The sequence below is a fragment of the Paenibacillus illinoisensis NBRC 15959 genome (assembly GCF_004000925.1).
Lineage (GTDB): Bacteria > Bacillota > Bacilli > Paenibacillales > Paenibacillaceae > Paenibacillus > Paenibacillus illinoisensis.
Window position 1 is genome coordinate 1 of record NZ_BIME01000020.1, and the last position, 52,304, is coordinate 52,304.

A 52,304-nucleotide genomic window follows, 5' to 3' on the forward strand; every position below is an offset into this window, starting at 1 on the left:
ATTCGAACCCCCGACCGACGGCTTAGAAGGCCGTTGCTCTATCCAGCTGAGCTACTGAGACATAAATTTTTTCAAGCAAAAATGATTTTATCATAAATAATGATGAATATCAAACATTTTATTTAAATAACTTATTCGTATATGATGTTTGGCGGCAGGGAACGTTTTTTTCATTATATTTAAGGTTATGTTAGAATATCAGGAGAACTCAGAAAATAGATCGACATTCGTTTAATATACATCTATTTATGGTTGATTCCGACTGGAGATTGAGGATATAGAGGAGGTGCTCCTATCAAGGAATCCACGACCCCGGAAAACGAGCACAGTAACAATATTGTTCTGTTTCCTAAGACGCTGGACTATTACCAGATTCAATTAACTGTCATGCTTGAAAATGAGCGATATGGGGAAGCCATGAATCTGCTTCGCTTCTTGCTGCAATGTCAGGGACAGGAAGAACGTCATTATGATGAATGGCGGGCTCTACTGGAGTGGCTTGAAGCTGCGTTCCCTCATTATGCGGAAGATTCCTCTATTGCCCCGGATGTACAAGAAGAAGAGGAAATCAGTGAGGAAGATATGGCACGTCAGCACGCCAGGTCCAAGCTGGAGCAGGATCAAGGATATGCGGATAAGCTGCTTCGAACAGTAATGGAAGAACCGCTATCCGAACAAACGATGCTTGCATTGGAGCAGCTGGCCTATCTTGAACTTCCGGAGATCGATGAGGCACTCAGTAGCTGGTTGACCGATAAATCTCTTCATCCACTGTTGCAGTTCCGGGTGTTGCAAACCTTGCGACGTCGCGGTACGCAGGGCTTCATCACGTTCACAAGAGGGGAAGAGCAGGTTGAAGTGGAGATTGATACGGTCCCTCTGCGTCCGGAGGATTTTCCGCTTCAGATCGTGCGCATTCTCGAGCGAGTGGCCGATCAGACGGAAGTTCACGAACCGACACTCTTTTATTTTGCACAGGAACTTTGGATCCAGTTTGTCATGGCGGTGTATGGAACACGAGATTACGATTCCATGCTGGAAGATAATGATTCCATGACAGATATATGGGCAGCAGCACTACATATGACCGTTGCAGACAGCCTGGGAGGCTCCCACGACGAAGAAGATACCCGTTCAATGTATGCTGTAACTGGTGCGATGCGCTTCCGTCTGGAGCAGGCATATCGTTCGATGAAGCAGTTTGTTTCTGCAGGTTTGGGGGGCCAATAAGGGCCGGAAACGTTTACCTCAAACCGCATCAAGGGATTCCCCTTGAAAAAGAATGTAATCTTGTTTATACTAAAATGGTTATTTTGTACGTGATCGCCTACGTGAACATGTGAATTTTGGAGGGGAAAGTATACAATGAAAGCAACTTGGGAAAAGATAGAGAAGAACCTTGGGGTTCTTGAAGTTGAAGTTGGTGCAGATCGTGTAACTGCAGCACTCGACAAAGCTTTTAATAAAGTAGTAAAACAAGCGAACGTGCCTGGATTCCGTAAAGGTAAAGTGCCACGTCCAATTTTCGAAGCTCGTTTCGGTGTAGAAAGCTTGTACCAAGAAGCAATCGACATTTTGCTTCCTGAAGCTTACACAGAAGCAATCGACCAAACGGATATTTTCCCGGTAGATCGCCCGGATGTAGATATCGAACAATTCGCTAAAGGACAAGCATTCAAGTTCAAAGCGAAAGTAACAGTGAAACCTGAAGTTACCCTGGGTGACTACAAAGGAATCGAAGTTGCTGTAGCTAAAGGCGAAGTAACAGATGCAGAAGTAACTGAAGAGCTTGAGCGTCTTCAACAACGTCACGCTGAACTCGTTGTAATCGACGAAGGTTCTGCACAAAACGGTGACGTTGCAGTTATCGACTTCGATGGTTCCGTTGATGGCGTACCATTCGAAGGTGGACAAGCTGAGCGTTATTCCTTGGAACTGGGTTCTAACACATTCATCCCAGGTTTTGAAGAGCAAGTTGTGGGTCTGTCCACAGGCGACTTCAAAGACGTTGAAGTAACTTTCCCAGAGAGCTACCACGCAGCAGAACTTGCTGGCAAACAAGCGGTATTCAAAGTGAAAGTACACGAAATCAAACGCAAACAACTTCCAGAACTGGATGATGAGTTTGCAAAAGATGTCAGCGAATTTGATACCCTGGAAGAGTACAAAGCTGATCTGAAAACACAACTCGAATCCCGCAAAGCAGATGAGTTCAAAGCAGCTCAAGAAAATGCGGTAGTAGAAAAAGTAGCAGAAAATGCTGAAGTGGACATCCCTTCTGCAATGGTTGACAGCGAAGTGCAAAACATGATGCGTGATTTTGACAACCGCCTGCGTAACCAAGGCATGAACCTGGAAATGTTCCTGAGCTTCTCCGGTCAAACACAAGCTGACCTGAGAGGACAAATGCAAGACGATGCTTCCAAACGTGTTCGCAACAACCTGGTTCTTGAAGCTGTAGGTAAAGCGGAAAACATCGAAGTATCTGATGAAGAAGTGAACCAAGAACTCGAAAAAATGGCTGAATCCTACAAGCGTCCTGCTGAAGAGATTCGTGGCATTCTGGAGAGCAATGGTTCCCTCGACAGCCTTCGCGATGAAGTTAAACTGCGCAAAACGATCGATGTTCTCGTTGAGAACAGCAAAGTTGTAGAGCCAGTTGAAGCTCCTGCTGAAGAAGCTGCTGCAGAATCTGACGAAAAATAAGACAAGCTGTAAGGCAACAAGCAGCTGAATAAAGGATAAGGCACGTGAATCATTGCGTGCCTTATTTTTAAATTATGGCATCCATTTTATAGATGATTCAGTAATAATATGGATGGTTATAATGTTGGGAAGGGATATACTGTTTCAAGCTCCTATGTACTTTATGCAAATAAAATAAGGTTAAACGGCATAGGATTCCTTCGATTTGCACATACATAGAAAACATGGTTAAATATGATCAGGCTAAAAAGTAAACTAACTTATGCTTGACACTACTTGTGAAAAATGACATTGTCACAGGAACGTGTTAGAATGAATTTGGGTTTGCTTTACAGGTAGCCTATGTCTAATTACATGTAGAAAAGAGGTTGGTCTCATGAGTCTGGTGCCAATGGTTGTGGAACAAACCAATCGAGGCGAACGGTCTTACGATATATATTCGCGTTTGCTGAAGGATCGCATCATTTTTCTAACCAGTGCGATTGATGACGATGTAGCCAATCTTGTCATAGCACAGCTTTTATTTTTGGCAGCCGACGATCCTGAGAAGGATATCAGCTTGTACATTAATTCACCTGGTGGTTCTGTCACCGCAGGGATGGGTATATACGATACGATGCAATATATCAAGCCGGATGTATCTACCATTTGCGTTGGGATGGCAGCAAGCATGGGTTCGTTGTTGTTAACGGCCGGTGCGCCTGGTAAACGATATGCGCTGACTAACAGCGAAGTGATGATTCACCAACCGCTTGGCGGCGTTCAAGGACAGGCTGCGGATATTAAAATCCACGCCGAATGGATTATCAAAACACGTCAGAAACTGAATCAAATATACGTCGATCGTACAGGTCAGCCCCTTGAGAAAATTGAGCGGGATACGGACCGTGACTTTTTCATGAGTGCGGAAGAAGCCAAAGCGTACGGCATTATTGACCAGGTGCTCAGCAGACCGATCAATTCCTAAAGGGGTGGTTTCATGTTTAAATTTAACGATGAGAAAGGGCAACTGAAATGCTCTTTTTGCGGTAAATCTCAAGAACAGGTGCGCAAGCTGGTCGCTGGACCGGGCGTTTACATTTGTGATGAATGTATCGAACTTTGCACCGAAATCGTTGAGGAAGAGCTCGGTCATGACGAAGAACTGGACCTCAAAGATATACCGAAACCAAAAGAAATCCGCGATATTCTGGATCAATACGTTATTGGGCAGGATCAAGCGAAAAAGTCTTTGTCTGTAGCGGTTTACAATCACTACAAACGGATTAATACACAAAGCAAGATTGAGGACGTTGAACTGCAAAAGAGTAACATTTTGCTTCTTGGACCTACAGGTTCCGGTAAAACGTTGCTTGCACAAACGATGGCCAAAATCCTCAATGTTCCTTTTGCTATTGCTGACGCGACTTCGTTGACTGAAGCCGGTTATGTCGGTGAAGATGTAGAGAACATTCTGCTCAAGCTGATTCAGGCTGCTGACTATGATGTGGAAAAAGCAGAGCGCGGTATCATTTATATCGATGAAATTGACAAAGTAGCCCGCAAATCCGAGAACCCGTCCATTACACGTGACGTATCGGGTGAAGGGGTACAACAAGCATTGCTGAAAATCCTGGAAGGAACGGTTGCTTCTGTACCACCACAAGGTGGCCGTAAGCATCCACATCAGGAATTTATCCAAATTGATACAACAAATATCCTGTTCATTTGTGGTGGTGCCTTTGATGGTCTGGAGCAAATGATCAAACGCCGGATCGGTAAAAAAGTCATTGGCTTCAATACCGTTGCGGAACAAAAAGACCTCAAACCGGGTGAGTACCTGGGTATGGTCCTGCCGGAAGACTTGCTGAAATTCGGTCTGATTCCGGAATTTGTAGGCCGTCTCCCAGTCATCTCCACGTTGGAGCCACTGGATGAAGATACACTGGTACGGATTCTTTCCGAACCAAAAAACGCCCTGACCAAGCAGTATCAAAAATTGCTTGAGCTGGACAATGTGAATCTGGTGTTTGAACCAGGTGCATTGCTCGCGATTGCAAAAGAAGCAATCAAACGTAACACAGGTGCGCGGGGATTGCGCGCCATCATTGAGGGCATCATGCTTGAAATCATGTATGAAGTACCTTCACGTGAAGATGTTACGAACTGTGTGATTACCGAAGAAGTCGTTGAGAAAAGAGTTGTGCCTGAACTTGGCCAATCGAAGGACGATAAGCAGGAAGAAAGTGCCTAACTGAAGGTAGCATTCCTGCTCAGCTCTGAAATATAGACTTGTCAGTTCTCCACTTTGGCAGAAGGCGAATTCATGTCTCTGTCAGGGTGGAGCTTTGACGTTGTGGGGAGAGAAATCACTCATGTATTTAAGACAAGATACACGTCCCGTAAAAGTAGGGAATATAACGATTGGTGGCAGTAATGAAGTCATTATCCAAAGTATGTGTACTACTAAAACGGCAGACGTTGAGGCTACCGTTGCTGAAATTCTGCGATTAGAAGAAGCAGGATGCCAAATAGTACGTGTAACCGTAAATAATGAGGAAGCTGCTGCGGCCATTAAAGAAATCAAGAAACGCATCCACATTCCGCTTGTAGCAGATATTCACTTTAACTATAAACTGGCACTTCTTGCGATAGAGAACGGCATCGATAAAGTCCGGATTAATCCAGGCAACATCGGTAAACGTGCTAAAGTGGAAGAAGTCGTGAAAGCATGTAAGGAACGTGGTATTCCCATTCGGATCGGGGTTAACGCGGGTTCACTGGAAAACCATTTGCTTGAGAAGTACGGGTATCCAACAGCTGATGCTATGGTAGAAAGTGCATTGTATCACATTGGTATTCTGGAAGAACTTGATTTCCATGATATTATCGTTTCACTGAAAGCATCGGACGTACCGATGGCGATTGAAGCGTATTCCAAGGCAGCTCAGATCATTAAATATCCGTTGCACTTGGGAATCACCGAAGCGGGTACGCTGTTCTCGGGTACTATTAAGAGCTCGGCAGGTATGGGTGCACTGCTCTCCATGGGTATTGGTTCAACAATGCGGATCTCGCTCAGCGCAGACCCGGTAGAAGAAATCAAGGTTGCACGCGATCTGCTCAAAACCTTTGGGCTCATTTCCAATGCCGCCACGTTGATTTCTTGCCCGACCTGCGGTCGTCTGGACATTGATCTCTTCTCTATTGCCAACGAGGTGGAAGAGTATATCTCCAAACTAAAGGTGCCGATTAAAGTGTCTGTACTGGGATGTGCGGTGAATGGTCCAGGTGAGGCGAAAGAAGCGGATATCGGGATTGCCGGTGCCCGCGGAGAAGGTCTCTTGTTCCGTCACGGCAAGATGATCCGTAAAGTGCCTGAGGAAATCATGGTAGAGGAATTGAAAAAGGAAATCGATAAAATCGTCGAAACCTATGAAACAACAGGAGTAATTCCAGGACGTTCGCACTGATCGTTTCATATATGCTTAACCAAGAGCCCGTCAGCAATGGCGGGCTCTTGTTGTCTTAACATCCATAAATTCTGCCAGGACCGTTTACCTGTTGGTGAAACGGCTATACTACCATGTATTAGTATGATTCCGTAGGGAACAGTCAGAAGAACAGGAGGATGTTGAGATATGGGTGATTTAGGCATGGTCTTCATGTTGATACAGTTATTTTTTGGTGTGGTGATTGGTTTGTATTTCTGGAATCTGCTTCGGGGCCAGAAAACCAATCGCAGTGCCGTCGAGCGTGAGTCTCGCAAAGAGCTGGAGAAACTGCGTAAGCTGCGTTCCATTTCACTTACGAAACCACTCGCAGAGAAGACGCGTCCAGCTAGTATCAATGATATCGTGGGGCAAAAAGACGGCTTGCGTGCTCTCAAGGCTGCCTTGTGCAGTGCGAATCCGCAGCATGTAATCATTTATGGGCCTCCCGGAGTTGGGAAGACAGCAGCGGCCAGGGTGGTCTTGGAGGAAGCCAAAAAAAATCCATCATCACCGTTTAAGCCAGATGCCAAGTTTACAGAGCTGGATGCGACAACCGCTCGTTTTGACGAACGCGGGATTGCCGATCCCTTAATCGGTTCAGTACATGATCCGATATATCAGGGAGCAGGTGCCATGGGGGTTGCTGGCATTCCTCAACCGAAACCGGGAGCCGTGACCAAAGCCCATGGGGGCATGTTGTTTATCGATGAGATCGGTGAACTGCATTCCATTCAAATGAATAAATTACTCAAAGTGCTGGAAGATCGCAAGGTCTTTTTGGAAAGTGCGTACTATAACTCGGAAGACACGCATACTCCTGCTTATATCCACGATATTTTTCAAAATGGCCTGCCGGCCGATTTCCGTCTTGTCGGAGCGACGACACGTTCGCCTCATGAACTGCCTCCAGCGCTTCGTTCGCGCTGTATGGAAGTATACTTCAGACCCTTATTGCCGGAAGAAATCGGGAAAATTGCTGAGGACGCGGTGCAAAAAATCGGCTTCAGTCCTTGCCCGGATGCCGTTGAAGTGGTCAAGCGATATGCCACGAACGGACGCGAGGCAGTGAATATTATTCAGCTCGCTGCCGGACTGGCACTCACTGAAAAAAGGGAGACCCTTCAGGCCTCGGATGTCGAGTGGGTGGCTGGCAGCAGCCAAATCCAGCCGCGTCCGGATCGCAAGGTGCCTCAGCAGCCACAGGTTGGTTTTGTTAATGGCTTAGCCGTATATGGTCCAAATATGGGCACCATACTTGAGATCGAAGTGTCTGCCGTGCCTGTGCTCAAAGATCAGGGCCGAATCAATATTACGGGCGTGGTGGATGAGGAAGAGATTGGAGGCGGTTCGCGTACACTCCGGAGAAAAAGCATGGCCAAAGGTTCGGTTGAGAATGTGATAACCGTGTTAAAAGCCATGGGACTTCGTCCGAATGACTATGACTTGCATATCAACTTCCCGGGAGGAACACCAATTGACGGTCCATCAGCCGGAATTGCGATGGCCACGGCAATTGTCTCTGCTATTCAGGGACGTCCTGTTGATCATGAGACAGCGATGACTGGGGAGATCAGCATTCATGGCCGGGTGAAGCCGATTGGCGGCGTGCTCGCCAAAGTAGAGGCTGCTTTTCAGGCGGGAGCCAAGACCGTTATTATTCCCGCCGAAAACTGGCAGTCCATTTTTGAGAATCTGGATGGATTACGCGTCATTCCGGTAGATACGGTTCAGGATGTTTTTCGTGAGGTATTTGCCTGGGTGCCTGATTCTCAGCAGGCGGAGCAATCGAAGCACGCAGATGAGCCAGCAGCACCCGCTGCAGAGATTTTCCCTCCAGCATCTGCTTCATTTTTACGTGCTGACCTGACCCGTCCGGGACAGGTTACTGATTCGGGAAGCTGCTAAGCGCTTCCCTTCAATTGGTTTTTTATGTGAACATTTGATAGAATAATGATTGACTACAACCTGAGAGCCATTGGAGGTGCGAAAGCGATGGGACCGAGCAAAGCGAAAGGTCGTCGTTTTCCTTTACTGCCTTTAAGAGGACTTCTCGTCTACCCGAGTATGGTACTGCATCTCGATGTGGGCCGGGAGAAATCGGTCAAGGCTTTAGAAAAAGCGATGGTAGAAGAACATTTGATTCTCCTATGTTCCCAAGCCGAGGTAAACATTGAAGAACCAACACAAGAAGATATTTTCAGAATCGGAACCGTAGCCAAGGTAAGACAAATGCTGAAGCTTCCAAACGGAACGATTCGTGTTCTGGTGGAGGGCTTGGAACGGGCTGAAATCATTGAATATACGGACAACGAGGAATATTACGAAGTGCTGGCACAGGAACTGCCTGAAGAAGAGAACAGCCATCCAGAGACGGATGCCCTGATGCGTACGGTTCTGAACCAGTTCGAAAATTATATTAATCTGTCCAAAAAGGTAACACCCGAGACACTTGCTGCTGTGTCCGATATTGAAGAACCGGGCCGACTGGCTGATGTGATCACGAGTCACCTCTCCCTGAAAATCAAGGATAAACAGGAGATTCTGGAGACCATTGATGTTCGCGAACGTCTGGAGAAGCTTCTCGACATTCTCAATAATGAGCGGGAAGTGCTGGAGCTTGAACGCAAAATCAGCCAGCGCGTGAAGAAGCAGATGGAGAAAACCCAGAAGGAATATTATTTGCGCGAGCAAATGAAGGCGATTCAAAAAGAACTGGGTGAAAAAGAAGGCCGTGCGGGTGAGGTTGAGGAACTCCGTAACCAGATGGAGACGCTGGGCCTGCCGGACAATGTCAAGGAGAAGGTCGAGAAAGAGATTGACCGACTGGAGAAAATGCCTGCCAGCTCCGCTGAGGGCGGGGTCATTCGCAACTATGTGGATTGGCTGCTGGCTCTACCTTGGAGCGAGATGACAGAGGATGATCTGGATATTCAAAAAGCTGAAGATGTGCTGAATGCCGATCATTACGGTCTGGAAAAACCAAAAGAGCGTGTGCTTGAATATTTGGCAGTTCAAAAGCTTGTCAAAAAGCTTAAAGGGCCAATTCTCTGTCTGGTTGGTCCGCCAGGGGTAGGGAAAACGTCACTTGCCCGTTCAATCGCAAGATCGCTGGGCCGGGAGTTTGTAAGAATCTCCCTCGGTGGCGTGCGGGATGAAGCGGAGATTCGTGGACACCGTCGTACGTATGTAGGTGCCATGCCTGGGCGTATCATTCAGGGAATGAAAACAGCAGGCTCACTTAATCCCGTTTTCCTGCTGGACGAGATCGACAAAATGGCATCAGACTTCCGCGGGGATCCATCTGCAGCGCTGCTTGAGGTACTTGATCCTGAACAGAATAGTACGTTTAGCGATCACTTTGTGGAACTGCCTTTTGACTTATCCAACGTCATGTTCGTTACGACCGCCAATACGGTGCACAACATTCCACGTCCGCTGCTTGATCGGATGGAGATGCTCAATATTCCTGGGTATACGGAGATCGAGAAACTGCAGATTGCCAAAAACTATCTGCTGCCGAAGCAGAAGCGTGATCATGGTCTGGAAGAGGAACAGCTGGAGATTGGCGATGACAGCCTGCTCCGTGTCATTCGTGAATATACCCGCGAGTCTGGCGTACGGAATCTGGAACAGCAGATGGCTTCACTATGCCGGAAAGCGGCTAAAAATATCGTATCTGGTGCGGAAGGTCAGATCAATATCACACCGGATGAAATCAAGGACTATCTTGGACCTGGCAAGTTCCGTTACGGCATGGCCGAACTGGAAGACCAGATTGGTACCGTAACCGGGCTTGCATGGACCGAAGTAGGTGGAGATACGCTTGTTATTGAAGTCACGGTTGTGCCTGGAACAGGAAAACTGACATTGACTGGTAAACTGGGTGATGTCATGAAGGAATCTGCTCAGGCAGCATTCAGTTATACCCGGTCCAAAGCGGCCCAGTTAGGCATTCCGGCTGACTTCCATGAGAAGAATGATATCCACATCCATGTACCTGAGGGAGCCATTCCTAAGGATGGACCTTCTGCAGGAATTACGATGGCTACAGCTTTGATTTCTGCATTGACGAACAAACATGTGTCGAAAGACATTGCGATGACGGGTGAGATTACGCTGCGTGGTCGCGTGCTGCCTATCGGCGGTTTGAAGGAAAAATCACTGGCAGCACATCGCGCCGGTTACAAAAAAATATTATTGCCCAAGGATAACGAACGGGACCTGCGAGACATTCCGGACAGCATCAAGGAAGATGTGGAATTTGTCCCAGTAGCCCATATGGATCAGGTGCTGCAGCATGCACTCGTGGAGCAGACAGGAATTCACCTGTAGATCCGGTTAACCAAGGGAGCGTATGAAGAATGAACCGTTCTGCGGAAGCTTCGGCGTCCGCTGGAACGGTTTTTTTGGTATGATAGAACAATGATCCAAGGCATAATACGTTTATTAGCTTCTAATGCAAGAACAAGAGATCCAGAGAGGACAGATATATGATGAAAGTAAACCAATCCGAATTTATTATCAGTGCCGTTAGGCCTGAACAATATCCCGATGATGGCCTGCCGGAGATTGCTTTGGCGGGACGTTCAAACGTGGGCAAATCATCTCTGATTAATCGTTTGATTAACCGCAAAAATTTGGCACGAACAAGTTCGACACCGGGTAAAACGCAGCAGCTGAACTATTATAAAATTAACCAGGATCTATACTTTGTCGATTTTCCGGGTTATGGTTACGCCAAAGTTTCCAAGGAGCAGCGCTTTGCCTGGGGTAAAATGATGGAGAAGTACCTGCTCGGTCGCAAGGAATTGAAGCTTGTCATGCAAATGGTGGACATGAGACATGAACCGTCCAAGGATGACAAGATGATGAATGAATGGCTTCGCCATCACGGATTGCCATTGGTAGTCGTAGCAACCAAAATGGACAAGATTCCAAAGACACGCAGAGCCAAACATATTAAAGTCATCAAGCAAGCGCTCGATCTACGTCCAGGAGACTTGTTTGTACCGTTTTCGTCAGAAGAAGGATTGGGTAAAGAAGAGTTGTGGGACATCATCACCCGCCATGCCCGCATAGATAAATATGCACCAGAAGTAATGGATGCAGAAGGTAATCCAGAAGAGGAAGAAAACACCGAAATTAACGGATGATATAGAGATTGTGCCATGTTAATGCGGAAAAGTGAGTAAGCTGGCTGAATAAAGAAGAATGATCGATTATATCCATATTTTCATGGGATTTTATGAGAATTCACTGTTTTGTTCTGGAGCATATCGGTTTGGCGGTGGTGTATAATGAATGTAGGTGCGTTCATGCCACAGGAACAAAAATACCGGCTTTGCCGGCCTGAAGAATTTTGAGATGACTGCCCATAAGCAGGAAGGCAAAACAATCGGGGAAGAATTGAGGAGATTTGTATGGCTCAGCGGTTAGCCACAGAGTATGTTAATGCCACTTTTAAATTGTCAGAACCCCAGATGCATCAGTTTTTGCGCATATCGGACGATGGCCGGATTCATCACCGGGTTAAGGTGCTTGATAATGGTTGTCAGGAAATTGTGCTTGCAGATGTCAGTGGAGAGGAAGTTCATTTTCCTTTTGACCGTCAGAAAGGGTTTTACATCTGTGAGTTGTCTTGCCGTCTGGTAAACCATCATCTGACCAACGTTGTCCGAAAACTCTTTATGACCTTCAAGGGTGACGGCGTTGTTCATCGGATTTATGAAGAATTCACCATGACGTATGTTTATGCTCAAGGCTCTGTTCGTAAAATTGTAGAACAAAATGGGGAAAATACCCGACTGATTTATGAATACAAAAACACATTGCTTGAATTACAGCGTCAGTTCCAGGCTCGGGATGTTGAGCGTGAAATTAACCGATTATATGCAGAGGTGGACACACTTCTGGATACTAGGATTCATACATCCGTTCCTGAAGAACTTCATCAGATTGATGCGAGACTTGCTCGACACCAAAAACGGCTCTTTGAACTTGAGGCTTAACGAACCTTAAGACGCCCGTTATACGACTTTAAATGCTTGATCCATCCCCTTATTGATTCTGATCACAGGCACTTGCCGGTTCAGGTTCCGAAGGGGATTTTTTGTGAAGGATGCGTTCATTTAGGCTGGCAATAATTTATTTGTTTAACTGTAAAAAAAGGGTTGCATTCCTTTAAAATAGATGTTATTTTTATTCTCGTTGAAAAGAATATAGGAACCAGGATTCACTCAGGACATTATATGTTGCGAGAGGTTTTTCCCTCGGGAAGTGAATGACGTAGGTCCTAGCGGATGAAATTTTCAAACATTTTATTCCTAGGAAGGGGGAACCGAAGGATGGAATATTCAACTTTCGGAAGACACGTTGCTGTTGATGTTTGGGGTGTCGACTTTGATCTACTGAACAGTGCAGAGTATCTGCAAGCCCAACTGGTTGAAGCTGCAGAGGCATGTGGTGCGACAGTAATGTCCGTGCAATCCAAGCAGTTTGAGCCACAAGGAGCGACAGTACTTGTGCTATTGTCAGAGAGCCATCTCTCCATTCATACGTATCCTGAGAGAGGGTTTGCGGCGATTGACTGCTACACTTGTGGTGAAACGGTAGACCCACAGCTGGCCATTGACTACCTGGTATCCGTTTTGAAACCGGAGAAAACGTACGCTAAGAAATTGGTGCGTGGATTGGGTGAACTGCAGGTCGTAACACCGACAATGCAACCCATCGAACTGGTCTAATTGATGTAGATAAACATGAGTAATGTTCACATATTGGGAAGGAAGCAATGATCCCGAATTATAGATAGTCATGGAATTATTCCATGACTATTTGTTTTAATATTCGAAGAAATGGATTTAAACGAATAACGGAGAAGATTGGTGAGACACTACAATAAATGACAATGCATAGGATAATCTACATGGGGATTTCATAAACATTTCATAAAAATGGCCCGGTCGCGGTCATGATGTGTGATATAATTAACCATGTCAAGCATAAATGGATGGAGATATGTAGAAAACACTTTGATTGGAAATTTATTAGGCAGGTGAACTTGCAATGCACATCGTTGTAGTTGGTTTGAATTATCGCACGGCGCCTGTAGAGGTTAGGGAACGATTCACATTTGCAGAAAAAGACTTGTCTGAAGCGCTGCAGCAGCTCAAGCTGACCAAGAGTGTATTGGAAGGTGTAATCGTAGCCACATGTAACCGTACCGAGTTGTATGTTGTGGTAGACCGTCTTCACATGTGTGGTTATTTTATTCGTACGTTTATGGAACAGTGGTTTAATGTTCCGCGGGAAGAATTTACGCAACACTTATATATATATGAAGATGATCAAGCCATTCGCCATTTGTTCCGTGTCATTTGCGGGCTGGATTCCATGGTGATTGGTGAAACACAGATTCTTGGACAGGTGAAGCAGGCCTTTTTCACTGCCCAGGAAGAGAAATCGACAGGCACCTGGTTTAACATGTTGTTCAAACAGGCGGTAACTCTGGGCAAGAGAGCACATTCGGAGACTTCCATTGGAGAAAGTGCAGTCTCGGTCAGTTACGCAGCTGTTGAACTGGGGAAACGTATTTTTGGCATGTTTACGGACAAGAAGGTACTTATTCTTGGAGCAGGCAAAATGAGTGAGTTGACAGTCAAGCATCTGTACGCCAATGGAGCCTCAGAGGTCATTGTAGCGAACAGAACTCTTGCAAGGGCTCAGGAGCTGGCTGCCAAGTTCAGGGGAACCCCTTGTACGATGGAGCACGCTTTGGAGAGACTGAATGAGGTTGATATTGTCATCAGTTCGACAGGTGCAGAGCGATATGTTCTGGATGCTTCCGTTGTTCGTGAGAGCATGAAGCGCCGTCAATCACGTCCATTATTCCTGATCGATATTGCGGTTCCTCGGGATATTGATCCGGCCATCGGAGAGTTATCCAACGTATTCCTTTATGATATTGATGATCTGGAAGGGATCGTGGAGAGCAATCTGGAGATGCGCAAGGTGGAAGCGGCCAAAATCGAAAAAATGATTGAACTGGAGATGGAAGACTACTATCACTGGCTCAAAACATTAGGCGTTCGCCCGGTGATTCGGGCATTGCAGGAGAAAGGAGCTTCCATTCATGAAGATACGATGGAGAGTCTCTTTAATAAACTGCCTGAGCTGGACGAACATCAGCGTAAGGTGATCCGTCGTTTAACCAAAAGCATCGTGAATCAAATGACGACAGATCCAATCAACCGGATTAAGGAAATGGCTGGCGGCAAGCATGGAGATGAAGCACTACGCATGTTCACCCAAATTTTTGCCTTGGAGGATGCAGTGGAGACGGCCGCAGAAAAAGTAAACCAAAGCGATGCCTCGGCCTTGGGTAAACCGGCCGCCGTTCATCTTAAAGACAACCGGCAAGACGCAATGCCGGCTTATGCTCCGGCAAGTGTATAAGGGCGGGTGAACAGCTTGACCCTTTCTGAACAAATCTATGAAGCTCTGATCTATATGTATGCCCTGAGCCTTCTGTTCTATTTCTCGGACTGCATTCGACGGAATGCGGGGGCGAAGCGAACGGGCACAGGGTTTCTTGTTGTTGTCTGGCTGCTTCAGGTCGTTCATGTGATTTTGCGAATGTGGACCGAGGGCCATTTTCCGATCTATACAACGTTCGATTTTCTGTTTATCTTTTCGTTTAGTATCGTATTGATGTCCCTGGGGATGATACGTGTCCAGCGTTCGGAATTTGTCATCCTCCTATTGAATATCGTGGGCTTCTCAGTTACCGTACTGAATCGATTGTGGTTTACAGCTGGGGAGATCTCGCTGCATAACTGGCAGACCGTTCACGGGCTGCTGATCATGCACATTACGCTGGCAAATCTGGGCTTTGCAGCCCTCACGGTAGCTGCGGTCTTCGCCATGTTGTATCTGTTCCTGCACCGTAAATTGAAAAACAAAAAATGGAATGATACGATGCGGCGGATGCCGAGTCTTGAAGTCATTGGCAAATACATGGATGGCGCAACATTGATCGGAACACCGTTACTTGGCGTCTCCGTGGTGCTGGCCGTATTATCCATTGTCGCTGAGACCAGGTGGTATCTGCTTTTGGATCTGAAAGTCATTGCAACAGGTCTCGCTATCGCGATCTATATCGGTTATTTTGTTTCTAAGCAGAGAAAGCAGTTTTCCAACATCATCATGGCAAGATGGACATTGATTGGATATGGTTTTGTCATTATGAGCTTTTTATCCAATGCGTATTCAGCGTTTCATCGTTGGACAGGAGAGTGAGGACTATGGATCGCTATACGCCGTTATATGTAAATACTTCAGGCAAAACCTGCTGCGTTATTGGGGGCGGACGTGTTGCCGAACGTAAGATCAAAGGTTTGCTTCACGCCGAAGCGCATATTAAGGTGTTTAGTCCGGAAATCACATCGGAGCTGAAACAACTGCATCAGGATTCCCGAATTGAGTGGATAGCCCGGTCCTACCGCAAAGGTGATTTGCGGGGGGCCTTTCTCGTATATGCAGCAACGGATCACGTTGAAGTCAACGCACAGGTAGTACAGGAAGCTAACGATGCGGGCATACTGGTGAATGATGCGATGTCTTCCGAGAACAGTGCGTTCATCACCCCCAGTGTGGTCAGGCGTGGAAGATTGAGCATTGCCATCTCAACGGCTGGAGCAGGACCGGCAGCTGCTGCAGAGATTCGGTCTACACTGGAGCAGCAATTTGGAGAAGAATACGAGACGTATATTGAATTTCTGCATCAGATGAGGATTCAAGTGAAGTCACGTGTGTCGTCTCCGCGTGTGCGAAGCGTTTTACTGCGGCGATTGACTGAAATGAATGTGCTGGAGGATATCCGTGCAGGGCAATTTCGGTGGTGGACAGAAGAAGAAATCGGGAACTGGATATCCCGTAATCAGGAGGAGCTGTAGACATGCGTACAATTAAAGTGGGAAGCAGACAAAGCGCACTGGCTTTGACACAGACAGGCCATGTAATTCAGGATTTACGCAGCATTTGTGAGCGGGAAGGTTTAGCATTTGACTTTGAAGTACATAAGATCGTTACGAAGGGAGACTTGATTCTCGATGTAACGCTGTCCAAAGTCGGTGGCAAAGGGCTGTTTGTCAAAGAGATCGAACAGGCCATGTTGGATCGAACCATTGATATGGCTGTGCACAGCATGAAGGATATGCCGTCCGAACTGCCGGAAGGATTAATCAACGGCGCTGTTCCGCGCCGTGCTGACCCGCGTGATGCATTGATTTCCAATGGGGGGTTATCTCTGGATCAATTGCCGGAAGGGGCGAGAGTGGGGACAAGCAGTCTCCGTCGTTCCAGTCAGTTAAAGGCATACCGCCCGGATCTGCAGCTCGAATCCCTGCGTGGTAACATTGACTCACGTCTTCGCAAGCTGGAGACGGAGGGTCTCGATGCTATTATTTTAGCTGCTGCAGGATTGTATCGAATGGGCTGGCAGGATCGGATTACCGAGTATCTGTCCGAAGAGGCTTGCCTTCCTGCCGTTGGCCAGGGTGCACTGGGAATTGAATGCCGTGAGGATGACGCGGAGCTGCTTCATCTGTTGAAGCTGTATAACGATCCGGAGACCGCTTCTCCTGTTATGGCAGAACGTAAATTCCTCAGTGTATTGAATGGGGGATGTCAGGTGCCTATCGGTGCTCATGCCGTCTGGAATCGTCAGCAAGATACAGATTCCCCGAATGGGCAAAACACGTTACAATTAACGGGTATGGTTGGTACGCCGGATGGCGGACTGATTCTTAAAGAAGCTCTGACCGGAACAGATCCGGTACGTCTTGGAGAAGAAGTAGCGTGGAGATTGATTGAACGGGGAGCAGAGCAGATACTGGCAGAAGTTAGGGGATGAGGACATGGTGGGAAAGGTCTTTTTGGTAGGAGCAGGTCCAGGGGATGCTAAGCTGATAACGGTAAAAGGATGGGAGTCTATCGGCAAAGCAGATGCTGTAGTCTATGATCGTTTGGCCAGTCCGAGATTGTTAAAACAGATGAAGCCTGGCGCAGTGAAGATTTACGTAGGCAAGCGGCCTGACCGTCACACGATGAAACAGGAAGAGATTAATCAGCTGCTCGTCGATCTGGCCCTTGAAGGGAAAGTGGTTGTTCGGCTGAAAGGCGGAGATCCAACGATATTTGGACGCGTCGGCGAAGAGGCAGACCTGCTGCGCAAAAACGGCATTCCTTTTGAAATCGTGCCTGGGGTTACCGCAGCCATAAGTGTACCTGCTTATGCCGGAATACCGGTGACCCACCGCGATTATGCATCATCCATTTCCATTATTACAGGGCATGAAAGCCCGGACAAGCTGGATCGCAGCATTCATTGGGATAAAGTAACGAACGCAACGGGAACACTGGTATTTATGATGGGTGTAGCCAAGATCGGCTATATCAGTGAACAGCTCATCCGTCATGGCCGTCCGGCACAGACACCAGTCGCACTGGTTCGTTGGGGAACAAGAGCTGAGCAGGATACCCTTGTGGGTACGCTTGAAAATATAGAAGCCAAGGTCATTGCAGCCAACTTCCAACCGCCTGCAGTCATTGTTGTGGGGGAAGTGGTGAACCAACGTGAGCAATTGAAATGGGCTGAGGTACTACCGTTGTTCGGCAAACGAATTCTGGTGACGCGCGCTCGCAGTCAGGCGAGTGAACTGGTGAACCGCATCGAGGAACTTGGTGGTGAACCGTATGAGTTTCCAGTTATCGAAACCGTTATGCCTTCGAGTGAAACAGCAAAACAAAGTGTCAAGGATGCCTTCGGTGCGTTAAATACATTTGATTGGGTATTTTTCACGAGCGTAAACGGTGTGGAATTTTTCTTCCGTCATCTGGAAGAGCAAGGCAAGGATATCCGGGCCATGCATCAAGCAAGAGTTGCTGCGGTTGGACCTTCAACTGCCGAGGCCTTGCGCAAGCACGGCATTGTTGCTGAAGTGGTCAAAGGGCCTTTTCAGCAGGAAGGTATGCTGGAAGCTTTTGAGAGTGAACTGAAAAAAGGTCAGAAAGTGCTGCTTCCCCACGGTGATCTGGCACGATCCTGGTTGCCTGACCAGTTGAAGGAACGTGGACTTGAGGTCACGGAAGCGATCATCTATGACACCGTACTCGCGGGTGAGGATGATGATGAACTTCTGAAGCTGCTGGAAGAAGGCGGTATTCACGCGGTAACGTTCACGAGCTCTTCAACCGTTACGAACTTCATGGAGATGCTTAAACGGATGGGACTCCAAGATCCATTACCGTTGTTAAAGAATGTCGAGGTTGCTTGCATCGGGCCAGTGACTGCCAAAACGGCAGAAGCAGCTGGCTTGAAGGTAACGCTGATGGCCGCAGAAGCAACGATCGAAAGTATGATCTCTGCGCTGATTGAGTGGAAAAGGACGCCTTCTCCAGAAGGGGCAGTGCCTCGTTGATTTAGGAATTGTATCGCTATTGTAATAGATCGTATCCATATACCAAAATGCAGATTGATGAAGCGTGCTGAATTCGTTAGGATACCGGCGCGCTTCCCTTTTTGCTCTACTTTACTCTAAGAGAGGATGTATCTATATGAGTTTTCCAATTGTACGACACCGTCGCTTACGTCAATCCACAGGCATCCGCAATATGGTCAGAGAGACTCATCTGACCGTGGATGATTTTATCCAGCCCATCTATGTAACTTACGGTGAAAACGTAAAATCCGAGATCAAATCGATGCCAGGCGTATTCCGTTTTTCTCTTGACCGTCTGCAGGAAGAGGTAAAAGAGATTGCCCATCTAGGAATTCCGGCCGTGTTGTTGTTCGGTATTCCTGAGACAAAGGATAGTATTGGTTCTTCTGGTTTCGCTGAAGATGGTATTGTGCAGGAAGCAACGAAATTGATTAAGTCCTGGTATCCCGACCTGCTGGTTGTGGCAGATACCTGCCTGTGTGAATTTACGGATCATGGGCACTGCGGCATGGTGCATACTGTGGAAGTTGACGGACATATCTGCGGAGATGTTCTGAATGATGAATCACTGGATCTGCTTGTAAAAACAGCTGTATCCCAAGCCAAAGCAGGCGCGGATATTATTGCCCCATCCAATATGATGGACGGATTCGTCCAGGCCATTCGGGCAGGACTGGATGAGAATGGATTCAGCCATATTCCAATCATGTCATACTCCGTTAAATATGCATCTGCTTTTTATGGTCCCTTCCGTGAAGCAGCGGATTCCACACCACAGTTTGGGGATCGCAAATCATATCAGATGGACCCGGCCAATGCCCGCGAGGCACTGCGAGAAGCCGAAACGGATGTGCTTGAAGGAGCAGACATGCTGATGGTGAAACCGTCACTCTCCTATCTGGACGTGATGCGTACAATCAAGGATCAATTTGACCTCCCGCTTGTGGCCTATAATGTAAGTGGTGAGTATGCCATGGTGAAGGCTGCAGCAATGCAGGGTTGGATTGATGAGAAAAAGGTCGCCATGGAAATTCTGCTTAGCATGAAACGCGCGGGTGCGGATATGATCATTACGTATTACGGAAAAGATGCCTCCCGCTGGTTGGCTGAGAAGTAATAGTTCTTTGTGATCGCACGTTTGCTAAGAGAGTCGTTATAAAATGATCAACATATAGCAAGGCCCTGCACGACCCTGTTATGTCGCTTGTATAGATCAGTTTACTGTTCATATAAGGAGCGGGGCCTTCATCATTAAGGAGGATGTTCATGACTGCACAATCAGGAAAAAGACGAAACGATGAGCGCTCACGCAGCGCATTCGAGGAAGCCAAGCAGTACATACCTGGAGGCGTAAACAGTCCCGTTCGGGCATTCAAATCCGTAGGACTTACCCCGATCTATGCAGAACGCGGAGAAGGGTCCAAAATTTACGATATTGATGGCAATGTATTTATTGATTATGTGGGCTCATGGGGACCGCTTATCATGGGACATGCCCATCCTGATGTTGTTGAAGCGCTGCGTGAAACAGCTCTAAAAGGAACGAGCTTTGGTGCTCCAACGCTGCTGGAGACCGAGATGGCTAAGCTTGTTTGCGAACGCGTACCATCCATTGATATTGTGCGGATGGTCAACTCGGGTACGGAAGCAACCATGAGTGCCATCAGATTGGCGCGCGGTGTAACGGGGCGCAGCAAAATTTTGAAGTTTGAAGGTTCATATCACGGACATGCGGACAGCTTGCTGATCAAAGCGGGCTCCGGTGTCGCTACCCTTGGATTGCCAGACAGTCCTGGAGTTCCTGAAGGGGTTGCTACCAATACGATCACGGTACCTTACAATGATCTGGAATCGGTTAGCCTTGCCTTTGAACGTTTTGGTGAGGAGCTGGCTGCTGTCATTGTCGAGCCTGTGGCTGGGAATATGGGCGTTGTACCTCCAGCAGAGGGCTTTCTTGAAGGCCTGCGCAGTCTGACCAACCAGTACGGCAGCCTGCTCATCTTTGACGAAGTCATGACCGGTTTCCGTGTCGGCTTGAACTGTGCACAGGGGCGATATGGTGTTACGCCCGATCTGACATGTCTTGGTAAAGTTATCGGCGGCGGCCTTCCGGTCGGAGCATATGGTGGTCGTCGGGATCTGATGGAGCAGATCGCTCCAACCGGTCCGATCTATCAAGCGGGAACACTGAGTGGTAACCCACTGGCCATGGTAGCAGGATATACCACCCTCAAACTGTTGACACCGGAAGTCTATGATCGTTTGGAGACGTTGTCGGCTCGTTTGCAGGCTGGCTTCGAAAAGAATGCAGCAGAGACGGGTATTGCAGTAACCATTAACCGCGTTGGTTCCATGGTATGTCCATTCTTTAGCAGTGTACCTGTTACCAATTACGATATAGCCAAAGGAAGCAATTTGGATCAGTTTGTTCGCTACTTTGCAGCAATGGTTGATCAGGGTGTAAGCGTGGCACCTTCCCAGTTTGAAGGCATGTTTGTGTCTGGTGTGCATACAGAGCAGGACATTGACGATACGATTGAAGCAAACCGCAAGGCTCTTCAATCTCTATGACGATCAAAAGTTGGAAACGTCGTGGAGAATGGCTGGAGCTGATGCCAGGCAAAGTGGTAACAGGCAGTCCAGACAGACAGCTTGCGGCAGAGCAATGGCTGCTCACTGAACTTTCGTTTCCAGAAAAGCTGTTTCGCCAGCTCAAGGCAAATCACGGAATTCAACTCGCAGGGGACCGGCTTCGGCTGGCCCTTTTTGCATCTCAGCCCATTGATGTTGAACCCCGTTGGGCAGAGATTGAGGTGCTGTACGAGGATGATTTTAGTCTGGTTGTACATAAACCCGCGGGTATGAAGCTCCATCCGGATGGAACTCGTGCCGATCATGCCATTACGCTGGATCACGCTGTCGCCTCTTATTATGAGATCAATGGTATCGACACCAGCGTGCGCCATGTGCATCGTCTCGATGAAGATACAACAGGCCCCGTTCTCTATGCCAAGAATGCTTTTGCTCTGGCAAAATTGGATGAGGCCATGCGTCGAAAAGAAATTGGGCGTCAGTATGTAGCCATTGCTGAAGGGCGAGTATCTCCGGAATGCAGCAAAATTGATGCGCCCATCGGTAAGGACAGGCATCACAAGCAGCGCAGACGCGTTTCCGAGAGTGGGCAGGAAGCAGTAACACATGTCGAGATTGTGGAAGTGTGGGAGCGAGCTACACTTGTGCGTTTAATACTGGATACTGGACGTACGCATCAGATCAGAGTGCATCTGAGTTATGCCGGACACCCGCTTGTTGGCGATCAGCTGTACGGAGGAAGGTCAGATGCCATTGGACGCCAGGCACTTCATGGTGAAGTGTTGAAGTTTAATCATCCGCTCACGGGAGCGCTGATTGAAGTTCGGGATCCGTGGCCTTCCGATTTTGAACAGCTAGTCCAGCGGGAACGAACAACCTAATAAAAAGGCAAGCTTTGAACAAAGGTGGCATGCTCATCTCATCGATGGCATATAGATGGGTAACGAAGGATTTGGACCATGGATCAGTCCCATGAGAAGGATCATGGTGAACATATGCCGAAAGGAGGACGCCACCTTTGTTGAATCAACCTTATGGTTTGCGGTTCGATATTTATGAGCGCGTTCATTTGTCCGAGGGAGTCCCTGCCATTGAGGAACTGGAGGAAATTGAGTTATACCCGCGTATTCAAGTCATCGGTCAGGATGATCATGCAACGTTGCGAGGCCATCTTTTGCTTACAGGTGCGTATCGGGGAGAGAACGAGATCTCGGAGGAACTGAAACATTTTATTCCGGTTGAGATCACGGTTCCCCTGAATCGGGTAAGATCGCTTGAGGATATCTCGATTGAGATTGAAAACTTTGATGTGGATTTGTTATCCAGCCGAAGCTTGAATATTACAGGTGTGTTGTCACTGCGTGGCATTGAGGGCTTTCCTGTTGAAGAGCCGCAGGCCTGGTCAGCGGAAGAGTTTACCGTGGTACACTCCCCTGATCCGCAGCAGGTTAACCGGACTCCGGAGGCAGAGGACGCAGATGCTGGGCTGAACACCTTTGCCCAGGAATATCTGCTGCAGCGCAGTGAAGAGGAAGGTCTGCCTATAACGGCCGAGTCTCTATACACATCAGAATTGCCAGGAAATCCGCAGCAAGCCGCTGAAGAAAGTATCCGTTATGAAGAAGATGCGCAGCCGGAAGAACAGTTAATTCCTGCACCGCAACAGATCTATGCTGATACGCTTGAGAATCAAGATGAAGAAGAATATCAGAAAAGACCGGCTGAAGATAACGCTCCTTCATTAATCACCCAAGAAGATGAAGCAACCGATAATGAAGTGCCCTCCTCACCTTCACCCGTCTCGTCTTTTATGGCGGAGACTGCAGACCGGCTGGCTTCTTATCCGGAGTCAGAGCCATTGCTACCTCTGGCTGAGGAATCACCATCTGTCTGGGCCGAGCCTTCCGTGGAGACCTTACATACAAACACGGGGCTGAGCCAACAACCATCGGAAGACTTGGCTGTTTCGAACGTTTGGAATTTCGAATCTTCCAGGTCGGGTTCACCGCAGGAAGATCAGACGGAGGCTGAGAAGCCAGCAGAAAATTGGCAGGAAGTGTTTGGAGCGTCTGAACTGGAATCTGCCGAGGGGGAAAGACCTTCTGCACCGGAAGCAGTGGATGCAGATGAATCTTCAGAGCCTGTTTCGTTCATTCCTGAACCTGTGGCTGAGACAGAAGACAAGCCAGAGCTCAAAGTAGCGTTTGGCAGCAAGAGGGAGTCTTCACCAAGACAGGAAGAAGGGGTGGGTATCTCGTCCCTGTTGTCCTCGGGTAGGTCGGTGCGGGATACAGAAACGGATCGGGAGGACGATTCGGTCGCTGGCTCCGTACAGGAAGAAGCCTACCAGGCAGATGATGTTCAGTGGAAGAACCTGTTTTTGGGCACGATTGTGGATCAGACACCATTCCGCAAAGTTAAACTGTGCATCGTCCAGCGGGAAGAGACCTTGGATAGCATTGCTGACCGCTACCAATTGAGCACCCGGGAGCTCCAGTTATACAATCGGTTATCTGAACAGGTCGTTGAAGAGGGGCAGATTCTATACATCCCCTGACCTCTGACTTGTAAAATAACGTCCATACCAACCCGCAATCCAATAAGGATTGCGGGTTTTTGCTGCTTTTTGGCTTAACATGCAGGGCTGCCAGGGCTGCCGCCCGTTTCCGCTGTTGTCAGGTTGACTATCGGGCACGGTCAGGGTATGATGTGTTTAGGTTTTTTAAAGAACAACGTCGAATGGGAGTAGTAGACAGCAAGGCCTTTCAGAGAGCGGGATTGCAGCGCTGAGAAATTCCGCAGGAACCTACTGATCGAAGTCGCCCGGGAGTTGCCTGTTTGAATATGAGGAACGATGAAACATGTCATTGTGATTTGTTTGTTCCTGAAGTAGGATGGGCCGGTAGCAGCCGTTATCTGCTTGAAGTGTCACGATAGCCTCAGAAAGGCATGCTGTTTCTTTCTGTCTGCGTGAAACAAAGGTGGTACCGCGAAAGCTAACCTTTCGTCCTTTGATGGATGAAAGGTTTTTTTGTTTTTTGGCGATGATGATTAAGTAACGGAGGAATGACACATGTCTGAAGAAAAAAAATCAGCGGCAACTGAAATGCCGACGACGTATGATCCGAAAGCTGCGGAGCAGAAATGGTATTCTACCTGGACAGAGCGTGGATATTTCAAGGCTGGTCAGCGCAAGGATGCTGAGCCATATACCATTGTAATCCCACCCCCGAACGTAACAGGCATGCTTCATATCGGGCATGCACTGGATTTCACACTCCAGGATATCCTGATTCGCACCAAACGGATGCAGGGATATGACGCCCTGTGGCTCCCAGGTTCCGACCATGCGGGTATTGCGACTCAAACCAAAGTAGAGCAAAAGCTGCGTGAAGAAGGCTTGACCCGCTATGATCTTGGACGCGAGAAGTTCCTGGATAAAGTCTGGGATTGGAAAGACCAATACGCGACAACGATCCGTCAGCAGTGGGGTAAAATGGGGCTCTCCCTGGATTATTCACGTGAACGCTTCACGCTCGATGAAGGGCTTTCCCAAGCGGTGCGCAAAGTGTTTGTTCAACTATATGAAAAAGGCCTGATTTACAGAGGCAAACGCATTATTAACTGGGATCCGGTGAACCGAACTGCATTGTCTGACATCGAGGTTGAATACAAAGAGGTTCAGGGACACCTGTATCATCTGAAATATCCACTTAAGGACGGTAGCGGTTATGTTACAGTGGCGACGACTCGTCCGGAGACGATGCTCGGTGATACTGCGGTTGCGGTTCATCCAAAAGATGAACGCTATGCAGACATGATTGGCAAAACGCTGATCCTGCCAATTATCGGCCGGGAGATTCCGGTTATTGCAGATGATTATGTTGATAAGGAATTCGGAAGCGGTGCTGTAAAAATTACGCCTGCACATGATCCGAACGACTTCGAAGTGGGTCTTCGCCACAACCTGCCTCAGATCACAGTAATGGATGAGACAGGTACCATGAATGCGGAAGCAGGCAAATATCAGGGTATGGATCGCAGTGACTGCCGCAAGCAGATCGTTGCAGATTTGCAGGAACTTGGTGTCTTGATCAACATTGAGGATCACACACATCAGGTTGGACACAGCGAACGGACGGGAGCTGTGGTTGAGCCTTATTTGTCCACACAATGGTTTGTTGAGATGAAACCTCTCGCCGAAAGAGCCATTCAAAAACAGCAGAACGGGGAAGGCGTAAACTTCGTTCCGGATCGTTTTGAGAAAACATATCTGAACTGGATCGAAAATGTTCGTGACTGGTGTATCTCACGTCAGTTGTGGTGGGGACATCGTATTCCTGCCTGGTACGACGATGAGACTGGCGAAATTATTGTATCGGCTGAAGATCCAACAACACTGCCAGAGTACGCTGGTCGTAAGCTAAGACAGGATGAAGATGTTCTGGATACGTGGTTCAGTTCGGCATTATGGCCTTTCTCCACGCTCGGCTGGCCTGAAGATGCTGAAGATCTGAAACGTTACTATCCGACAAGTGTGCTTGTAACCGGATATGACATCATTTATTTCTGGGTTGCACGGATGATCTTCACAGCTCTGGAGTTCACGGACGAAATTCCATTCAAAGATGTTCTGATGCATGGTCTGGTTCGTGATGCGGATGGTCGTAAAATGTCCAAATCACTCGGTAACGGTGTGGATCCGCTGGATGTTATTGAGAAATATGGTGCAGACGCGATGCGTTATATGATCTCCACCAGCAGCACGCCTGGCCAGGATCTTCGTTTCCGCTGGGAGCGGGTAGAACAGGCACGTAACTTTGCTAACAAAATCTGGAATGCATCACGTTTCGCACTGATGAATCTGGAAGGCTTTACTTACGAAGATCGCGACATCAGCGGGGAGCTTGGAACAGCGGATTATTGGATTTTGCACCGTCTGAACGAAACTTCCCGCGATATTACGCGTCTAATCGAAGCATACGAATTTGGTGAAACAGGACGAGTGCTGTACAACTTTATCTGGGATGACCTCTGTGACTGGTATATTGAATTTTCCAAGTTGTCCTTCTACGGTGAAGATCCGGTTGCCAAGAAAAAAACACAATCGGTACTCGCTTATGTCCTGGACCACACCATGCGCCTGATTCACCCGTTTATGCCTTACATCTCGGAAGAGATCTGGCAGCATCTGCCTCATGAAGGCGAGACGATTACACTTGCTTCTTGGCCAGTGTATGATCCTGCCCTGGAAAATCCGGAAGCCGTTGCCGAAATGAACCTGCTCATGGATACCATTCGTGCCGTACGTAACATTCGTGCAGAAGTAAACGTGCCGATGAGCAAGAAGATTGAATTGATGGTAAAAGCGAACAGCGCCGAGACATTCAGCATTATCGAACGCAACAGCCACTACATTCAACGATTCTGCAATACATCCGAGTTCGACAGCGGACTTGATCTGAGTTCACCGGATAAGGCCATGAGTGCTGTAATTACGGGAGCTGAACTTTACTTGCCGCTGGCTGGACTGATTGATATTGAGCAGGAAGTGGCTCGCCTGGAGAAAGAGCTGCAGAACCTTGAAGGCGAAGTACTCCGTGTAGAGAAAAAGCTGGCGAATGAAGGCTTCGTAGCCAAGGCACCGGCCAAGGTTATTGAGGAAGAACGCGCCAAACAAGCGGATTATTCGGATAAACGGGATAAAGTCATCGCCCGGATCAAGGAACTGAAAGGTTAATGTTTCTGGTCGGATGGAGAGCAAGCATGCCATCCGGCCGCTTTTTTCAATCAAACTCGGGACCGAAGGTGAAACATATGACGGAACTTAATGGCACGGGCGTAGATGCCCCTCTGCATACCTATGACGAGGCTGTGGACTGGATCAATGGCCTTATTCCTTTTGGCATCAGACCCGGATTGGAACGAATCACGGAGCTCATGTCATTGCTCGGTAATCCTCATCAGCGTCTCAAATTTATTCATGTCGCGGGAACGAACGGAAAAGGTTCGACTTGCGCTTTTTTGACGTCGGTACTGCTTCAGGCGGGGTACGATGTAGGAACGTTTACGTCTCCGTATATCACAAAATTCACGAATCGTTTTCAATACAACGGCGAGGATATTCCGGAAGAGACTCTGCTGAAGCTGGCGAATCGACTCCATCCGCTGGTCACAGATATGGCCTCTACTGTTCTTGGATCACCTACCATGTTCGAAGTGTCTACAGCCCTGGCACTCTTGTACTATGCAGAAGAGTGTTATCCGGATGTAGTAGTATGGGAGACTGGACTGGGGGGAAGGATGGACGTAACGAATATCGTTACACCCGTGGTTTCGGTCATTACGAATATCGGTATGGATCATACGGATGTCCTGGGTGATACCATTGAAGCGATCGCGGGAGAAAAAGCAGGCATTATTAAACCAGGCGTACCTGTTGTCACCTGTGTTACGCAGCCAGAGGCTGTTAAGGTGATTCAGGAAAAGGCCCAGCAAGTCCGATCAACTGTGTATTTGTCCGGAGAACAATTTTCTTACCATAGACTCCATAGTGATGAGAATGGTCAATCCTTTCATTTTGCAGGACCATTCCGCGAGATGGATGCTCGCATTCGAATGCAGGGCATTTATCAGATGGATAATGCTGCGGGTGCTCTTATGGTGCTTGAATTGCTCAGACAGTACATGGCATTCATTCTGGATGACAGAGATATTGCCCTTGGATTGGAGAATGCCTTCTGGGCTGGCCGATTCGAGAAGGTCGTTCACGAACCCCGAATTGTACTGGATGGTGCGCATAATCCGGAAGGGGCAGAGTCACTGGCCAAGAGCATTGTCGACGTATATCCTCACAACAAGTTAAATTTGATGATGGGCATGCTGGCGAATAAGCATCACGAAGCGTATTTGCAGCATATACTGCCACTAGTGGATACGCTGATCCTGACCGAGCCAGATTTCCGACGCAAAATGGATGCAGCCGAATTGCTGCAGATCGTCGAGCGGTTACGTCCCGCCATTGCGAAAGAGAATCTGGAAATCATCGTCGAGCCCGATTGGGCGAAGGCACTTGATCTATTGAAGTCACGGACGGAAGCGGAAGATCTGGGGGTGGTGTCCGGCACACTGTATCTCATTGCAGATGTGAGGGCAGCCCTTTTGCATCAAACCGATTCTGAAAAAGGTTGGTGAAAGTTTTGTTAAATACATCAGAACACGTTCATTTTATAGGGATTGGCGGATATGGCATGAGTGCCATCGCACGAGTTATGCTGGAGATGGGATACACCGTTACCGGATCGGACGTCGCTTCACAGGAGTTGACTGAGAAGCTGGCAGCCAAGGGAGCGAAAATATATATCGGACATACGGCTGAACACGTAAATGGAGCAGATCTTGTGGTCTATTCTACAGCAGCTCCGGCGGATAATGTGGAGCGAGTGGCAGCCGAGCAGCTTAATATTCCGATTCTTCACCGTGCACAGATGCTGGCGCGCCTGCTCAATGAGCGCAAAGGTGTTGCGGTTGCAGGTGCCCACGGCAAAACGACGACTTCCTCAATGATTGCACTTGTCATGGACAAATGCGATACAGACCCAACGTATATCATTGGTGGAGAAATCATGAATTTGGGAACCAATGCGAAGGCGGGGCAGGGCGATTGGGTCGTGGCTGAAGCAGATGAGAGTGATGGATCGTTCTTGCAGTATCATCCGTGGCTAGGTATTGTGACCAATATTGAAGCCGATCATTTGGAGAATTACAACAGCGACTTCGAGGAGCTCAAAAAAGCGTATGTACAGTTCTTGAGTCAAATTCGTCCGGAAGGAACAGCCATTGTCTGTGCGGATGATGAGAACGTTCAAAGCATTTTACCTGAGCTGAAATCCCGAGTCACGACATACGGCATTGATCAGAAGGCCGATTATATGGCATCGGATATCGTACTGGGTGACCGCAGAATCTCCTTCACCATGAGCCATCAGGGTAACGCACTGGGAACGGTAGAGCTCTCTGTTCCAGGCAAACATAATGTTTACAACGCCATGGCTACGGTCATTACCTGTCTGGAAGCAGGCATTCCGTTTGAGAAAATCACGGCTGCCATTATTCAGTTCCATGGTGCCAAACGCAGGTTCCAGGTGCTGGGTGAAGCACGGGATATTCTGGTTATCGATGACTATGCTCATCATCCGACTGAAATTGAGGCTACCATCAGTGCAGCGAAAGCGACAGGGAAACGTATTATTGCGGTGTTCCAGCCGCAGAGATATACGCGTACCTTCTTCCTGCTGGATGCGTTTAGTCGTGCTTTCGCTGAGGCAGATGAGGTACTTATTACCGACATCTATTCTCCGGCGGGAGAAAAACAGATTGAAGGTGTTCACTCCGCTAAGCTGGTTGAACTGATTGTTCAGAACAGTAATGCTGCTGCTCGTTATTTGCCTACTAAGGAAGAAGTGGTAGCAGATTTGCAGAATCGTCTGCAGCCAGGAGATCTTGTCCTCACGATGGGAGCAGGGGACATCTGGAAGGTTGGCGACACACTGGCCAAAGGACTGAAATAGTCCATTTTATGACCCGCTTGTCTTCATAAAGAAGCAGGCGGGTTTTTGAATTTCTAGGAATCTTTCATTGTCTCTGGGCATATAGCTGATATAAATGGGACAAAGGAGAGGGTACGGGGTGAGCAATGCTAGAATGACGTTTCGTTTCGGGGAGAACGAGTCGGACAAGCCGAATCATAAGGATGAGAAGGTGATTGAAACCTTTCCATCCTTATCTGATGAGATATCGCACAGTGCTCCGCGGATCGATGTCGCGCCTTCATGGACACCGGAGGATATCCCTGGAGATTGGGGAGAGACCACCCTGAGCGGGACAAGTATACTGGAGCCGGATCAGAGAAAGGACCGGAATCCGGATCCTGTACAGTCGCAGTATGTTTATTCGGATTCTACAGTGTACCCTGACGAAAATGAGAAAGAGCTTCCTGAAGACAGCAATGATGTGGGTCATGACTGGATGGGGGATCGTGATCATTACTCCTACAAGCGAAATCGCCCTCCGAGGGGCTGGAAGATGATTGGTTCGGTTACGGGAGCACTGGTCACCGGTGCCCTTTTCGGTATGGTTATTCTCTCTTTGTTTAATCGGGAAGGAACAGGTCCGGATGTACTTCCCCAAACCAATCAACCAGTATCGAGTGTTACGGGAGTGCAGGGTGCTTCCGGGACGGACCAACAAGCACAGTCAGCACTTAGCGGAGGCAGCTACTATGCGCTTCAGTACGGTGTTTTTAGTTCGCCTGAACGTGCTGAACAGGCCAAGCTTGAACTCTCACAGGCTGGAATCGCTGCAGGAACGGATCCGGACGATGGGAATCGGGTGTATGCGGGCATCTCTTCCGACCGTGAGGAAGCCAAACTGCTGAGCTCCCGTCTTAAGGCGGAGGGTGTGGAATTGTATGTCAAAGAGATCGCATATCCTGCAGTGGACTCTGCAGCTCTCGGTATGAATGAGGAAGATGTTCAGCTCTTCTTCAGCAGCAGCAATGCATTGGTGGAGCAACTATCCACATTGTCCATCGGGCAGCTTGGTCAAGCAAATCCAGAGCCTGTAGCCTCTGAAACGATGACTGCATTACAGAATCATCACGAGGCCTGGATAACAGGTATGGGTAAACTCTCGGCAGGTCTCGGACAAGAAGCGGCGCCGATCGTTTCAGCCATGGAAAAATCGATGAACAGCGCAATAACGGCAGTTACCGAGTATAACAAAAATCCTTCCGATGTACACATGTGGGCTGTACAAGCGGATCTGATGGATTATGTTCTGCAGCAGAAAAAATGGCTTGAAGGGATTAAGCAATAAGTTTTCCTTCCCCTAACACAGCCCCGAAATCCCTGTCCGGCAAGGAACTGGAAATAGTTCCCCTTGCCGGATTTGTGTTTGTATTGACGTACAAAACCCCGTATAATAATGTGGGTGTCAAAAAATGGCGAGGGAAGATAACCGATGAAAAAAAACTTCGGCATGTTAATACTGTTTCTTCTGCTCGGCTGGATGGCCGGAGCGTGGATCGCCAAGGCACTGCAGCCAGTCAAGGCTGTAGCCATTCTAACCAAAGCCACGACCATACGTTGGTCACCGCAGGCTGATCTGGATATTATCAGTTATGACATTTCATTTCAATTTCAAATGAGCCTCCTCAGTTTGATCGGTATTATTGCGGCTGTATGGCTGTATCGCAGACTGTAGGAGAATGACGATTTTTGACGACGAAACTAAGCGAATGACATCTACTATGGTGATGCGACAGATGTCGCCGTAGCATAAGGAGCCGTTTATTTTGAATAAATTACAATCGCGCCCTATTATTCTGGCCTCCACTTCGCCGCGGCGCAAGGATCTGATCGCTTCACTTCAACTAGCTTTCAAAGTAATACCGAGTCACGCGGATGAAGACACGCCGCCGGAATGGACTCCTGAGCAGACGGTTCAGGAGCTTGCCATGCGCAAAGCAATGGCTGTCTATCGTGGGCTTGAAGGTCAGGAACAGGACGCTATTATTGTTGGCAGTGACACTGTCGTTGTGCTGGATGGAGACATTCTGGGCAAACCTGTGGATCAACAGGATGCTGAACGTATGCTCGCCAGACTTCAGGGACGTACACATCGTGTATTCACTGGTGTTGCATGTATTGATGCTGGAAATGGACAGTCCGTTGTGCACTATCGGCAGACAGAGGTAACGATGAAGGAACTGTCCGAGGCAACGATCGGGGCGTATGTTCAGACAGGCGAGCCTATGGACAAAGCAGGGTCGTATGCAATTCAAGGAATTGGCGCTTCACTGGTAGACCGCATTGAAGGATGTTACTTTAATGTCGTGGGCTTGCCTCTTTCCCTGCTCAGCGACATGTTGGATGGATTCGGAGTTCATGTGCTGCCGCGAGCTTGATTGTGGGAAATGAATGATGTGAAAAGAGGGAATATATGGAGTCGCCTCAGTACATGATGCGCGACATCCCCCATGAAGAACGCCCGAGAGAACGCATGATGGAATATGGGGCGGGCGCCTTAAGCCATGCAGAACTGCTGGCTATTTTACTTCGAACGGGAACAAGGCAGGAATCAGCAGTACACATGGCGCAGCGGATACTAACCGAAGCGGGTGGTATTCGTCCGCTGATGGATATGAGTCTGAACGAGCTGACTGCTATGAAAGGAATCGGTATGGCCAAGGCGGTCCAGCTCAAGGCAGGCATTGAACTTGGTCACCGGATTGCGAAGAGTAGACGGGTGCAGTCGCCTTCCATCCGTACACCTCGTGATGCAGCGGATATTTTACTCGAGCAGCTGCGTTACTTACAGAAGGAACACTTTGTGTGCCTTTTCCTGAATAGCAAAAATCATATTATTGCCCAGGAAACACTCTCCATGGGTAGCCTTAATGCTTCAATTGTACATCCACGTGAAGTGTTCCGTGCTGCCATCAAATGCAGCAGTGCCTCGATCGTATGCGCACACAATCATCCGAGCGGTGATCCTACGCCTAGTCCTGAGGATATTCAAATAACCAAGAGACTGATCGAAGCAGGTTCAATCGTGGGCATAGATGTGCTGGACCACATCATTATCGGCGATGGAACATACGTAAGTTTGAAGGAGAAGGGCTTAGTATAATATAATGGTTGGCGTTGATGTTTTCCTATGAATATTGACGGCGTTGTCCGTAGAAGATAGGTTCACTTTACAGGTACAATACATTTCAATGAATGATGAACCCTGCTGGATTGCAGAGGAAATGAAAATGAAACGCTCTGAACGTTAATAGGGCGGCAATATGAGGCAGAAAAGGAGATTACGTCATGTTTGGTGGTTTTACGAAAGATTTGGGTATTGATTTGGGGACAGCGAATACGCTGGTTTATGTACGTGGAAAAGGTATTGTGGTGCGGGAGCCTTCGGTGGTTGCTCTGCGGACAGATACCAAGAGCATTGAGGCTGTTGGGGAATCTGCCAAAAAAATGATCGGACGTACTCCTGGTAACATTCGTGCGATTCGTCCAATGAAGGACGGCGTTATTGCTGACTTTGATACGACGGCAACGATGATCAAATACTTTATTCGCCAGGCGCAGAAACAGCGCTCGATGTTCCAGCGTCATCCGAACGTTATGGTATGCGTACCATCCGGAATTACAGCGGTAGAACAACGTGCGGTTGAAGATGCAACAAAACAGGCCGGCGCGCGTGAAGCATACACGATTGAAGAGCCATTTGCAGCAGCCATTGGTGCAGATCTTCCGGTATGGGAGCCAACAGGTAGCATGGTTGTGGATATCGGTGGCGGAACGACTGAAGTGGCGGTCATTTCCCTCGGCGGAATCGTAACAAGCCGTTCCGTTCGTGTAGCTGGTGATGAGATGGACGAATCGATCATCCAGTATATTAAACGTCAGTACAATTTGATGATTGGTGAACGTACATCCGAACAATTGAAAATGGAAATCGGTTCAGCTATGCCACTGGAACAAGTGGAAACGATGGAAATTCGCGGACGCGATCTCGTAACAGGTCTGCCTAAGACCATCACGATTACATCGGATGAAATCAGCGAAGCTCTGGCAGATACGGTAAATGCTATTGTTGAAGCTGTGAAAGTAACTTTGGAAAAATGTCCTCCTGAGCTTGCGGCAGATATTATGGACCGCGGTATCGTGTTGACTGGCGGCGGCGCGTTGCTCCGCAATCTGGACAAGCTGCTGGCTGGTGAGACAGGTATGCCGGTCATCGTAGCGGAAAATCCACTCGATTGTGTAGCAATCGGAACAGGTAAAGCTCTGGAGAACATCCATTTGTTCAAAAGCAGAAGCAGTTCGGCAGTTCGTTCCAAACGTTAATCCGGCACGGATCGCTTAATGTCACGTTTGCGTTAAGCGTGAGTCGCCAGCGAAGAGGACCCGACTTCAGTCGGGAGAGCTATTACCCGCATACCCGGGGAGATCAGCGAATATTCTCGAAGGGACTATCAGTCTGAACGTCTCCCCGCCGGGCATAGCTCGGAAGAGAATATGGATGTTAGAGGGTGTTCGAACTGTTTAAGCTGCTGGGCAACAAAAGACTTTTTGTTTTGCTGGTGGGCCTTGTTACATTTATCGCGTTAATGGGCTTTACGCTCGGTCCGCGAACCGCTCTATCCTGGCCGGAAAAATTCCTGAAGGATTCAGTCGGATTTGTACAATACGTATTTTACAAGCCCGCTTCTGCTGTAGCGGGCTTTTTCAAAGATGTAGCGAACATGCGTGCGGTATATCAAGAGAATGAAGAGCTGCGAATCGCGATGGGGCACTATACCCGGGATCGACTGAAGTATAACGAGATGGAGAAAACCAATGATCGTTATAAGGATTTGCTGAAATTTACGGCTGAACAGAGAAATCGGTATAACTACGAATATCGTATTGCTCAGGTTATCAGTGCCAATTCCGATCCTAATAGCAGAACGATTAATATTGATATTGGGGAGAACGCGGATATCAAGCCAGGCATGGCAGTTACTTCCCAGGAGGGTCTGGTTGGGGTGATTAGTCACGTTAGTGCTTACACCTCAACGGTGAATCTGCTAACCTCGATGGATGCCAATGATCCCAATTCCAATGCCATTGCAGCAACAGCGGTGGGCAAGGAAGATACCGTTTTCGGTATGATCGAGAGCTTTGATCCCAAGACGGGTATGTTCAAGATGACCAAAATTTCGGAAGAGTCTGATATCAAAAAAGGTGACGAAATTATCTCATCAGGTATTATCAATAATTTTCCGAAGTACATGCGAATCGGGAAAGTTAAGAAAATTGAAGTTGGCGAATACGGACTCACCCGCACAGCAACGATTGAACCATATGCGAGCTTCCTGGATTGGAAAGAGCTGATGGTGGTTATTCCTCCCGAGGTGAAGGAGTAATGGTGACACGCAAGCAAGTCTTGTTCCTGTTGCTGTTCGTTTTGTTCATCGCGGAAGGGACGATTTTGCCACTGCTTATTCCTTCCGGATGGCAACTGCGCATTTCGGCCAATTTGGTCTATATCGTCATTCTGTTTATCGCTGTATATCATCATCGCCACACTGCTCTGGTGCTCGGCATCTTTTTTGGACTGCTTCATGACGTTGTATTTTATGGAGAGATGATCGGACCTTATGGATTTGCAATGGGGTTATCTGCTTATATGATGGGACTTATATTCCAGGCACCGCGTGCACCACTTCCAGTTATGGTTACAGTCGTCATTTTGGGAAGTCTGCTTAACGACACCATGTTGTTCTTTTTATATAAGCTCTTCCGCCTCAATCATGTGACCTTTGACTGGGCTTTGCTTGAATATATGATTCCCAATCTGTTCATTCATTTCGTGTTTGCTCTGATCATTTATACTCCGCTGCGGAAGCAGCTGGAGCGTATCGGCAAAAGAAAGAGCAAGGTGCAGGAAGCATCCTGATACATTTTATAGAGTGAAAAGCAGGAACTTCGAGGCCCGGGCACGAAATGTAATGAGATGGGAGGGACAGGCTTATGACGGTAAAATCGAATCACGTAACGATTAAAGGCATCCGAGACGGCTTGGTTTTCCTGTTGGACGATCAATGTGAATTCGAGGAATTGCTCTATGAGCTCCGCTATAAGCTGGAACACAGCCATCAAAATATTTTGACCGGACCGATTGTTCATGTGGATATCAAACTGGGCAGCCGCGAAGTGACAGAGGACCAAAAAGAAGCGATATTGGACATATTGAAGCAAAAAGGGAATCTGCTCATTCGCTCCATCGATTCACCAGCCCTTAAACCAGAGGTTAAAGGGCCACCGCCAATTGTTACGATGTGTGGCATGGTGCGTTCAGGTCAAGTGCTTCATCACGAAGGGAATCTCCTGTTTCTTGGGGATATCAATCCGGGGGGCACGGTGACGTGTACCGGAGATATATATGTTTTGGGTTCACTCAGAGGCATGGCTCACGCTGGGATCGGCGGGGACGACGAGTCAATCATTGCCGCATCGGTATTTGCACCGACGCAGCTTCGAATCGCTGATATCATCAGCCGTCCCCCTGACGAATGGGAGAGCCGGGATACCGGGATGGAATTTGCTTATTTACAGGACAATCAGATGCAGATCGACAAGATGAGCAATATCGTTCGGTTGCGCCGAGATTTTAATGTGTTTAAAGGAGTGTAGCTCATGGGAGAGGCGATCGTGATCACTTCGGGTAAAGGCGGCGTTGGTAAAACAACCACCTCAGCAAACATCGGAACAGCGCTGGCGCTGCTCGGAAAAAAAGTTTGTCTGGTAGATACCGATATCGGCCTTCGCAATCTGGATGTCGTGATGGGACTCGAGAACCGGATCATTTATGATCTGTGTGACGTGGCAGACGGGCGTTGCCGTCTGAATCAGGCGTTGGTGAAAGACAAACGCTTCGAAGAATTGTACATGCTGCCTGCAGCGCAAACAAGAGACAAAAACTCTGTATCACCGGAACAGGTTAAGGACATCATTCTGGAATTGAAAAAAGATTTTGAATATGTCATTATCGATTGTCCTGCCGGGATTGAACAGGGATTCAAAAATGCGGTCGCTGGAGCAGATCAGGCTATCGTGGTGACTACACCGGAGAACGCTGCTGTACGTGATGCGGATCGGGTCATCGGTCTACTCGAAAGCTCGCATATTCAATCACCGAAGCTGGTTGTAAACCGTATTCGGAACAACATGGTCAAATCGGGCGATATGCTTGATATTGATGGTATTTTGCAAGTCCTCAATATTGATCTGATTGGCATTGTGCCAGATGATGAACTTGTCATCAAAGCGGCTAACTCTGGAGAACCTACAGTCATGAATCCAGACTCGCTTGCAGCGATTGCCTATCGGAACATTGCTCGTCGCATTCTGGGAGATACGGTTCCACTGATGCAGCTAGAGCAGAAAAAAGGCGCGTTCTCACGCTTTAAAAAGTTTTTTGGTATGGGTTAAATGGGTTAATACAATCGTCCTTATAGATATGAATACTTACCGCCGCGGCCTTTGCAGCCCGGCTTTTTTAATGCTTTCAGCACAGAAATCCCTATCATTTTTCTCCACATTAAACTCCACTCGGCAGGTTGATCTCACCTGGGTGGAGTTATTTTGCTTTGACCCGGAAGCTTGTTCATATTATGAAAGAGCTCTTCATAGGATGTATTAAACAAGCCTCGGCGGGAGGATATTCCATGAATACGAAACTTCGAATCAAGCAAAGAAGAGAAGAACGGATACGGCGGTTGCTGGATGGCGCTGCGATGGAGATTATGCAGGAAGCGAATTCGGGGCCCAGCAAGAAGATTGCCGAGAGCCCAAGACCTACTTCTTCTTTTGATATACAGGATAAGACAAGACATGTTGGATCACTACTGGCAGAACAGGAAAGGGATCCTGAATGGCTGTGGAAAAAAGAGAACGGACATTACGGTTCAGGTGGCCATACACGTTTTAACCTGGTGAAATCGTTGGTGCGTAGAACAGTAGTCAGTGCAATGGTTTTTGGTGCCGTATGGGGACTGTTTCAACTCAATGCGTCATGGGCATCTTCTCCCAAAACGGTAATTGCAGATGCGCTGCATCGGGATATGGACTTTGCATCGGCAGCGCTCTGGTATGAACGGCACTTTGGCGGGACGCCGTCTTTCCTGCCCGTGCTGGGCCACACCACAGATGTAGTTAATGGTTCGGGGGTTAGATCACTGCTGGGTAAACCGCTCTCTGGGACAATCGTTCAACCATTTGCGCTGAGCATGAAGGGCATAGAGATCGTCCCCGAAGCAGAGGGGACTGGCTTTGTACAGGTGGTCAGTTCGGATGCAGGACGAGTTCTGCAAGTTCTTGGTGATACAGAGAATGGGATAACGGTAGTCATCCAGCATACAGGCAACTTGACTGCGATATATGGCCGACTGAACGAGAGTGAAGTCGAAGTGAATGACTGGGTGGAGGCCGGAAATGTTGTTGGCAGCCTCAAGTCCACAGGCGGAGAACAACCTGCCACGCTGTACTTTGCTGTAAAAGAGGGCGAAGAGTATGTAGATCCTGCGGAAGTGGTTGCCCTTGATTAGGTTATGGGGTGTACGCATTTCGCTTCATCCGTTTTTTGTCATTATTATGCTGGCCTCCTTGGCTACAGGACATTTCATAGAACTCATCACACTGTTTGCAATCGTATTTATTCATGAATGTGGACATGCTGCGGCGGCAGCCCTTCTGGGCTGCCGTGTCCTGTCGATTCAGATGCTTCCTTTTGGCGGTGTGGCTGTTATTGAAGACGGGGGCCGGCTTACGGCTGGGCGGGAAATTATAATAGCGCTGGCCGGTCCTCTGCAAAACATATTGATGGTCGGGATCACCATGCTGCTGCAGTACGCCAACCTGGGAGATCCAGTATTCTTGGCGTACATTATCCAAGGGAATCTGCTGATTGCCCTGTTTAATCTGCTGCCCGTACTTCCGCTGGATGGTGGTAAAATAGTACAGGCACTCGTCAGTCTGATTGCTCCCTACTATACGACATTAATGTGGACCTATCGGATTAGCATCTTATGTAGTACAGGGGTTATTCTGTTTGCGATCAGCAAATGGATCACTGGAGACTACGGGCTCCCGCTGAATATCTTGCTCATTGGTCTCTTTCTGTTCTATTCCAACGTGACCGATTATCGAAACGTACCTTATCGCTTTATCCGCTTTTTAATGAATCGGGAAGGTGCATTTGCGCATCATGCGGCTACAGGCAGTTTGGCACAGCCGATAATCTCATTTCCGGCGAAACCTTTGGACACTATTCTGCGTCTATTAAAGAGAGAGAAATATCATATGGTATATGTGATGAACAGACAGGGACGAATTATGGCCGTTTTGCCTGAACAGCGAATTATCGGTTCCTATTTCAAGCAGAACACAGACAAACTGTAATAAGGTTGGTGAACTCGTCCAGATTTGGGGTAATACATATACATTGAGAATTGCAAAGACACAGAATGGATGTGGATGAATTGAATTGTCTTCTAGAGGTCAAGCCATGAAACAAATGATCGTACATAATGAACACAACCTCATGCAAATGGCGCTTCTGGAAGAAGGCAAAGCTGTGGAATTTACAGCAGAACGTACACGCGAACGCGGACTGCTTGGTTCGTTTTTCAAAGGACGGGTCGTCAACGTGCTACCGGGTATGCAGGCTGCTTTTGTGGATATAGGTCAGAAAAAAAATGCCTTTCTATATGTAGATGATGTCCTGCACCCTCATTTGGAGAAACAACCGAAGGTGAAACCTTCAATCTCCGAATTGCTTCGTCCAGGTCAGGATGTCATCGTTCAGGTTCTGAAAGAGCCGGTAGGAAGCAAAGGAGCCCGGGTGACGACACATTACTCACTACCGGGCCGATGGCTTGTCTACATGCCGATAGCGGACTACATAGCCGTCTCGAAGAAGATTGCCCGTGAAGGGGATCGCTCCCGTCTTAAGGCATTGGGAGATCAGCTCAGACGTGGGGAGGAAGGGCTGATCATTCGAACCGTATCCGCAGAAGAGCAGCGGGAAGCCATAGAGGCTGACTTGGAATCGTTGCGTGAGCAGTGGCGTTTGATATGTGAAAAAGCAGACAGTTTGCCTTCACCGAGCCTGTTGCATCGGGATCACAGCATGGTTCAGCGAATTATTCGGGATGTGTATACTCCAGGCAGCGATGAGGTTATTACAGACAGTGAAGGACAAGCCCGCGAGGTGAGGGCTTTACTGGAGGAGATCTGTCCGGGTCATCAGCCGAAGGTACAGGTTTACCGGGGCGCAGAGTCCATCTTTGCTGCGTATGGTGTTCAAGAGCAGCTCAATAAGGATTTTGCACGTAAAGTTTGGCTCCCCGGCGGCGGTTACATCGTCATAGATCATACAGAGGCACTTACCGTGGTGGACGTTAATACAGGCAAATTCACCGGGGGCGGCGGGGATAGTCTGGAAGAAACCGTAACGGAAACCAACATGCAGGCAGCCGTCGAAATTGCACGTTTAATGCGTTTGCGGGACATTGGTGGCATGATCATTGTGGACTTTATCGATATGGAGGAAGCAGCCAATCGGCAGGAAGTTGCTGCAGCGCTGGAGGCTGAACTCAAAAAAGATCGAACCAAGGCTTTTGTCATGGGCTGGACCAAGCTGGGTCTGCTTGAACTTACACGTAAAAAAGTCCGGGAAGAAAGTACACTTCCTTATGTGGAGCCCTGTTCTTCTTGTCACGGGACAGGTAAAAGATATATTTCACCATTGCATTGATTTTTACTCGCGATGATGATATAATCATCAGGTATGTGTTTAGCCTATTGGTCTTGCACATGCTGTAACCGCACTGGCCGGGTACAAGAACAGCTCCGCAAGGAGGCTGTCACCTGAGACCGGGCGAGTCTGAGACATGAGGAGGTGCAAGGCAAATGTACGCAATTATTGAAACAGGCGGCAAACAGTACAAAGTCCAAGAGGGCGATGTTCTGTTCATCGAGAAATTGACTGCGAACGATGGCGAAAGCGTAACGTTCGACCGTGTCCTGGCTGTATCTAACGATCAAGGTTTGACAGCAGGTACACCATTGGTTTCCGGAGCTACTGTAACGGCTAAAGTGGAGAAACATGGCAAAGGTCAAAAGGTTGTTGTATACAAATACAAACCGAAAAAGAACTACCATGTGAAGCAAGGTCACCGTCAACCGTACACTAAAGTAACTATCGAGAAAATCCAAGCGTAAGAGGGTGCGATAAGTGATTATCGTTCAAATCTTTCGTAACGATGACGAGAGCATCGATCGCTTTTCCATCAAAGGGCATGCCAATTATGCCAAGCGGGGAGAAGATATCGTATGTGCCGGGGTATCTGCTGTTACAGTGGGTACAGTGAATTCGATCGAAGCATTGACTGGTGTCGAAATGGATGCCAAAATGAAGAATGGCTTTTTAAGCGCTTCTTTGCCAGTGCTGGAGAGAGACGGAACTTGGTCCCAGGTGCAATTGCTGCTCGAATCTATGGTTCTTATGCTCACTGATATTGCAGAGTCATACGGGAAGTATATTAAGATAGAGCAACTCAAATAAGTAAAGAAGGAGGACAACCAATCATGTTGAAATTAAATCTTCAGTTATTCGCATCGAAAAAAGGTGTAGGTTCCACGAAGAACGGTCGTGACAGTAGAGCGCAACGCCTTGGCGTAAAGCGTGCTGACGGTCAAACAGTAACTGGTGGTAGCATTCTTGTTCGCCAACGCGGAACAAAAATTCACCCAGGTACGAACGTGGGTATCGGTAAAGATGACACTTTGTTTGCGAAAGTGGACGGCGTTGTGAAATTCGAACGTTGGGGACGCGATCGCAAAAAAGTAAGCATTTACCCTGTGGACGTTGCTCCAGTAGCAGCTGCAGTAAAAGCATAATATCGGCATTCCGCCTAAGGAGCCTTCGGCAATTTTGCCGGAGGCTCTTTGTATTTAGGATGGATAGATGTTTTCGATAATGAACTGGCAGAAAAGACATGTTATACTTGGTTACGGTGGGGTTTAAAACCAACCGAGTTTTGTAGAACGGGGAGAAGCCATGAAATCTTGGAAAAGAGTGCCGTGGATTGCGGCATGTTCACTTCTGATTCCTTTGGTTTTCGTTGTGCTGTATCCGGCAGCCATTTCGAGTGCTGTATGCGCATTGTGGTCCGTGGCCGTAATCTTTGTTTCAATGAATGCGATGAAGAGACAGGCGGAAGCGGAACGCAGAACCATCATACAATCTATGGAAAAGACAGCAATTGCATCACTAAATCATCATCGGCATGATTGGATGAACGATCTTCAGGTGTTATATGGATATCTTCGGCTGGGCAAACTTGATAAATCCGTGCAATGTGTGGAAAGAATAAAAGAACGGGTAACCGAGGAAAGTCGGATTTCCAAATTAGGCATTCCCTCACTCGTTTTTTATCTCCAGTCTTTTCGTGCCAGTGGCGCCGCTCTGGAATTGCATGTGGAAGTCGAGGAAGAATTGCAGCTTAGTGCTCTGATCTCTCCCGAGGACGGCGAGTCGCTTACGGGCGCAATTGCAGATGCAATCAGAGCCTATCAATACGGTGGCGGCCGGTCGTCTTGGGGAGAGGTTCGCAAACTGACCTTGAACTTCGGACAAGACCATGGGGATGTGGTTGTTCGGCTGGACGGGGATCAAACACCCGATCCGGAAACATTACGGCAGCTTAATGCCGTACTTAAAGGAAAAAAAGTCAGAACGGAGCAGCTTCCGTCTGAAGACACGTTTATACAATTTAGAATGCCGTGTGGAATATAGGAAGAAGGGGTAGCCATGTTTGTAGATAAAGCGAAGATTTATGTAAAAGCCGGAGACGGAGGGGACGGAATTATTTCGTTCCGTCGTGAGAAGTATGTACCAAACGGCGGACCTGCCGGGGGTGATGGAGGCAGAGGAGCTGACATCATTTTCCGCGTGGATGAAGGTTTGCGTACATTGATGGATTTCCGTTACCAGCGTCACTTCAAGGCCCCTCGTGGTGAGAAGGGACGCAATAAAAGTCAGCATGGTGCGAACGCTGAGAACATGATTGTCCGTATTCCACCTGGGACTGTGATTTTGGATGAAGACAGTGGAGAGGTATTGGCAGACCTGACGCGTCATGGTCAACAGGTTGTCGTTGCGCGTGGTGGCCGGGGCGGCCGGGGGAATATCCGATTTGCCACACCAAATAATCCAGCTCCTGAACTTGCTGAAAATGGTGAAGAGGGCGAAGAGCGCTATATTGTGCTAGAGCTTAAAGTTATGGCGGATGTTGGTTTGGTTGGTTTTCCGAGTGTCGGGAAATCTACCCTGCTGTCCGTTGTATCAGCGGCGAAGCCGAAGATCGGAGCCTATCACTTTACGACCATTACACCTAACCTGGGTGTAGTCGGTGTAGGTGAAGGACGCAGCTTCGTTATGGCCGACTTGCCAGGACTGATTGAAGGTGCTCATGAAGGTATCGGACTTGGACATGAGTTTTTGCGCCATGTTGAACGTACCCGCATCATTATTCACGTTGTGGATATGTCTGGCTCGGAAGGACGCGATCCGTTTGAGGACTGGGTCAAAATCAACGAAGAGCTGAAGTTGTATAATCCGGTACTCGCGGAGAGACCTCAGATTGTGGCAGCGAACAAAATGGATATGCCGGAATCGGAAGAGAATCTGGAGCAATTTATGCAAAAGGTTCGTGAAGTTCAGCCGGATATTGAGATCATGCCAATTTCTTCCCTGACTCGCAAAGGAATACAGGAACTCCTGTATCGTGCGGCGGATCTGCTTGATCAGATTCCGGACGAAGTCGTGGTAGAAGAAGTAGCGGACATATCTGAACGCAAAGTGTACAGTCTGGATAAGAAAGAGGACGAAGGCTTCCGTATTGTGCGGGAGAATGAGATCTTTGTTGTTGAGAGTGCCAAGATTGATCGCATGATGAAACGGATGCAGCTGAACTCGCATGAGGCCATCCTTAAACTGGCGCGTACACTGCGTCATATGGGTGTGGATGAAGAGCTCCGTAAACGTGGTGCTGAAGAAGGCACGATTGTGCGCATCGGTGATTTTGAATTTGAATTCGTTGAAGGCAGCAGCTACTATTAAGTTTGATATGTAAAATTTAATGTATGCCTGCTCAAATATATAGGACATGTAAACGCAGAGAAGTGGGAAATGACCCGCTGCTCTGCGTTTTTTTTGTTTTTTCCTAACATGTGGCAGGGAGAACCTTGTATACTTTGAGAAACGGTTTTGAAAAAAATAGACATGTAACGTATTGCCCTTTTAGTATAGATCCGATATAATGTCCACTATATGAAAACATGAGTCTTTGAGGAGAGGACGTTCTGTGAATGAACGCTATTACTTAGTACGGGAAGACATTTTACCGGAAGCAGTGGTGAAGACGATGCAGGTGAAAGAGCTGCTTGCTTCGGGGGATGTCAAAACAGTGCATGAAGCGGTAGAGCAGGTCGGATTAAGCCGAAGTGCTTTTTATAAGTATAAGGATGGAATTCACCTCATCAACCAATTGGAACGGGAAAGAATCGTCACCATATCGATTGATCTGGAGCATCAGTCTGGTATATTGTCTCGCGTGTTGGGACATGTGGCTGGATATGGAGCCAACGTACTCACGATTAATCAGAGTATCCCGCTTCAAGGAAGAGCCAATGTTGTTATCTCGGTAGAGACGTCACATCTTCACGGAGAAATCGGTGAAATGTTGGATCGGATGCAGGATATGCCGGGGGTTCGGCGCACACGGATTGTAGGTCAGGGCTAACTGGATTTTATCTCATAACGTCCGGATATATGAAAAAAACTGCTTCATTGTACACAGAGAGCGTACAGAGGTGGCAGACATAAAAGACATTAGGGGGTAGATCGTTGGTGAAACCGGTAAAAGTAGGATTATTGGGACTCGGAACAGTAGGTACCGGGGTTGTTCGCATCGTGGAAGGGAACCAGGAGGATCTGAGCAGTCAGGTCGGCTCACCGATTGTTATCGAGAAGATTTCTGTAAAAAATACGGTTAAGGATCGCGTCATTGCAGTGGATCGAGCCAAACTGACAGAAGATCCGTGGGAAGTGATTCGCCACCCGGACATCGATGTGATCGTGGAGGTTATGGGTGGTATTGAACAGACGAAGGAGTACATTCTTGAAGCGCTGGAGCGGGGAAAACATATTGTCACGGCAAATAAGGATCTGATGGCTCTCCACGGCTCCGAGATTTTGGCGAAGGCACAGGAGAAGAAATGTGATGTCTTCTATGAAGCCAGCGTAGCTGGTGGGATTCCCATTATCCGCACCCTGATTGAAGGTTTCTCCTCTGACCGGATTACCCGTATTATGGGGATTGTGAACGGAACAACGAACTTTATTTTGACCAAAATGAGCCAGGAAGGTGCTTCTTATGAAGAGGTCCTCGCAGAGGCACAGGCTCTGGGTTATGCGGAAGCTGACCCAACATCGGATGTGGAGGGACTGGATGCCGCTCGCAAAATGGCAATATTGGGAACGCTGGGTTTCCGCACCAATGTGGAGCTCCAGGATGTGGCAGTTAGTGGTATTTCGTCCGTAACCCGTGAGGACATTACGTATGCCAGAAGACTCGGCTATGAGATGAAACTCCTTGGAATTGCGGATTGCCGTGATGACGAGATCAATATCAGTGTTCAGCCTACCATGGTGAGACAGAGTCACCCGATTGCCTCCGTTAATGGCGTGTTCAATGCAGTTTATGTACACGGGGAAGCAGTAGGCGAAACGATGTTCTATGGTGCGGGTGCAGGTGAACTTCCAACGGCCACTTCCGTCGTTGCAGATCTGGTGGCTGTGATCAAAAATCTGAAGCTTGGCGTAAACGGACTTAAAGCCATCGTTCCTTACAAGCAGAAGCGTCTGCAAAGCGATGAACAGATCATGTCAAAGAACTTCATTTTGCTGCACGTGGACGACAAAGCGGGCGTTTTGGCGCAAATTACGCAGATTTTTGCAGAGTATGAAGTCAGCCTGGCTTCGGTTGTTCAACAGCCGAACGAGCATAATCCGGATGCCGAGATCATCATCGTTACTCATAATGCAAGCAAGGCAAGCATGGATAAAGTGTTGAAACACTTTGAATCTCTTAGCGTTATACGCCGCATCAAGAGTGTATATCGGGTTGAGGGGTAAGGTTATTTTTCTAATCCTGTCCGTTCGAATTGCTAGGTTAAATTGAATTACAATTTTTAATACTATAAATTCAGGTCTTCATATTCGTATTACTTAATCATAAAGGAGCTTACTACAATGAGATATCAAGGATTGCTGCAAACGTACAAAGAGTACCTTCCGGTTAATGAAAATACACCTATGCTTACGCTTCAGGAAGGAAATACCCCACTCGTTCATGCCGAAAATCTGTCCAAGGAACTTGGACTGAATCTATATTTTAAATACGAAGGCTTGAACCCAAGTGGTTCTTTCAAAGACCGCGGTATGGTAATGGCTGTTGCGAAAGCAATGGAAGAGGGCAGCCGTACCATCATGTGTGCCTCCACGGGCAATACTTCTGCAGCTGCTGCAGCATATGCAGCACGCGGTGGTCTGAACTGCATCGTGTTAATCCCTAACAATAACATTGCACTGGGCAAGCTGGCCCAGGCCATGATCTACGGAGCCAAAGTGATTGCGATTAACGGTAACTTCGACCGTGCACTGGAAATTGTACGTGAGATTACAGCGAAGCATCCCATCACACTGGTGAACTCTGTGAATCCTTACCGCATCGAAGGTCAAAAAACAGCTGCATTTGAAGTGGTTGATCAATTGGGTCAAGCACCTGACGTACTTGCAATCCCAGTCGGCAATGCAGGGAATATCTCTGCTTACTGGAAAGGCTTCAAAGAATACAAAGAGGCGGGAAAATCGGATTCCTTGCCGCGGATGGTTGGATTCGAAGCAGAAGGCGCGATGGCAATCGTTAAGGGAGAGCCGATTCTTGAGCCTGAGACTGTGGCCACTGCGATTCGCATTGGTAACCCGGCTAGCTGGAAGACCGCTGTGACCGCTGCTGAAGAGTCCGGTGGACAGATCAATTATGTAACGGACGAGGAAATCTTGACAGCATATCGTACGATTGCGGCACGGGAAGGTATCTTCGCTGAACCGGCATCGGCTGCTTCGGTTGCGGGAGTATATAAATTGAAGCAGGAAGGATACTTTAAAGGCGGAGAGACGGTTGTATGTGTCTTGACGGGTCATGGTTTGAAAGATCCGAACATCGCGATCAAAACGGTAGCAACAGAGCCGCTTGTAGTAGATGATTCGGAAGAAGCGGTTATGGCGGCTATTGCACAGCTGGAGCAGCAATCCGTATGAGTTTGCAGCAACGAGTTACAGTAAAAGTACCTGCAAGTACAGCCAATCTGGGTCCAGGGTTCGATACCCTGGGCATGGCATTGTCTTTGTATGCCTGGATTGAGATGAAGCCGTCCGAACAAACGGTGTTTGATCTGTATGGAGATCATCTGAATGGTTTGCCAACGGATAGATCCAATCTAATCTACGAAGTCGCACAGATGGTATTTAATGAAGCAGGCGTGTCTGTTCCTGAACTGGAAATTTCCATGTTTTCGGATATTCCTCTTACCCGTGGACTGGGAAGCAGCGCATCTGCCATAGTTGGTGCTCTGGCTGCTGCGAACGCCTTAATTGGTTCTCCGCTATCGGACGATAAGCTAATGGATATGGCTACTTCGCTCGAAAAGCACCCGGATAATGTGGGTGCTTCTCTATATGGGGGTATTATTGCGGCTGCTTGGGATGGCAGTCGTGTGGATCACATCCGTATTGAGCCGCATCAGGATTTACAGACGTTGGTCATTGTGCCGGACTTTGAACTATCGACTTCCAAAGCAAGAAATGTCATTCCACAGCAATTTGACAAGTCGGATGTCGTGCATAATATCAGCAGGTCTTCCCTGTTGGTTGCAGCGCTGGCAAGCGGGCGACTGGATGTGATACAAAGGGCGATGCTGGATCGTATTCACCAACCATACCGAGCATCTCTGGTACCCGGCATGACTGAAATTTTGGAACATGCTGTACAGCATGGTGCTTTGGGAGCTGCACTAAGTGGAGCCGGACCAACCGTTCTGACATTGGTGGATCGGCATGATCCCCGCAAAGCCGAGCTGGAACAGTATTTGATGGAGACCATGGGCAAGGAAGGCATTAATGCAACGCCACTATGGCTGGATCCGGACCTGGACGGTGTAACCGTGCTGCCTGATCAAGATGAACGTCCTTTTTTGGACAGAATTAAAGGGGAAGTTAAAGCATGAAACGAATTGCCGTATTACCTGAAGGCTCCGTTTCCCATGAAGCTGTAGAATTTCTGTTTAATGGGGAACCGCTGGAGCTGCTTCATTCCAAACTGATTTCTGATGTGTTTCGCGCCACGGATAGTGGCAAGTCACAATATAGCGTCATTCCCATTGAAAATACAATTGAAGGCTCCGTTAGTTTGCATATGGACTGGCTGGTTAACGAAGTGGATATTCCGATGCAAGCGGAGTGGGTGTATCCCTCCATACAAAATGTGATTGGACATGGTTCCGAGTTCGCTGACGGGAGCGGTGCATACGACTTCAGCAAAATTACCAAGATCATGTCTCATCCGGTAGCTATTCCGCAGTGCCAGAACTTTATCCGTCTTCATTCCCCAGATGCTGAGCTTGAGGGCGTCAATAGTACGGCAGAAGCGGTCGAGTTGGTAAAAAAGAATCCCGGAAAGGGCTGGGCCGCTATTGGCACCCGCCTTGCTGCACAAAAGCATGGATTGGATATCATGGCTGAACGGGTGACTGATCATGATAACAATTACACCCGTTTTGTACTTATTGGTCATGAACCAGTGCAGATTCAACGTGAGCCGGATCATGTAAAAACAAGTTTGCTGGTTACACTGCCTGAAGATGCACCTGGTGCTCTGCATCAAGTATTGTCCACATTCGCCTGGAGAAAGCTGAATTTGACTAGGCTGGAGTCTCGTCCTACGAAGAAAAGGCTGGGTAGTTACTATTTTTATATCGATGTTGAAGAAACCGTAGAATCCGTATTGCTCACAGCAGCCATGGCTGAGATTGAGGCATTGAATTGTCAGGTCCGTGTTCTGGGCAGTTATCCCTGCTATACATATCCTTCATTGAAAACTACCTGATAAACGGGTAGGATTTGCTGAGGATTGGCATTGAGATGGGTAAAAAGTGAACTTAAAAGCTTGCCATATGTTGTACAATGTAATGGAACAATTCAAGATTCGGGAGATAATGATTGGAAATTAAACGGAGGTGCAGTCATCCATGTCAGAACAGTGGATTTATTTGGATGGTCAATATGTAACCAAGGAGAACGCAACCGTTTCCGTGTATGATCACGGCTTTTTGTACGGGGACGGAATTTTCGAAGGTATCCGGATTTATAACGGCAATATTTTCAGATGCAAAGCGCATTTGGACCGTTTGTACGATTCGGCAAAATCGATCAGTTTGAACATTCCTTTATCCTATGATGAAATGCTAGAAGTAATGGCAGAAACAGTGCGCCGCAATGATATGCGTAACGGCTATATCCGTTTAATCGTATCTCGTGGACCAGGTAATCTGGGTCTGGATCCGCTGCGCTGCCCGAAAGCGTCTGTTATTATTATTGTGGAGCAGCTAGCAATTTATCCTGAGGAAGCATATCTTACAGGGTTAAAGGCCGTATCTGTATCTCAACGCAGGAATATCCCGGATGCACTGAATCCCAAAATCAAATCATTAAATTATCTGAATAACATCCTTGTTAAAATCCAGTCCAACTATGCAGGTGTTGGCGAAGCAATCATGCTGAATTCCCAAGGATATGTTACCGAAGGATCAAGTGACAACATTTTCATTATCAAAAATGGGGTAGTCTACACACCGCCTTGTTACCTCGGAGCTCTGGAAGGTATTACGCGTCAGGCTATTATTGACCTGTGTGGGGAATTAGATCTGGAGTTAAAAGAAGTTCCATTTACCCTGCATGATGTGTACATCGCTGACGAAGTCTTTTTCACGGGAACAGCCGCAGAAGTCATCGCTGCATATGAGGTTGATGGAAGAACAATTGGATCGGGTGTAGCTGGCCCAGTCACGTTGAGACTGCTCGAAGCGTTCCGTCAAATTGTAGACAAAGATGGTTATAAGGTTTGGGAAGCTTAACCCTTCTAAACATATTGAAATGCAATATCCTTCTTGTCCAATAAGATCACCATCCTACATAGGGTGCGGGTTTTGGAGGCGTGGAGGATTTTTTTTGTTTAGATGATGTCATTAGCCCAGTTTCTGCATAGGATGTAGTAACGGTATGGGCGAATGCACTGCCCAAGTAACACGTCTAGGAGGTTAGTTCCCCGTGAAAATACACATGGTGAAAAAAGGCGACACGTTATATTTACTGTCCCAAAAATATAATGTGGGCCTGGACAAAATTATTGCGGCTAATCCGCAAATTACTGATCCCGACAAGCTGGATATCGGTATGAAAGTTAAAATTCCTGCGGAGCCAGTAACACCAAAACCGGAAGGAATACTGCACAGTCACAAAGTCCAGCAGGGTGATTCTTTATGGAAGCTGTCTCAGGCTTGGGGAGTCTCATTAAAGGATATGATCAACGCAAACCCTCAGTTGAAAAACCCGAACGCCCTGCTTGTAGGAGAGACAGTCTATATCCCGTCCCAACCTGTTCAGGGAAATACGGTTACAGGAAGCAGTACGGGTAATGTCGCTGCTCATGAAAAGCTTTCACCTGAAGGCAAGGAGTATACAGGTGTCAAAGAAGAGCCAGCACCACCAGCACCACCAGCACCAGAAATACCTAAGGCAGTAGAAGAGGCGCCAGCCCCTACACCAGCCCCTTTACCAGCAAATCCTGTCATACCAAATGTGATGCCTGAATTGGAAGTACTGCCGCAGTTACCTGAGCTCCCTGAGGTTAAACCGGAGAAGGCACCTGAGAAAAAAGAACAGGTGGCCCCAGCTGCCGAAGTACAGCCTTTGCCGGAAGTGCCAACATACACCATGCCTAATCTCTCTCCTGAAATTATGCCGCTACCAGTCATCCCTAATACGAAGTCGCCGTCTGTCGTTTCACCTGCGACCAAATCTCCTTGTGGCTGTGGTAAAAAACTGCATCATGCGCCGGCTGAGCATCCATATGCTCAAATCCCTGTCCCTGTTCAAGAGGTTTATGCTGTTCCTGAATCATCACATATTGCTGGCTTTAATCACAATTCTGGGTTCCCAGGGTTACCTGAAGCTACTCCTTATTCGGTGAGCCCTTCTTACCAAGGTCAATGGACAGAGCAGAACCACAATAACTTTACGCCGAATTTGGCTCCTGAACATCAGCAGGACAATGTTTATCCAGCCGCACCCGCTGCACAAGTCAACAGCCCGTTCCCTCCATTTGTTGCGGATACACATATGAACCAGCAGCCGTTTATTTCCCCTTACTCAACACTTCCGTATCCACCTTGTGGATGTGGCGGACATACGCATAACCCGCATTACGGCCACACTGGATACAATTATCAGGATCCTGCGTGGGGGATGTATGGTTCATATGACCCGTACGGTGTACAGACGCATATGGGGCCAAACATTGTACCAAACCAGCCCGTAGAGTATGCATATCAGAATCCGTATCCTTCACAAAACATGGTGCCCCCATCTCCTCTGGGAGCTTTTGGGGAACTGTACCCAGCTCAAGGCAATGTTGGAACTAAAAAAGGCGGACGTGAAGAAGCGGATTTAAGCCAGTCCAATGTATCCGGAGAAGAAGTAACAGAAGCAGGGGGCAAAACCAAGCAAGCTTCTGCAAAAACCGGCACGGCAAAACGCAGAACAAGCAAATCAAGTGGTAAAAGAACATCCAAAGTATCTGTTTCTTCTGCAAATGGAAGACGTAACTCAGAGGCGGAGAAACGTAATTTAACCAAAAAACGTCGTAATCCCTGGATACAGTCTTAGTTAATACAGACAAGATCGCTGATCCAGATTGTTAAAAGGAGGCCGGCCTATGTTGAAAAGCTGGCCTCTTGCTTTAAATAAGAGGAGAGGAATGAGGAAACGAAGGAATGTGAACTAGAAGTAAACGAAAAGTTGTAAAATAATTGTTAATTCGTTGTATGTGTGATAATATATCCATACGTTTTATTTTATCCCTATCTATATTATTTCAATGGATTTTGGTAGAGTAATTGCGTATCTAAAATCTATGAAATAAAAAAAGAAAAAAGTGTTGCATTGATCTGATCGATATGTTATATTATTTAAGTCGCCGCTGAAACACAGCGCTGGCGCGATAGAGAAACACGTTAACCAA

At 47.8% G+C, this 52,304-nt stretch carries 46 protein-coding genes and 2 other annotated features; all 46 genes read left to right on the top strand.

The window, feature by feature from the left end; translation table 11 throughout:
• Positions 1 to 387 precede the first annotated feature (387 nt).
• The 46 genes from PIL01S_RS28195 (at position 388) to PIL01S_RS28420 (ending at position 51,949) form a co-directional block, all read left to right on the top strand.
• Positions 388 to 1,230 carry a hypothetical protein gene (locus PIL01S_RS28195; RefSeq protein WP_127541051.1) on the top strand — a complete coding sequence of 281 codons (843 nt, stop codon included), beginning with the start codon at positions 388 to 390 and terminating at the stop codon, positions 1,228 to 1,230.
• 135 nt (positions 1,231 to 1,365) lie between these two features.
• Complete coding sequence (tig, locus tag PIL01S_RS28200) at positions 1,366 to 2,706, top strand: trigger factor (protein WP_127541053.1); 1,341 nt, start codon at positions 1,366 to 1,368, stop codon at positions 2,704 to 2,706.
• Positions 2,707 to 3,082: 376 nt separating this feature from the next.
• On the top strand, positions 3,083 to 3,673 hold the full coding sequence (clpP, locus tag PIL01S_RS28205; RefSeq protein WP_091001992.1) for an ATP-dependent Clp endopeptidase proteolytic subunit ClpP: 591 nt from the start codon (positions 3,083 to 3,085) through the stop codon (positions 3,671 to 3,673).
• Positions 3,674 to 3,685: 12 nt separating this feature from the next.
• Entirely contained in the window at positions 3,686 to 4,939 is a 1,254-nt protein-coding gene (clpX, locus tag PIL01S_RS28210; protein WP_095293292.1) for an ATP-dependent protease ATP-binding subunit ClpX, read from the top strand.
• Positions 4,940 to 5,060: 121 nt separating this feature from the next.
• Entirely contained in the window at positions 5,061 to 6,158 is a 1,098-nt protein-coding gene (gene ispG / locus PIL01S_RS28215; RefSeq protein ID WP_095293293.1) for a flavodoxin-dependent (E)-4-hydroxy-3-methylbut-2-enyl-diphosphate synthase, read from the top strand.
• 168 nt (positions 6,159 to 6,326) lie between these two features.
• The gene (gene lonB / locus PIL01S_RS28220; RefSeq protein ID WP_127541055.1) at positions 6,327 to 8,084 is read left to right on the top strand and encodes an ATP-dependent protease LonB; all 1,758 of its coding nucleotides are present in this window, start codon (positions 6,327 to 6,329) and stop codon (positions 8,082 to 8,084) included.
• Between the two features lie 87 nt (positions 8,085 to 8,171).
• Positions 8,172 to 10,511 (top strand): endopeptidase La, encoded by a 2,340-nt coding sequence (lon, locus tag PIL01S_RS28225; protein WP_127541057.1) that lies wholly within the window; start codon positions 8,172 to 8,174, stop codon positions 10,509 to 10,511.
• Positions 10,512 to 10,672: 161 nt separating this feature from the next.
• Entirely contained in the window at positions 10,673 to 11,332 is a 660-nt protein-coding gene (yihA, locus tag PIL01S_RS28230) for a ribosome biogenesis GTP-binding protein YihA/YsxC (protein ID WP_127541107.1), read from the top strand.
• 267 nt (positions 11,333 to 11,599) lie between these two features.
• Positions 11,600 to 12,187, top strand: a complete 588-nt coding sequence (locus PIL01S_RS28235; RefSeq protein WP_127541059.1) for a non-ribosomal peptide synthetase module — start codon at positions 11,600 to 11,602, stop codon at positions 12,185 to 12,187.
• 336 nt (positions 12,188 to 12,523) lie between these two features.
• On the top strand, positions 12,524 to 12,922 hold the full coding sequence (gene speD, locus PIL01S_RS28240) for an adenosylmethionine decarboxylase (RefSeq protein ID WP_095293297.1): 399 nt from the start codon (positions 12,524 to 12,526) through the stop codon (positions 12,920 to 12,922).
• Between the two features lie 322 nt (positions 12,923 to 13,244).
• On the top strand, positions 13,245 to 14,633 hold the full coding sequence (gene hemA / locus PIL01S_RS28245) for a glutamyl-tRNA reductase (protein WP_127541061.1): 1,389 nt from the start codon (positions 13,245 to 13,247) through the stop codon (positions 14,631 to 14,633).
• A 15-nt stretch (positions 14,634 to 14,648) separates the two neighbouring features.
• Entirely contained in the window at positions 14,649 to 15,476 is an 828-nt protein-coding gene (ccsA, locus tag PIL01S_RS28250) for a cytochrome c biogenesis protein CcsA (protein ID WP_371860025.1), read from the top strand.
• A gap of 5 nt (positions 15,477 to 15,481) precedes the next feature.
• Positions 15,482 to 16,132 (top strand): precorrin-2 dehydrogenase/sirohydrochlorin ferrochelatase family protein, encoded by a 651-nt coding sequence (locus PIL01S_RS28255; RefSeq protein ID WP_127541064.1) that lies wholly within the window; start codon positions 15,482 to 15,484, stop codon positions 16,130 to 16,132.
• A 2-nt stretch (positions 16,133 to 16,134) separates the two neighbouring features.
• Positions 16,135 to 17,091 carry a hydroxymethylbilane synthase gene (gene hemC / locus PIL01S_RS28260; protein ID WP_095293300.1) on the top strand — a complete coding sequence of 319 codons (957 nt, stop codon included), beginning with the start codon at positions 16,135 to 16,137 and terminating at the stop codon, positions 17,089 to 17,091.
• A 4-nt stretch (positions 17,092 to 17,095) separates the two neighbouring features.
• Complete coding sequence (gene cobA, locus PIL01S_RS28265; protein ID WP_127541066.1) at positions 17,096 to 18,658, top strand: uroporphyrinogen-III C-methyltransferase; 1,563 nt, start codon at positions 17,096 to 17,098, stop codon at positions 18,656 to 18,658.
• A gap of 136 nt (positions 18,659 to 18,794) precedes the next feature.
• The gene (gene hemB / locus PIL01S_RS28270) at positions 18,795 to 19,796 is read left to right on the top strand and encodes a porphobilinogen synthase (RefSeq protein WP_127541068.1); all 1,002 of its coding nucleotides are present in this window, start codon (positions 18,795 to 18,797) and stop codon (positions 19,794 to 19,796) included.
• A 149-nt stretch (positions 19,797 to 19,945) separates the two neighbouring features.
• A complete protein-coding gene (gene hemL, locus PIL01S_RS28275; RefSeq protein WP_127541070.1) occupies positions 19,946 to 21,250 on the top strand; it encodes a glutamate-1-semialdehyde 2,1-aminomutase in 1,305 nt (434 codons plus the stop codon).
• Positions 21,247 to 22,152: an RluA family pseudouridine synthase gene (locus PIL01S_RS28280; protein WP_127541072.1), complete on the top strand. Its 906-nt coding sequence runs from the start codon at positions 21,247 to 21,249 to the stop codon at positions 22,150 to 22,152. The genes hemL and PIL01S_RS28280 overlap by 4 nt, the downstream gene beginning before the upstream one ends.
• 137 nt (positions 22,153 to 22,289) lie before the next feature.
• A complete protein-coding gene (locus tag PIL01S_RS28285) occupies positions 22,290 to 23,828 on the top strand; it encodes a LysM peptidoglycan-binding domain-containing protein (protein ID WP_127541075.1) in 1,539 nt (512 codons plus the stop codon).
• Between the two features lie 169 nt (positions 23,829 to 23,997).
• Positions 23,998 to 24,286: a binding site (T-box leader), on the top strand.
• Between the two features lie 58 nt (positions 24,287 to 24,344).
• Positions 24,345 to 27,011: a valine--tRNA ligase gene (locus tag PIL01S_RS28290; protein ID WP_127541077.1), complete on the top strand. Its 2,667-nt coding sequence runs from the start codon at positions 24,345 to 24,347 to the stop codon at positions 27,009 to 27,011.
• A gap of 77 nt (positions 27,012 to 27,088) precedes the next feature.
• Positions 27,089 to 28,465, top strand: a complete 1,377-nt coding sequence (locus PIL01S_RS28295) for a bifunctional folylpolyglutamate synthase/dihydrofolate synthase (protein WP_127541079.1) — start codon at positions 27,089 to 27,091, stop codon at positions 28,463 to 28,465.
• A 56-nt stretch (positions 28,466 to 28,521) separates the two neighbouring features.
• A complete protein-coding gene (gene murC, locus PIL01S_RS28300; RefSeq protein WP_246058581.1) occupies positions 28,522 to 29,841 on the top strand; it encodes a UDP-N-acetylmuramate--L-alanine ligase in 1,320 nt (439 codons plus the stop codon).
• Positions 29,842 to 29,959: 118 nt separating this feature from the next.
• On the top strand, positions 29,960 to 31,147 hold the full coding sequence (locus tag PIL01S_RS28305; RefSeq protein ID WP_164764368.1) for an SPOR domain-containing protein: 1,188 nt from the start codon (positions 29,960 to 29,962) through the stop codon (positions 31,145 to 31,147).
• A gap of 144 nt (positions 31,148 to 31,291) precedes the next feature.
• Positions 31,292 to 31,534: a DUF4321 domain-containing protein gene (locus PIL01S_RS28310; RefSeq protein ID WP_095293309.1), complete on the top strand. Its 243-nt coding sequence runs from the start codon at positions 31,292 to 31,294 to the stop codon at positions 31,532 to 31,534.
• Between the two features lie 91 nt (positions 31,535 to 31,625).
• A complete protein-coding gene (locus tag PIL01S_RS28315) occupies positions 31,626 to 32,237 on the top strand; it encodes a Maf family protein (RefSeq protein ID WP_095361428.1) in 612 nt (203 codons plus the stop codon).
• 35 nt (positions 32,238 to 32,272) lie between these two features.
• Complete coding sequence (gene radC / locus PIL01S_RS28320) at positions 32,273 to 32,962, top strand: RadC family protein (protein ID WP_127541085.1); 690 nt, start codon at positions 32,273 to 32,275, stop codon at positions 32,960 to 32,962.
• A 185-nt stretch (positions 32,963 to 33,147) separates the two neighbouring features.
• Positions 33,148 to 34,182, top strand: coding sequence for a rod shape-determining protein (locus PIL01S_RS28325; protein WP_095293312.1), 1,035 nt, complete (start codon positions 33,148 to 33,150; stop codon positions 34,180 to 34,182).
• 185 nt (positions 34,183 to 34,367) lie between these two features.
• Positions 34,368 to 35,243 carry a rod shape-determining protein MreC gene (gene mreC, locus PIL01S_RS28330; protein WP_127541087.1) on the top strand — a complete coding sequence of 292 codons (876 nt, stop codon included), beginning with the start codon at positions 34,368 to 34,370 and terminating at the stop codon, positions 35,241 to 35,243.
• Positions 35,243 to 35,776, top strand: a complete 534-nt coding sequence (gene mreD, locus PIL01S_RS28335; RefSeq protein WP_095361431.1) for a rod shape-determining protein MreD — start codon at positions 35,243 to 35,245, stop codon at positions 35,774 to 35,776. The genes mreC and mreD overlap by 1 nt, the downstream gene beginning before the upstream one ends.
• A 74-nt stretch (positions 35,777 to 35,850) precedes the next feature.
• On the top strand, positions 35,851 to 36,513 hold the full coding sequence (minC, locus tag PIL01S_RS28340) for a septum site-determining protein MinC (RefSeq protein WP_095293315.1): 663 nt from the start codon (positions 35,851 to 35,853) through the stop codon (positions 36,511 to 36,513).
• A 3-nt stretch (positions 36,514 to 36,516) separates the two neighbouring features.
• Positions 36,517 to 37,311, top strand: coding sequence for a septum site-determining protein MinD (gene minD / locus PIL01S_RS28345; RefSeq protein WP_024633965.1), 795 nt, complete (start codon positions 36,517 to 36,519; stop codon positions 37,309 to 37,311).
• A gap of 236 nt (positions 37,312 to 37,547) precedes the next feature.
• Positions 37,548 to 38,426, top strand: coding sequence for a M23 family metallopeptidase (locus PIL01S_RS28350; RefSeq protein WP_164764369.1), 879 nt, complete (start codon positions 37,548 to 37,550; stop codon positions 38,424 to 38,426).
• A complete protein-coding gene (locus PIL01S_RS28355; RefSeq protein WP_127541091.1) occupies positions 38,419 to 39,279 on the top strand; it encodes a M50 family metallopeptidase in 861 nt (286 codons plus the stop codon). The genes PIL01S_RS28350 and PIL01S_RS28355 overlap by 8 nt, the downstream gene beginning before the upstream one ends.
• A gap of 106 nt (positions 39,280 to 39,385) precedes the next feature.
• The gene (locus PIL01S_RS28360; RefSeq protein WP_127541093.1) at positions 39,386 to 40,636 is read left to right on the top strand and encodes an Rne/Rng family ribonuclease; all 1,251 of its coding nucleotides are present in this window, start codon (positions 39,386 to 39,388) and stop codon (positions 40,634 to 40,636) included.
• A 56-nt stretch (positions 40,637 to 40,692) separates the two neighbouring features.
• Positions 40,693 to 40,777 (top strand) — a sequence feature (ribosomal protein L21 leader region).
• A gap of 14 nt (positions 40,778 to 40,791) precedes the next feature.
• A complete protein-coding gene (gene rplU / locus PIL01S_RS28365; RefSeq protein ID WP_095293319.1) occupies positions 40,792 to 41,103 on the top strand; it encodes a 50S ribosomal protein L21 in 312 nt (103 codons plus the stop codon).
• Between the two features lie 13 nt (positions 41,104 to 41,116).
• Positions 41,117 to 41,446 carry a ribosomal-processing cysteine protease Prp gene (locus tag PIL01S_RS28370; RefSeq protein ID WP_095293320.1) on the top strand — a complete coding sequence of 110 codons (330 nt, stop codon included), beginning with the start codon at positions 41,117 to 41,119 and terminating at the stop codon, positions 41,444 to 41,446.
• 23 nt (positions 41,447 to 41,469) lie between these two features.
• Complete coding sequence (gene rpmA / locus PIL01S_RS28375; protein WP_095293321.1) at positions 41,470 to 41,781, top strand: 50S ribosomal protein L27; 312 nt, start codon at positions 41,470 to 41,472, stop codon at positions 41,779 to 41,781.
• Between the two features lie 160 nt (positions 41,782 to 41,941).
• On the top strand, positions 41,942 to 42,679 hold the full coding sequence (locus PIL01S_RS28380) for a Spo0B domain-containing protein (protein ID WP_127541095.1): 738 nt from the start codon (positions 41,942 to 41,944) through the stop codon (positions 42,677 to 42,679).
• Positions 42,680 to 42,694: 15 nt separating this feature from the next.
• Positions 42,695 to 44,005, top strand: coding sequence for a GTPase ObgE (gene obgE, locus PIL01S_RS28385; RefSeq protein WP_127541097.1), 1,311 nt, complete (start codon positions 42,695 to 42,697; stop codon positions 44,003 to 44,005).
• Positions 44,006 to 44,249: 244 nt separating this feature from the next.
• A complete protein-coding gene (locus PIL01S_RS28390) occupies positions 44,250 to 44,687 on the top strand; it encodes an ACT domain-containing protein (RefSeq protein ID WP_024633956.1) in 438 nt (145 codons plus the stop codon).
• Positions 44,688 to 44,794: 107 nt separating this feature from the next.
• Complete coding sequence (locus tag PIL01S_RS28395; protein ID WP_095293333.1) at positions 44,795 to 46,081, top strand: homoserine dehydrogenase; 1,287 nt, start codon at positions 44,795 to 44,797, stop codon at positions 46,079 to 46,081.
• A 117-nt stretch (positions 46,082 to 46,198) separates the two neighbouring features.
• Positions 46,199 to 47,269 carry a threonine synthase gene (gene thrC, locus PIL01S_RS28400; protein WP_127541099.1) on the top strand — a complete coding sequence of 357 codons (1,071 nt, stop codon included), beginning with the start codon at positions 46,199 to 46,201 and terminating at the stop codon, positions 47,267 to 47,269.
• Positions 47,266 to 48,234, top strand: a complete 969-nt coding sequence (gene thrB / locus PIL01S_RS28405) for a homoserine kinase (RefSeq protein ID WP_127541101.1) — start codon at positions 47,266 to 47,268, stop codon at positions 48,232 to 48,234. The genes thrC and thrB overlap by 4 nt, the downstream gene beginning before the upstream one ends.
• Positions 48,231 to 49,112: a prephenate dehydratase gene (pheA, locus tag PIL01S_RS28410; RefSeq protein ID WP_127541103.1), complete on the top strand. Its 882-nt coding sequence runs from the start codon at positions 48,231 to 48,233 to the stop codon at positions 49,110 to 49,112. Before thrB ends, pheA begins: the two co-directional genes overlap by 4 nt.
• Positions 49,113 to 49,254: 142 nt before the next feature.
• Positions 49,255 to 50,139, top strand: a complete 885-nt coding sequence (ilvE, locus tag PIL01S_RS28415; protein ID WP_095293327.1) for a branched-chain-amino-acid transaminase — start codon at positions 49,255 to 49,257, stop codon at positions 50,137 to 50,139.
• Between the two features lie 193 nt (positions 50,140 to 50,332).
• On the top strand, positions 50,333 to 51,949 hold the full coding sequence (locus PIL01S_RS28420; RefSeq protein ID WP_127541105.1) for a LysM peptidoglycan-binding domain-containing protein: 1,617 nt from the start codon (positions 50,333 to 50,335) through the stop codon (positions 51,947 to 51,949).
• Positions 51,950 to 52,304 lie beyond the last annotated feature (355 nt).

What these genes read in the sequence shown, in the direction of transcription:
- rpmA (WP_095293321.1), top strand. Translation starts at nt 41,470, where the DNA reads ATGTTGAAATTAAATCTTCAGTTATTCGCATCGAAAAAAGGTGTAGGT.
- thrC (WP_127541099.1), top strand. Translation starts at nt 46,199, where the DNA reads ATGAGATATCAAGGATTGCTGCAAACGTACAAAGAGTACCTTCCGGTT.
- murC (WP_246058581.1), top strand. Translation starts at nt 28,522, where the DNA reads ATGAGTGCCATCGCACGAGTTATGCTGGAGATGGGATACACCGTTACC.
- ispG (WP_095293293.1), top strand. Translation starts at nt 5,061, where the DNA reads ATGTATTTAAGACAAGATACACGTCCCGTAAAAGTAGGGAATATAACG.
- hemB (WP_127541068.1), top strand. Translation starts at nt 18,795, where the DNA reads ATGAGTTTTCCAATTGTACGACACCGTCGCTTACGTCAATCCACAGGC.
- PIL01S_RS28235 (WP_127541059.1), top strand. Translation starts at nt 11,600, where the DNA reads ATGGCTCAGCGGTTAGCCACAGAGTATGTTAATGCCACTTTTAAATTG.
- ilvE (WP_095293327.1), top strand. Translation starts at nt 49,255, where the DNA reads ATGTCAGAACAGTGGATTTATTTGGATGGTCAATATGTAACCAAGGAG.
- clpX (WP_095293292.1), top strand. Translation starts at nt 3,686, where the DNA reads ATGTTTAAATTTAACGATGAGAAAGGGCAACTGAAATGCTCTTTTTGC.
- rplU (WP_095293319.1), top strand. Translation starts at nt 40,792, where the DNA reads ATGTACGCAATTATTGAAACAGGCGGCAAACAGTACAAAGTCCAAGAG.
- hemC (WP_095293300.1), top strand. Translation starts at nt 16,135, where the DNA reads ATGCGTACAATTAAAGTGGGAAGCAGACAAAGCGCACTGGCTTTGACA.
- lonB (WP_127541055.1), top strand. Translation starts at nt 6,327, where the DNA reads ATGGGTGATTTAGGCATGGTCTTCATGTTGATACAGTTATTTTTTGGT.
- PIL01S_RS28290 (WP_127541077.1), top strand. Translation starts at nt 24,345, where the DNA reads ATGTCTGAAGAAAAAAAATCAGCGGCAACTGAAATGCCGACGACGTAT.
- clpP (WP_091001992.1), top strand. Translation starts at nt 3,083, where the DNA reads ATGAGTCTGGTGCCAATGGTTGTGGAACAAACCAATCGAGGCGAACGG.
- PIL01S_RS28280 (WP_127541072.1), top strand. Translation starts at nt 21,247, where the DNA reads ATGACGATCAAAAGTTGGAAACGTCGTGGAGAATGGCTGGAGCTGATG.
- lon (WP_127541057.1), top strand. Translation starts at nt 8,172, where the DNA reads ATGGGACCGAGCAAAGCGAAAGGTCGTCGTTTTCCTTTACTGCCTTTA.
- PIL01S_RS28255 (WP_127541064.1), top strand. Translation starts at nt 15,482, where the DNA reads ATGGATCGCTATACGCCGTTATATGTAAATACTTCAGGCAAAACCTGC.
- PIL01S_RS28350 (WP_164764369.1), top strand. Translation starts at nt 37,548, where the DNA reads ATGAATACGAAACTTCGAATCAAGCAAAGAAGAGAAGAACGGATACGG.
- hemL (WP_127541070.1), top strand. Translation starts at nt 19,946, where the DNA reads ATGACTGCACAATCAGGAAAAAGACGAAACGATGAGCGCTCACGCAGC.
- PIL01S_RS28325 (WP_095293312.1), top strand. Translation starts at nt 33,148, where the DNA reads ATGTTTGGTGGTTTTACGAAAGATTTGGGTATTGATTTGGGGACAGCG.
- hemA (WP_127541061.1), top strand. Translation starts at nt 13,245, where the DNA reads ATGCACATCGTTGTAGTTGGTTTGAATTATCGCACGGCGCCTGTAGAG.
- tig (WP_127541053.1), top strand. Translation starts at nt 1,366, where the DNA reads ATGAAAGCAACTTGGGAAAAGATAGAGAAGAACCTTGGGGTTCTTGAA.
- obgE (WP_127541097.1), top strand. Translation starts at nt 42,695, where the DNA reads ATGTTTGTAGATAAAGCGAAGATTTATGTAAAAGCCGGAGACGGAGGG.
- pheA (WP_127541103.1), top strand. Translation starts at nt 48,231, where the DNA reads ATGAAACGAATTGCCGTATTACCTGAAGGCTCCGTTTCCCATGAAGCT.
- yihA (WP_127541107.1), top strand. Translation starts at nt 10,673, where the DNA reads ATGAAAGTAAACCAATCCGAATTTATTATCAGTGCCGTTAGGCCTGAA.
- minC (WP_095293315.1), top strand. Translation starts at nt 35,851, where the DNA reads ATGACGGTAAAATCGAATCACGTAACGATTAAAGGCATCCGAGACGGC.
- PIL01S_RS28310 (WP_095293309.1), top strand. Translation starts at nt 31,292, where the DNA reads ATGAAAAAAAACTTCGGCATGTTAATACTGTTTCTTCTGCTCGGCTGG.
- PIL01S_RS28360 (WP_127541093.1), top strand. Translation starts at nt 39,386, where the DNA reads ATGAAACAAATGATCGTACATAATGAACACAACCTCATGCAAATGGCG.
- radC (WP_127541085.1), top strand. Translation starts at nt 32,273, where the DNA reads ATGGAGTCGCCTCAGTACATGATGCGCGACATCCCCCATGAAGAACGC.
- PIL01S_RS28195 (WP_127541051.1), top strand. Translation starts at nt 388, where the DNA reads ATGCTTGAAAATGAGCGATATGGGGAAGCCATGAATCTGCTTCGCTTC.
- PIL01S_RS28295 (WP_127541079.1), top strand. Translation starts at nt 27,089, where the DNA reads ATGACGGAACTTAATGGCACGGGCGTAGATGCCCCTCTGCATACCTAT.
- thrB (WP_127541101.1), top strand. Translation starts at nt 47,266, where the DNA reads ATGAGTTTGCAGCAACGAGTTACAGTAAAAGTACCTGCAAGTACAGCC.
- mreD (WP_095361431.1), top strand. Translation starts at nt 35,243, where the DNA reads ATGGTGACACGCAAGCAAGTCTTGTTCCTGTTGCTGTTCGTTTTGTTC.
- PIL01S_RS28380 (WP_127541095.1), top strand. Translation starts at nt 41,942, where the DNA reads ATGAAATCTTGGAAAAGAGTGCCGTGGATTGCGGCATGTTCACTTCTG.
- cobA (WP_127541066.1), top strand. Translation starts at nt 17,096, where the DNA reads ATGGTGGGAAAGGTCTTTTTGGTAGGAGCAGGTCCAGGGGATGCTAAG.
- speD (WP_095293297.1), top strand. Translation starts at nt 12,524, where the DNA reads ATGGAATATTCAACTTTCGGAAGACACGTTGCTGTTGATGTTTGGGGT.
- minD (WP_024633965.1), top strand. Translation starts at nt 36,517, where the DNA reads ATGGGAGAGGCGATCGTGATCACTTCGGGTAAAGGCGGCGTTGGTAAA.